This is a genomic window from Peribacillus loiseleuriae (assembly GCF_001183985.1).
GTDB classification, from domain to species: Bacteria; Bacillota; Bacilli; order Bacillales; family DSM-1321; genus Peribacillus; species Peribacillus loiseleuriae.
In genome coordinates this window covers 2,866,650-2,912,308 of the sequence record NZ_LFZW01000001.1, presented here as the reverse complement: position 1 = coordinate 2,912,308, position 45,659 = coordinate 2,866,650, and the positions used below count along the sequence as shown (strand labels likewise).

General features: G+C 36.7%; 41 protein-coding genes and 2 pseudogenes (1 of these 43 only partly in view). 32 read left to right on the top strand and 11 right to left on the bottom strand.

Annotated elements, in window-relative coordinates:
* From AC625_RS27295 to AC625_RS13535, 3 genes and pseudogenes are all read left to right on the top strand, one after another.
* A pseudogene (locus AC625_RS27295) lies at window positions 1-393 on the top strand (hypothetical protein); the annotation flags it as partial.
* Window positions 394-971: 578 nt separating this feature from the next.
* The gene (locus tag AC625_RS13540) at window positions 972-2,072 is read left to right on the top strand and encodes a CotS family spore coat protein (protein WP_049681748.1); all 1,101 of its coding nucleotides are present in this window, start codon (window positions 972-974) and stop codon (window positions 2,070-2,072) included.
* Window positions 2,069-3,670, top strand: coding sequence for a glycosyltransferase family 4 protein (locus tag AC625_RS13535; RefSeq protein WP_082191101.1), 1,602 nt, complete (start codon window positions 2,069-2,071; stop codon window positions 3,668-3,670). Before AC625_RS13540 ends, AC625_RS13535 begins: the two co-directional genes overlap by 4 nt.
* A 1,658-nt stretch (window positions 3,671-5,328) precedes the next feature.
* Here AC625_RS13535 and AC625_RS13525 read toward each other — a convergent pair.
* Window positions 5,329-6,495 carry a glycosyltransferase family 4 protein gene (locus tag AC625_RS13525; protein WP_049683731.1) on the bottom strand — a complete coding sequence of 389 codons (1,167 nt, stop codon included), beginning with the start codon at window positions 6,493-6,495 and terminating at the stop codon, window positions 5,329-5,331.
* Between the two features lie 132 nt (window positions 6,496-6,627).
* Window positions 6,628-7,437, bottom strand: coding sequence for a UTP--glucose-1-phosphate uridylyltransferase (locus AC625_RS13520; protein ID WP_049681746.1), 810 nt, complete (start codon window positions 7,435-7,437; stop codon window positions 6,628-6,630).
* A 328-nt stretch (window positions 7,438-7,765) separates the two neighbouring features.
* Here AC625_RS13520 and AC625_RS13515 point away from each other — a divergent pair, with 328 nt between their 5' ends.
* The gene (locus tag AC625_RS13515; RefSeq protein WP_049681745.1) at window positions 7,766-9,055 is read left to right on the top strand and encodes a UDP-glucose dehydrogenase family protein; all 1,290 of its coding nucleotides are present in this window, start codon (window positions 7,766-7,768) and stop codon (window positions 9,053-9,055) included.
* Window positions 9,052-10,020 carry an NAD-dependent epimerase/dehydratase family protein gene (locus tag AC625_RS13510; RefSeq protein ID WP_049681744.1) on the top strand — a complete coding sequence of 323 codons (969 nt, stop codon included), beginning with the start codon at window positions 9,052-9,054 and terminating at the stop codon, window positions 10,018-10,020. The genes AC625_RS13515 and AC625_RS13510 overlap by 4 nt, the downstream gene beginning before the upstream one ends.
* 128 nt (window positions 10,021-10,148) lie before the next feature.
* Here the strand turns inward: AC625_RS13510 and AC625_RS13505 are convergent, their stop codons facing one another.
* Window positions 10,149-11,063 carry an NAD(P)/FAD-dependent oxidoreductase gene (locus tag AC625_RS13505; RefSeq protein WP_049681743.1) on the bottom strand — a complete coding sequence of 305 codons (915 nt, stop codon included), beginning with the start codon at window positions 11,061-11,063 and terminating at the stop codon, window positions 10,149-10,151.
* 153 nt (window positions 11,064-11,216) lie between these two features.
* Entirely contained in the window at window positions 11,217-11,549 is a 333-nt protein-coding gene (locus AC625_RS13500) for a winged helix-turn-helix transcriptional regulator (protein WP_049681742.1), read from the bottom strand.
* A gap of 375 nt (window positions 11,550-11,924) precedes the next feature.
* Here AC625_RS13500 and AC625_RS13495 point away from each other — a divergent pair, with 375 nt between their 5' ends.
* On the top strand, window positions 11,925-12,197 hold the full coding sequence (locus AC625_RS13495) for a hypothetical protein (RefSeq protein ID WP_049681741.1): 273 nt from the start codon (window positions 11,925-11,927) through the stop codon (window positions 12,195-12,197).
* Between the two features lie 334 nt (window positions 12,198-12,531).
* On the opposite strand, the gene AC625_RS25930 is transcribed toward AC625_RS13495, so the two are convergent.
* Window positions 12,532-12,666 (bottom strand): YuzL family protein, encoded by a 135-nt coding sequence (locus AC625_RS25930; RefSeq protein ID WP_152534766.1) that lies wholly within the window; start codon window positions 12,664-12,666, stop codon window positions 12,532-12,534.
* Window positions 12,667-12,786: 120 nt separating this feature from the next.
* Complete coding sequence (locus tag AC625_RS13490; RefSeq protein WP_049681740.1) at window positions 12,787-13,236, bottom strand: OsmC family protein; 450 nt, start codon at window positions 13,234-13,236, stop codon at window positions 12,787-12,789.
* A gap of 237 nt (window positions 13,237-13,473) precedes the next feature.
* Here AC625_RS13490 and AC625_RS13485 point away from each other — a divergent pair, with 237 nt between their 5' ends.
* The 8 genes from AC625_RS13485 (at window position 13,474) to AC625_RS13450 (ending at window position 21,761) form a co-directional block, all read left to right on the top strand.
* The gene (locus tag AC625_RS13485) at window positions 13,474-14,448 is read left to right on the top strand and encodes a ring-cleaving dioxygenase (protein ID WP_049681739.1); all 975 of its coding nucleotides are present in this window, start codon (window positions 13,474-13,476) and stop codon (window positions 14,446-14,448) included.
* A gap of 20 nt (window positions 14,449-14,468) precedes the next feature.
* Window positions 14,469-15,419, top strand: a complete 951-nt coding sequence (locus AC625_RS13480; protein WP_049681738.1) for a ring-cleaving dioxygenase — start codon at window positions 14,469-14,471, stop codon at window positions 15,417-15,419.
* Window positions 15,416-16,027, top strand: a complete 612-nt coding sequence (locus AC625_RS13475; protein WP_049681737.1) for an alpha/beta hydrolase — start codon at window positions 15,416-15,418, stop codon at window positions 16,025-16,027. The genes AC625_RS13480 and AC625_RS13475 overlap by 4 nt, the downstream gene beginning before the upstream one ends.
* 12 nt (window positions 16,028-16,039) lie before the next feature.
* On the top strand, window positions 16,040-16,651 hold the full coding sequence (locus AC625_RS13470; protein WP_049681736.1) for a flavin reductase family protein: 612 nt from the start codon (window positions 16,040-16,042) through the stop codon (window positions 16,649-16,651).
* Window positions 16,652-17,235: 584 nt separating this feature from the next.
* Window positions 17,236-17,691 carry an SRPBCC family protein gene (locus AC625_RS13465; protein WP_049681735.1) on the top strand — a complete coding sequence of 152 codons (456 nt, stop codon included), beginning with the start codon at window positions 17,236-17,238 and terminating at the stop codon, window positions 17,689-17,691.
* Window positions 17,692-18,099: 408 nt separating this feature from the next.
* Window positions 18,100-19,563 carry a cardiolipin synthase gene (gene cls / locus AC625_RS13460; protein WP_049681734.1) on the top strand — a complete coding sequence of 488 codons (1,464 nt, stop codon included), beginning with the start codon at window positions 18,100-18,102 and terminating at the stop codon, window positions 19,561-19,563.
* Window positions 19,564-19,809: 246 nt separating this feature from the next.
* Window positions 19,810-20,886, top strand: coding sequence for an AI-2E family transporter (locus tag AC625_RS13455; RefSeq protein WP_049683730.1), 1,077 nt, complete (start codon window positions 19,810-19,812; stop codon window positions 20,884-20,886).
* Between the two features lie 119 nt (window positions 20,887-21,005).
* Window positions 21,006-21,761, top strand: a complete 756-nt coding sequence (locus AC625_RS13450; RefSeq protein WP_049681733.1) for a (S)-benzoin forming benzil reductase — start codon at window positions 21,006-21,008, stop codon at window positions 21,759-21,761.
* A 56-nt stretch (window positions 21,762-21,817) separates the two neighbouring features.
* Here AC625_RS13450 and AC625_RS13445 read toward each other — a convergent pair whose 3' ends face one another.
* Window positions 21,818-22,123, bottom strand: coding sequence for a hypothetical protein (locus tag AC625_RS13445; RefSeq protein ID WP_049681732.1), 306 nt, complete (start codon window positions 22,121-22,123; stop codon window positions 21,818-21,820).
* Between the two features lie 318 nt (window positions 22,124-22,441).
* On the opposite strand from AC625_RS13445, the gene AC625_RS13440 reads away from it, so the two are divergent.
* From AC625_RS13440 to AC625_RS25925, 8 genes and pseudogenes are all read left to right on the top strand, one after another.
* Window positions 22,442-23,707, top strand: coding sequence for a LysM peptidoglycan-binding domain-containing protein (locus tag AC625_RS13440; protein WP_049681731.1), 1,266 nt, complete (start codon window positions 22,442-22,444; stop codon window positions 23,705-23,707).
* Between the two features lie 580 nt (window positions 23,708-24,287).
* Window positions 24,288-25,133, top strand: a complete 846-nt coding sequence (locus tag AC625_RS13435; protein WP_049681730.1) for an MBL fold metallo-hydrolase — start codon at window positions 24,288-24,290, stop codon at window positions 25,131-25,133.
* 221 nt (window positions 25,134-25,354) lie between these two features.
* Window positions 25,355-27,070, top strand: coding sequence for an ABC transporter ATP-binding protein (locus tag AC625_RS13430; RefSeq protein ID WP_049681729.1), 1,716 nt, complete (start codon window positions 25,355-25,357; stop codon window positions 27,068-27,070).
* A 254-nt stretch (window positions 27,071-27,324) separates the two neighbouring features.
* The gene (locus tag AC625_RS13425; RefSeq protein ID WP_049681728.1) at window positions 27,325-28,047 is read left to right on the top strand and encodes a hypothetical protein; all 723 of its coding nucleotides are present in this window, start codon (window positions 27,325-27,327) and stop codon (window positions 28,045-28,047) included.
* A 262-nt stretch (window positions 28,048-28,309) separates the two neighbouring features.
* Window positions 28,310-29,296, top strand: coding sequence for a cation diffusion facilitator family transporter (locus AC625_RS13420; RefSeq protein ID WP_049681727.1), 987 nt, complete (start codon window positions 28,310-28,312; stop codon window positions 29,294-29,296).
* A gap of 131 nt (window positions 29,297-29,427) precedes the next feature.
* Window positions 29,428-30,204, top strand: a complete 777-nt coding sequence (locus AC625_RS13415; RefSeq protein ID WP_049681726.1) for a nucleotidyltransferase domain-containing protein — start codon at window positions 29,428-29,430, stop codon at window positions 30,202-30,204.
* Window positions 30,205-30,386: 182 nt separating this feature from the next.
* Window positions 30,387-31,142, top strand: coding sequence for a Cof-type HAD-IIB family hydrolase (locus AC625_RS13410; protein WP_049681725.1), 756 nt, complete (start codon window positions 30,387-30,389; stop codon window positions 31,140-31,142).
* A gap of 122 nt (window positions 31,143-31,264) precedes the next feature.
* Window positions 31,265-31,387: pseudogene (locus tag AC625_RS25925) on the top strand (oligopeptide/dipeptide ABC transporter ATP-binding protein); the annotation flags it as partial.
* A 272-nt stretch (window positions 31,388-31,659) separates the two neighbouring features.
* On the opposite strand, the gene AC625_RS13405 reads toward AC625_RS25925, so the two are convergent.
* The 4 genes from AC625_RS13405 to AC625_RS13390 all read right to left on the bottom strand — a co-directional run bounded on the left by AC625_RS13405 (window position 31,660) and on the right by AC625_RS13390 (window position 36,792).
* Window positions 31,660-32,898 (bottom strand): multidrug effflux MFS transporter, encoded by a 1,239-nt coding sequence (locus AC625_RS13405; protein WP_049681724.1) that lies wholly within the window; start codon window positions 32,896-32,898, stop codon window positions 31,660-31,662.
* Window positions 32,899-33,540: 642 nt separating this feature from the next.
* On the bottom strand, window positions 33,541-34,065 hold the full coding sequence (locus AC625_RS13400) for a DUF2179 domain-containing protein (protein WP_049681723.1): 525 nt from the start codon (window positions 34,063-34,065) through the stop codon (window positions 33,541-33,543).
* A 472-nt stretch (window positions 34,066-34,537) separates the two neighbouring features.
* A complete protein-coding gene (locus AC625_RS13395; protein WP_049681722.1) occupies window positions 34,538-35,500 on the bottom strand; it encodes a D-2-hydroxyacid dehydrogenase in 963 nt (320 codons plus the stop codon).
* A gap of 245 nt (window positions 35,501-35,745) precedes the next feature.
* Window positions 35,746-36,792, bottom strand: a complete 1,047-nt coding sequence (locus tag AC625_RS13390; RefSeq protein WP_049681721.1) for a lactonase family protein — start codon at window positions 36,790-36,792, stop codon at window positions 35,746-35,748.
* Window positions 36,793-37,148: 356 nt separating this feature from the next.
* Between AC625_RS13390 and AC625_RS13385 the strand changes: the two genes are divergently transcribed.
* From AC625_RS13385 to AC625_RS13350, 10 genes are all read left to right on the top strand, one after another.
* Window positions 37,149-38,051, top strand: a complete 903-nt coding sequence (locus tag AC625_RS13385; RefSeq protein WP_049681720.1) for an AEC family transporter — start codon at window positions 37,149-37,151, stop codon at window positions 38,049-38,051.
* 458 nt (window positions 38,052-38,509) lie between these two features.
* Entirely contained in the window at window positions 38,510-38,920 is a 411-nt protein-coding gene (locus tag AC625_RS13380; protein ID WP_245645002.1) for a hypothetical protein, read from the top strand.
* A gap of 1,028 nt (window positions 38,921-39,948) precedes the next feature.
* Entirely contained in the window at window positions 39,949-40,677 is a 729-nt protein-coding gene (locus tag AC625_RS13375) for an amino acid ABC transporter ATP-binding protein (RefSeq protein WP_049681719.1), read from the top strand.
* 21 nt (window positions 40,678-40,698) lie between these two features.
* Window positions 40,699-41,517 (top strand): transporter substrate-binding domain-containing protein, encoded by an 819-nt coding sequence (locus AC625_RS13370; protein WP_049681718.1) that lies wholly within the window; start codon window positions 40,699-40,701, stop codon window positions 41,515-41,517.
* Window positions 41,518-41,616: 99 nt separating this feature from the next.
* Window positions 41,617-42,225 (top strand): amino acid ABC transporter permease, encoded by a 609-nt coding sequence (locus AC625_RS13365; RefSeq protein ID WP_082191262.1) that lies wholly within the window; start codon window positions 41,617-41,619, stop codon window positions 42,223-42,225.
* Between the two features lie 13 nt (window positions 42,226-42,238).
* Window positions 42,239-42,889: an amino acid ABC transporter permease gene (locus AC625_RS13360; RefSeq protein WP_049681716.1), complete on the top strand. Its 651-nt coding sequence runs from the start codon at window positions 42,239-42,241 to the stop codon at window positions 42,887-42,889.
* 554 nt (window positions 42,890-43,443) lie between these two features.
* Window positions 43,444-43,602 (top strand): hypothetical protein, encoded by a 159-nt coding sequence (locus AC625_RS26815; RefSeq protein WP_156187534.1) that lies wholly within the window; start codon window positions 43,444-43,446, stop codon window positions 43,600-43,602.
* 806 nt (window positions 43,603-44,408) lie between these two features.
* Window positions 44,409-44,885, top strand: coding sequence for a VanZ family protein (locus AC625_RS28610; protein ID WP_049681715.1), 477 nt, complete (start codon window positions 44,409-44,411; stop codon window positions 44,883-44,885).
* Window positions 44,886-45,046: 161 nt separating this feature from the next.
* Window positions 45,047-45,169 (top strand): hypothetical protein, encoded by a 123-nt coding sequence (locus AC625_RS28235; protein ID WP_281177235.1) that lies wholly within the window; start codon window positions 45,047-45,049, stop codon window positions 45,167-45,169.
* Window positions 45,170-45,338: 169 nt separating this feature from the next.
* Window positions 45,339-45,659: the 5' portion of a metal-dependent hydrolase gene (locus AC625_RS13350; protein ID WP_049683728.1), read on the top strand. The gene runs 171 nt beyond the window's last position; 321 of the gene's 492 nt are visible here — the first part of the coding sequence; the start codon lies at window positions 45,339-45,341; the stop codon falls past the right edge of the window.

The following is a 45,659-nucleotide window of genomic DNA, read 5'->3' as shown; positions in this document are numbered from 1 at the left end:
GGGGATGAAAGTCCAGACGAGAGTGGGGATGAAAGTCCAGACGAGAGTGGGGATGAAAGTCCAGACGAGAGTGGGGATGAAAGTCCAGACGAGAGTGGGGATGAAAGTTCAGACGAGAGCGGGGATGAAAGTCCAGACGAGAGTGGGGATGAAAGTTCAGACGAGAGTGGGGATGAAAATTTAGGAGAGCTCGGGGATGAAAGTCCAGACGAGAGTGGGGATGAAAGTCCAGACGAGAGTGGGGATGAAAGTCCAGACGAGAGTGGGGATGAAAGTCCAGACGAGAGCGGGGATGAAAGTCCAGACGAGAGTGGGGATGAAAGTCCAGACGAGAGTGGGGATGAAAGTCCAGACGAGAGTGGGGATGAAAGTCCAGACGAGAGTGGGGACTAAGACGAAGAAAAAATAATTCTAATTTCGGTGGGATCATCTTAAGGTGATCCCACTAATTAATTTTTATCCTGGTTAAACAGGTTGGAATACCCTAAGTAAGATGAATATTTAATGTTCTTAGTATATTGCTCGACAAAAAAAAATTTTGTGCTTCAAAATGGCCAAGCGTTCGTGTTAGTTAGTCATTTCATAACTTGTTAAACAAGTAAGAATTGCCAATCGTTTCAATGATCGATGAATTATTCAAAAATTCAAAATTGCCTTCTGTTTCTAAGCAACTATCCTATACAAATATTTTATCAGAGCATAACTTAGTTAAGAGTATTTAATCCTGCAGATGGGTCCGAAAAATAGGTACATCCTTTTAGACTACTTAAATTAGTATCTTGGAAAATCATCATCTATTACCTGTTTCTTTGAGGATCTATGGAGATAATTCTTCGAGTAAATTATAGGGGGAAATGAAGAAATCTGTTTTGGAAAGCGTTGACAAAAATAAGGTTGAACTCAAATAAAAGTAATAATTGACAGCGCTTCACTCTTGCAGAAATTACGATTTAACTCATAGGAGGGATATGATGGATCACCCAATAATTGAGCCATGGGAAAGCGATGATTTAACTCATGAATTTTATGTACCTGATTATATTGAACGAATAGCACAGGATGTTCTTGAAAGTTACGACCTTTCTGTTAATAGCATACAAGTCATAACAACTAAGCCAGATAAAGGCGGTGCGATTTGGAAACTTGAAACAACTTCTGGTCCAAAAAGTTTAAAATTGTTACACAGAAGACCAACAAGAAGTATGTTTAGCTTAGGAGCTCAGGAATATTTAGTTAAAGTCCAAGATGCAAGAGTACCCGCGATTGTAAAAACAATGGATGAAAAGGATTATGTTGAAGCTGGAGGAAAGTTATGGTTCGTTGCAGAGTGGATAGAACCATTAGAACCTGTTACAAAAGATTTAGAAGGTGCGAAACATTTATGTTATGCGCTCGGTGAATTTCATCGTTTAAGTAAGGGGTATGAGCCACCGCAACAATCTGAAGTAGCTTCAAGACTGCATAAATGGCCATCTAGTTATGAAAAGATGATCATCAAAATGGATTGGTTCCGTAACATTGCCAATGTCTATGGTGAATTGCCAGCAAGTACACATCTATTGAATGTAGTTGACAGGTTTGAAGAGCAAGCTAGAAATAGTTTGACAAGGCTTAATCAATCAAGTTATTCCGAATTGATAAAAAAAGGAAATGCTTTTTGGGGGCTTGTTCATCAGGATTATGGCTGGTCAAATGGTCAAATGGGTAGTAACGGAATGTGGATTATTGACCTTGATGGGGTTGCCTTTGATCTTCCGCTTCGTGATTTAAGAAAGCTAATTAGTGGTACAATGGCAGATTTGTATAGATGGGATGTGAATTGGGTTCGGGAGATGATTAAGTCTTATCATGAATCTAATCCCCTTACAGCTGAACTATATGAGATTTTAATGATTGATTTGTCACTCCCAAATGAATTTTATAAAAATATTAAAGAAGTTGTATATGAACCTGAATTATTTTTAAATGATCAAACAACCCAATTAATTCAAACGATTGTTGATACAGATCAGACTAAATGGCCAGTTCTTAAAGAAATTGAAGATGATTGGAGGGGGGTGGAATCACTATGAAAATATTAATGATCTGTACTGAAAAACTACCAGTGCCTCCTGTGTTAGGTGGAGCGATTCAAACGTATATTTCTGGGAACCTCCCTTATTTATCCCGATTTCATGAAATCACGGTTTTAGGGATTAGTGAACGATCACTTCCAAATCAGGAAACAATAGATGGCGTTCATTATGTACGGGTACCTGGTCAAATATTAGAGATCTATCGAGAAGGAGTCATCAAGTATCTAGAATCGACTTCCTTTGACCTTATTCATATTTTCAATCGACCGCGTTTAGTCCTTCCAGTTCGGAAAGTTGCTCCTGAAGCAAAAATTACTTTAAGCATGCATAATGATATGTTCAATCCTGACAAAATAAGTCCAGAAGAAGCAACTGCTGCATTAGAAGAAGTATCTAATATTGTAACGGTAAGTGATTATGTTGGTAATGTAATACGAAATCTTTATCCACAAGCAACAGCGAAAATAACTACGATTTATTCTGGAGTAGATACTGAGCAGTTCTTACCTGGATACCATCCAAAGATGCAAAAGATACGTAATGAAATTCGTCAAGAACATGGCTTAGAAAACAAAACAGTTATCATGTTTGCAGGTAGACTTTCTCATAATAAAGGAGTAGATCGGTTAATTAGGGCATTGCCGGAGCTATCAAAAAAATTTAAAGATTTAGCAGTAGTAGTAGTTGGAAGTAGTTGGTTTAGTGAAGATAATATAACTGATTATGTTGCCTATGTTAGAGCAATGACAAAGAAACTGACAATACCAGTAGTAACAACAGGTTTTGTTTCACCAAGTGTCATACAAAACTGGTTTGCAGCGGCTGATTTATTTGTATGCACATCTCAATGGAACGAGCCATTGGCACGGGTACACTATGAAGCGATGGCAGCGGGACTCCCTATATTAACGACAGCAAGAGGAGGAAATCCAGAAGTCATTCAACTCAATGAAAATGGTCTTGTTGTAGAAAATCCAGAAAATCCGATTGGTTTTGTAGAAAAAATTACAGAAATCCTATCAGACAAATCTAAAATGAAAAACATGGGGATCAAAGGGAGAGAACTTGCTGTATCTCTTTATAAGTGGGACAGAGTTGCTTCCGAAATACTTGGAGTATGGGGCGATGCCATTCATACGTCATCTTCATCAGTACCAGAAACTTTAACCGATATTTATGTTGAACAAGAAATCATAAAAGATTTGGTAAGCGCAGATTCTATTGAAGCGAAACCTACTGATACTAAATCCAACTATAAGCAAAAGTCTACATTAGAGAAAAAAGTTGAAGCGAGGCCTACTGATACTAAATCCAATTATAAGCAAAAGTCTACATTAGAGAAAAAAGTTGAAGCTGAAGTTAAACAAGAACCTATAATAGAATTAGATAATAAACCAGAAAAAGAAATTGAAAATAATGGAATGAAAGATAAATCGAAAACTCATTCTGTTAGAGATATGATTAAGGAGTCGCTTAGGGAATCGGTTAGAAAGACGATCATAGAACAGATGATTATCGATTCGAATGAAGTTTCAACTGAAGATTCGATTAGCAACTTAATTAGGGAGTTGAAAAGAAGAAGAAACATTGAATAAGTGAGTAAGGCTGCATCATGATAATGATAAGCCCCGTTTCAAAGTAGAAACGGGGCTTATCATTGTGAAAAGTATATCGTAAAATTTATTTCGGATGTCTTAAATAGATTGGACTCTATACACCCAATATACCTACAAGCTATATATTAAGGAATTTGTATATTGGACAACCTCTTGGAACTTAGAAGAGGGAGTGGAGTAAAATGGTCTTTTAATAGATTGAACTTGATCCACTTAATTATAATTAAGGGTACAAGTCAAAACACTCAAGAGAAATCGTTTTTGTGGCACCAATTATTAATTTTATATCCTCGTCCGGAAAATCGATATTTTAACCTCTAACTAACAGATTATCGGCCTGAGCCACTACTTTATTTAATAATTCGGTATATTGCATTCTTCTACCTATAAAATCTTCTTCAAGTCGCATATTGTTTCACCTCGACTATTCGTTTATACTCAGCATTTGCCTTAGGGGAGGCATCTTATCAAACTCTACCCAATATCTTTGTCCAGATCACATCCATCAATCAAACGGTACGATGCGAATCCATATTCGTGAAAAAAAGCTCATCTTTCTGTCGGAATAGTTCCAGCAATAAGAGATCCTTTTGAAAAAAGAAAGTCTAGAGTAACAGTTGTGAACTCCGCAATATGTATTGATAACCTAATCAGTTTTAAACAAACCGTGCCTTTTGAAGGTTCTATTTTCCAAATAGTTTTAAAATCTCCTCTTTACATGACTTTCATGTTCAACATTTAAAAGTGAGAATAAAACGTAGTCACCAAATGTTGAATCGGGAGATATGTTTTGAAGTATCTATGCTTTGTGTAGTTTATGGATATTAGACCATAAAATAAAGAGGGAATAGCATGTCTAAAGAAAGATATTGAGCCTTCGTTCAAAGATGAACAACGTGATAAGTTTTCATCATCTTTGCTTAATATTTCACACATATCGGAAATTGGGCGATCGACAGTGAGAGAATCCATTTTATAGACAAAAATCCCGTCACTGTCAATCACAATCATACTTGAGGCAAAATCCTGGTGGCATAATGATTTGTTCATCTTTGTTTCTTCTAGTCATGAATCAAAAACCAGATTAATGAGCATGGTGATAGAAGTCTGGCATCGATTTAATAAAGTATCTACATGTGAAAAAATAGCCGGTCAAATTCAATTTGAACAGTTACTAGTGATCTTCGTTATTTCAAGTTGACTATCCACACCTATCTTTTTTCAAATCTGATTTCCATTCTGTTAATTGAAAAGACGGCAGTGTTTCTGCTGGGAATCCAATTACTTTTGAAGTTTGATGAAAGGATACTCATTTTCCGGAAATCTTCCATAGATCGCTTTAAAGACTAAAAAGTATTTGCTATCAACATTTACAGAACCTCGCCCAAATAAGTTTTGAGTACAACCGAGGTATGAATCTTGATATTTTTCAAATAATGTATTGCGTGAATTATAAAGATAATATGGTCTTATTAAATGAACCCTTTTCATCATGACTCCACCAAAATCTGTTTCAATTGACATACTGCTTTTTTACTTTAAAACGATATTAAATACATCTTCGTCACTGCTAGTGGATAGTGAGCGATTCTGTTTTTTGCATCTACTACGAATCCTGTTTCCATTCAGACTCCTTTCTAAGGTTTCTTGCTTTGCGTGGAAGCTACATAAAGTCCTTCCATCCGTTTTGTTACATGCTCAAATCCAAAATTTGATTCAACGAAAATCCGGCCTGTTCTCGCAATCGAGTTGGCTACTTGCTTATTAGATAATAAAAAGGCAATCGCGTCTGCAAAAGCTACTGAATTAGTATAATCATCAATGAGGATCCCGTTATCTAGATGTTTAATAATTTCCGCATTTCCGCCTCGGTTCGTAGTAATGATCGGTAATCCAGCACCCATCGCTTCATAATGTACTCGAGCAAGGGGTTCTTGCCATTGGGAGCTGCATACGAATAGATCCCCTACAAGGAAATGAGAAGGAATTTCGCTTGGTGGTACAAAACCGGTAAATACAACTTTGTTCTTACCTAACACTTCAGCAAGCTTTCGCAAGCTTAGTCCAAACTCGTCAATTCTATCGTCACTAAACCATTTGCTACCTACAATAACTAATACTGCATCAGGATGTTTTTGGATGACTTGCTCCATGGCTTCTAAAAGTATATCGGGTCCTTTTACGGCACTCAATCGTCCTACGAATAAGACGACTTTCTTATCTTCTACGCCATACTTTTTTCGAAGTTCGTTCCTTCGCGATTGTGCATCTTGTTCCCAAATCGGTTTATATCTTTGCAAATCGACTCCTGAATAAATAGCCTTAACTTTACTTTTGGCTAAAGGAAAACGAGATATGATCGTTTGTCCGATATATTCGCTGATGGTCATGATCCTATCCACGGCTCTAATGACCAGATTCCCCATTTCAGTAGAGATTTTGCCGTCCCTAAACATTTCATTATGGAGACTCAACACAAAACGACTCATTGGCATTGCATTTTTATAGATCAGGAGATCACGAGGTCGGTTGAATACATGTATTACATCGTAATATTCCATGCTTGCCGTTTTTTCTGCTAGCTTTTTGCCGACATGAAAGGCGTAATTCTCACGAGGAAAACGAATGTATTTGACCTCGTTCACTACTTCCATGTCAGGGAGATCAGGGTCTGTAATACAATAGATTGTTAAATGATGGTTTTTGCTAAGATGAGGTGTGATGCCATCGATTAAGACTTGAATAGCACCCCCTCTAATTGAAGGAACGGTAAGCATCTCTGTACAAATCAATGCGATTTCTATTGGGTACACGCCCTTTCATTGAAAATTGGGTCTTGCTGATTTTAAACCAATAGTACTAATTTCACTCACTTAAGTGCTTCTGTTAGAATGTTAAAATCGAATATACAATGCTCCAACCATCAATTATAGGGGTTACTCCATAAATGGTTGGATGTATTGATTGGCAGCTAGAAATTCTTCAAATCTGCTAATATCAAAGCGCTTTCCAAGAATCGTTGTACCAAAGAAATTTTCCGTCTTCATCATTTCGTTAATGGCATCTGTTAATTGAATTTCGTATCCTACTCCAGGTGTTATTCTTTCTAGATAGGAAAAAATTTCAGGGTTAAAGACATATCTACCGATGACGGCTAAATTTGAAGGTGGATTTTTTGCAGGTTTTTCCACGATGCTAATAACTTTACTTATCTCATTTTTAATTTTCTCACTTTTAACTACGCCATAGTTTGACAATAAGTGTTTTTCCACTTCATATAGACCAAGTACACTTTTTTTATGCTTTTCATAAACTTTTATTAATTGATTTAATCCTGTTGTCTTTTTATCAAAAATAATTTCATCTGGTAACAAAACAGCAAATGGTTCATTACCAATAAAATTTTTCCCTAGGAGGATTGCATCACCAAGCCCTTTAGCATATGGTTGTCGAATATATTGGATATGAATATCGGGAATTTTATTTTTTTCTAATAAATGAATGGATTGTTTTTTTTCAAGAAATGCTTCAAGTTCAAGTGATCGATCAAAATAGTCAGTAATCAGATTTTTTGATTGTGAAACTATAAATAAGATCTCCTCAATCCCTGAGGCCAAGGCTTCTTCAACGACATAATGAATAGCAGGTTTTACACCAATCGGAAATAATTCTTTTGGAACGACTTTAGTTATCGGTAAACCTCTCGTTCCATACCCAGCTGCAGGGATAATTGCCTTTTTGATCATTTCTTAATTCACCTCGAATGCTATTTAATATATTATGAAAAAATGGATATTTGTGACAATGTTAAGATTTTGTTAACTTTAGTATTAAATGATTTTGTCGTCTTTATTGGAAGTACAATAGTCTAATTTCTCAGTATTTTTTTAAAACATTTGAATAATTGCGTTTCTGCCAAAATAGCTAAGATCAATATGGTTATTCTTGGGTTGAAGATGGTATAGAGGAGAAATAAAAGATACTTTTATTGTATATAGGCATATGATAAGTCACTGTAAATTGTCCACTAATATGATATAGAACTTTAGATTATTAGAGAGGGGACAATGCGGTATGGAAATCTGTGTGATAGGTGCGGGATATGTTGGCTTAACGACAGCGGCGGTTCTAGCCGATCTCGGACACACTATCTGCTGTGTTGACACAAATAGTGAAAAAATTAAACAACTAAAACGCGGGGAAGTTCCAATTTATGAACCTGGATTATCTGAATTAATAAGTAAAAACAAAGACCGATTAACCTTTAGTTCTAAGGTTGTTGAAAATATTCAAAAAACAGCAGTTATTTTCATAGCTGTTGGCACTCCATCTTTAGCAGATGGAAGAACGGATTTGACTTATATCCAATCAGTAGTAGATGAAATTGCTGAAGGAATAAAGTCTTATAAAACGATTATTACAAAAAGTACGGTACCGCCAGGAACCAATGAAAATATCTATAAAATGTTAAAAGAAACAGGAGTAGACCCAAAGCTTTTCAATGTCGTCTCCAATCCTGAATTTCTCAGAGAGGGCTCTGCCATTTCAGATATGATCAAACCAGACAAAATTGTCGTTGGCAAACAGCAAGAAGATCAAAAATCCCTTTCGGTGGTAAAAAATATCTATAAAAACATTAATGCGCCCTTCATTATTACAAGCCTTAACGGTGCAGAAATGATTAAATATACATCCAATGCTTTTTTAGCTACAAAAATTTCATTTATTAATGAAATAGCTAGAATTTGTGATAAGTATAATGTGAATATTGAGGATGTTTCAAAGGGGATAGGCACCGATCCAAGAATCAGTCCCCATTTCCTTTCATCGGGTATTGGGTACGGTGGTTCCTGCTTTCCAAAGGATGTTCGTTCATTAGAACACAGCGCATTAGACAGAAATGTAACACCACAGTTGTTACAAGCTGTTCAAGCGGTCAATCATTCACAAGTTAATCTGTATATTGATAAGCTAAGTGTTTTCATAGATGATTTTTCAGAGAAAACGATTGCGGTATTGGGAGTTGCTTTTAAACCAAATACAGATGATATAAGGTATTCTCCAGCCGTTTCATTAATTGAAAAATTAAGTTCTCTAGGAAGCATTGTGCAGACATATGATCCTAAAGCTCTACTTCCTTTGGCAATGATGGAAATGGTCAGTCAGCATATCAAATTAGAACAGGCGATTATGAATGCCGATTGTGTGGTTATTGCAACAGATTGGGATGAATTTAAACAGTTGAATTGGTTGAAAGTAAAAGAGTTAATGAAAGGTAAATACATTTTGGATGCCCGTAACTGTATTGAACCGCAAGTGGTCAGGGATGCTGGTTTAACATATATTGGAGTTGCCCGTCCATGAAAATATTAGTCACAGGGGCAGCAGGATTTATTGGTTCCCATCTTTGCGAAAAGCTCTTAACAGACAAGAATAACCAAATTATTGGAGTTGACACTTTTACTGGACCAACACCTAAAAAATTGAAGAGTGTGAATCTGGGGAATTTGCTCAATAACACTCGTTTTAGGTTGATTGAAACGGATTTATTGACAGCTGATTTAGAAAAATTACTAGAAGAAATAGATATTATTTATCATTTAGCTGGTATACCCGGTGTACGTTCGAGTTGGGGAAAGGAATTTGATCCATATGTGAGTAACAATATATCGGTCACTCAGCGCCTTTTAGAAACAGTTAAGGATAAAAAAATAGAGAAATTTATTTATGCTTCTACATCTTCTGTTTATGGAGAGGTAGATGGAAAAGTGACAGAAAATGCATATTTATCTCCACTTTCCCCATATGGAATCACAAAATTAACAGGTGAACATTTATGTAATGTTTATCATAAAAGCTTCAACATCCCGATTGTAACTGTAAGGTTTTTCACTGTTTACGGGCCAAGACAGAGACCAGATATGGCATTTCATCGCTTCATCACACAAATAATGAAAGGAGAAAGGCTTTCCATATTTGGTGATGGAACACAGACGAGAGACTTTACCTATGTAACGGATTGTGTTGAAGCAATTGCGTCGATTATATACAAAGGCAATGTGATTGGCGAGACCATCAATATTGGAGGAAAAGAACGGGCTTCGATTAATGAAATCATTACAATCATAGAAACACTTACAGGAAAAAAAGCAATGATTGATTATTTACCAAAACTACTTGGAGAGCCAACTCACACATGGGCAGATATCTCAAAAGCAAAAAAATTGCTGAGCTACGATCCTGAAATTTCCTTGAGGGAGGGGATTACAAAGGAAATCGAGTATATCCGTTCCATATACACATTAAAAGGGGAGAAAGACTCTTGTTGATATAAAGGAAAAATGAATGGACTATTTAACTGTTGGAAGTGTCCCATAGGCAAAGGGGCAGACTTAAAATCCCTCTTTTCGGAAACCTTTCTTTTGTTCCTGCTTGAACAAAAGAAGGGTTTCTTTTTTTATACTGGGCGAGGTTCGCCAAGCAAACGCTTATGCATCCATATCGCTGCTTGTGATCCATCACCCATTGAAATGGTCACTTGTTCGGAATGTGAAATCAGGTCGCCGCCCGCCCAAATCCCATTTATATTCGTTTCCTTTGTGCGCGGATTAACGATAACGTGATTGCTTTCATTTAATTGTACCCCAACTTGTTTAGCTAAATGATTGTTTAATTGATTGCCGCTAAAGCCGGTAAATCCGCGCTCGGCTTTAATCAATACACCATTTTTAAGCAAAAAGCCAATAAGCTGTTTTGTTGAATCCACTACGATCTCGCTAATGGGTTCTTCAATAGTCTGAATCCCAAGAGTTTTTAATTTCAAGAGGTTCTCATCACTAATTCTTTTTTTGTCATGATTGATAACAGTAAGTTCTTTTGACCAATATGTAAGAGTAAACGCCATATTAGCTACTGTATTTCCATTCCCAAATACTATGGTCTTCTTACCGGTTATTTCATAGCCATCACAGTCAGGGCAAATAAAGATTGAAGCTCCAAGGCACTGTTGGAGATTAGGCAAGTTTGGTAAATAATCCGTTAATCCTGTTGCTAAGAATACGGTATTTGCTGAATATATTTGCTTTAGTAAGGTGCGTACGGTAAATGTATCGTCAGATTTTTCAAGAGAAGTCACTTTATCATTGAGAAAAGAAACACCGCATTTCTTAGCATGCAGTATACCGAGATCTCTTAATTTTGGTCCGCTAATTCCATCCGGCCAACCAAGAATATTATGATATCCCCTTGTTATTGTAGATCGGCCTTGGTTTGAATCGATTACGATAACGGAATGATTGTATCGCCCCATTTGAATGGCGGCCTGTAACCCAGCAATGCCACCACCAATAATGATACAATCTACTACCTTCATATGTTTCACCACCTGTAAACGAGGAAAGATAATGTGTCCTTATTTTAAAAAATATACCCAATTTAATGTTTAACTATCCCTAGAGAATAGTTGTGAAAATAAAAAAGCAATCCAACTTATATGTATTGGATTACTTTTCATCGTCATATATAATCACTCTTCTTCACTACTATTTTCGATCCATTCTTGAGACCATTTTTGGATTTCTCTGACAGCAGGTGCAAGGGCACTCCCTTTTTCAGTTAGTGAATATTCAATCCGTACCGGTGTTTCGGCAAAGACTTCGCGTTTAATTATGTCTTTTTGCTCAAGGTCCTTAAGACGCTCCGATAAAATGCGACCGCTAATTGGAAAAGCAGATTCTATTTGGCAAAATCGTTGAGGTCCGTTTAATAATTGATTGACGATTAGTACCGTCCAGCGTTTTCCGAGTATCTGCGTGCCCTTTTCAAAGCGAGGGCATAACAAATCTTCAGTTTTATTCATTTAGTATCACCCCATAATGGTAGTATAACTCTTTACGCATAATGTAACAACATAACAGTTTAGTATATAGTGTCATAAAGTAATCATGAAAAATTATCTTTGAAGGTAAGAATAATAGAGGTTGTTCAAAGAGTCCGATAAAAAAAGCTTGCGAATTGCATCAAAGCTCATGAATGACCTTCTGTTAAAAACGCGCACATCCTGTGCAAATCCGTTCTCCACGTATTACTGTATACGCGAGAGGTTTGAGACGATCGCTCGCAGAACTTCTAGGCTCTTTTTATCCTTTTTTTGAACACACACTAATATGGAGTCTTTGTTTAGGGTTTTTCAATAAGTGGTATATAAAAGTAATCAAAAAGGAGGTTGGTAGGGATGGGATTAGTAAAATCCATAGGTTCATATGTAATGCTTGGCATCGGAATTGCGGGTGTCTCAATGGTATCAACGAAAAGAAATAGGGGAAAAGTTGTAAATGTATATTCCAAAATGAGAACGAAAGCACTGAAGTTATGGGAAAAACAACAAAGTGAGGTAGATCATTTATTAGAAAAAGCGGGACAACCTAATCCATACGATATCGATGGTTCAAGAATGATTGACGAAGGTAGCATGACGGGTATTCAATATTACAATAGAAAACAGTAAATGGAGATCTAATAGTACGAATGGTATGGACAGAGCATGTTAAGGAGATTATTAGCTTAGTAATTGATAAAAGCGGACGGTTCATTTGAGCCGTCCGATACGTTTACTGATTAAAGAATTCTTCAAAATCTTGCTTTTTAATATTCACTTTTGTAGTTGATATGGATTTTCTTCGTCGGTATTTTGGTCCAAATTCGTTGAGATAACAAGTTTAGGACTGTCTGAAGGTACTACATAAAGCCTTGTATTATGTTTTGGATTCGTTTTTTAGTCATATGTCAGCCGCCATTTTCAAATCTGTTCTTCCGTCCCACCAAAGAGGGTTTTAGAACAATTAACTGCGTTTTTGTTTCTTGTTCGATGAAGGTACTTGAATGGAGCCTGTTTCATGGGTGGTGGTTCCTTGACCTTCTACTTGTGAAGAACGTAGGCTTGCTTTGGAATGATCCTTTTTAATTTTACTCATTATGTTCACCTCCAATATTACTTTTTGCTAAGAGGGGAGAAACTATACAAGTCGAAAAATGGTTTCCAGAGTGGAGACAGAGTTTCTAAGTAGGAATTTGAATGGCTAATTGCTTTTCTTTCTCTAGCGTGCAGATTTGATCTCTACTTCTAAAGAAATTTCTACATTCCCTTTTAGGGCTCGTGAAATCATACACGATGTCTCAGCTTTTTCGGCTAGCTTTCTTGCTAAATGATGATCACTTTCACTCGCCTCTTGTTTTAGAACGATTTTAGGCCGATGGATGATTTTTTTATAAGTAAACACCCCGTCCGTTACATCTACAATGCCTTCTGAATGAAGAGTAATTCTTTCTTTATCCAGCTTACTTCTTTCCATCATCGCCGCTAACGTAATAATGTAGCAGGTTGCTGCTGCTCCAAGCATCATTTCATCTGGATTTGTCCCAATACCAGGTCCATCCATTTCAGGAGGAATGCTTATTTGTGTTTTAAGATTGCCAGCCTCTATTGTCCCGGTATCGTTTCGCCCACCTTCCCAAATTGCCTGTAAATGAAACTGATGTTCTGCCATATATAATAGCCTCCTTGTTTAGTAATTACTACAATTGTATAGCAAGCAACGGGTAATTCCTTGTATTTTGCTTCGAAACAGGGGGATGAAATCTGTTTTGTCTGCCAAAAGTATAGGGTGTATTGACAATTTATAAAAAAAGAGTTACCTTTAATTCGAGATATTTGAATAAAAGTGACTAAGTGTAAATTAAATCCAATTTTAATAGGAGAAATATACAAAAAGGAGCTGTATAATATGGAGCTTAAAGGAATTCACCATGTATCAGCGATTACTGCAAGAGCAGGAGATAACTTTGATTTTTATACTAAAACATTAGGTCTGCGTTTAATCAAGAAAACAGTCAATCAAGATGATATTAGTGTTTATCATTTATTTTACGGTGATGAAGTGGGGAATCCTGGAACGGAATTAACGTTTTTTGAAATTCCGAACGCAGGAAAAGTGCATGAAGGTAATAACAGTATTTCTGAGTTATCACTGCGTGTTGCGAATGATGCTGCCTTAAATTTTTGGAAAAAACGTTTTGAAGAAGAGGGCGTTTGGCATGGGGAAATCAGTAAAAGATACACACGTCTTGTTCTTCCGTTCAAAGATTTTGAAGGGCAGAGATTTGCGTTAGTTTCCGATGAGAATAACCAAGGTGTAGCTGGTGGGAATCCTTGGGAAAAGAGTCCGATTCCAGTTGAATTTGCAATTCTAGGACTAGGACCTGTCTCATTGACCGTACCAAATATCGAACCTACGGAAAAAGTGCTCGTTGAAATTATGGGATTTAGGAAAGTAGGGAGATATCCTTCAGAAGGTGCAGGGCAAGCAGAAATAATCGTTTATGAAACAGGTGAAGGTGGAACGGGTGCAGAAGTACATGTTGCAACACGTAATGATCTTCCGCCTGAACGTCTAGGGCGAGGAGGTGTTCACCACGTCGCTTTCCGAGTAGATAATGAAGAAGAAATGAAGCAGTGGATTGCAAGAATAAGTGAAAATAGAATTCGGAATTCAGGATTCGTGGATCGTTATTATTTTAGATCATTATATTTCAGAGAACCAAACGGAATATTATTTGAACTTGCGACGGATGGTCCAGGATTTGCAACAGATGAAGAGTTAGAACATCTGGGCGAATCTTTAGCATTACCGCCATTCTTGGAATCAAAACGAGAACAAATTGAGGCGAAATTAAAACCATTAAATACAAAAATAAATTAACGAGTAAAGACAGAATCAATATGCAAAAGCAAACAACTGGAATTCACCATATTACGGCTATTGTCGGCAAACCACAGGAAAACGTCGATTTTTATGCAGGTGTCCTTGGCTTAAGAATGGTCAAGAAAACTGTAAATTCCGATGATCCAGGAACCTATCATTTATATTTTGGCGATGCCTCAGGTTCACCAGGCTCAATCATTACTTTTTTTCCCTGGCCAAATGCTTATCAAGGTCGTTTAGGTTCTGGACAAGTTGGAATCACATCCTATGTAGTAACAGAAGAAACATTGGGATTCTGGGAGGAGCGCTTAACGAAATTCAAGATTATCTTTAAAAAACTTAGACGATTTAGCGAAGGCTATCTTCGGTTTCAAGATTCTCATGGTTTAAATGTGGAACTTGTTGCCCGAAAAGCTGGAGCTAATAGCGGTTGGGAATTTGGCGGCGTACCTACTAATAAAGCCATTAAAGGTTTTGGTGGCGCTGTACTACTAACGGCTGCTCCAGAAAAAACAATGAAAACTTTAGTAGAAGTAATGGGCTTAGAAAAGGTAGGAGAAGAAGGAGACTTTTTTAGATTTCAATCAACATCCGATATTGGAAATGTGATTGATGTGAAGAATGTCTCTTTACCAATGGGCTCAATGGGGGTAGGAACCGTTCATCATATTGCTTGGCGTGCGACTGATTTTGCTGACCATAACGAATGGCGTAAGCATGTAAGTAGCTTTGGCTTTGATGTAACTCCAATCAAGGATCGGCAATATTTCGATGCGATTTACTTTCGCGAAGATGGTGGTATATTATTTGAAATTGCCACAGATCCACCAGGATTTGCTTATGATGAATCATATGGGGCAATGGGAAGTAAGTTAATGTTACTACCATGGTTGGAAGAAAAACGAGAGTCAATGGAAACAACTTTATTACCGGCAATTCCAAGAGTATTGGAGGAAGATAAGTCATGATGAAACATATTTTTCAAAAGGGAAGTAATTTGGAGACACCTGTATTATTGCTTTTACATGGTACAGGAGGGACAGAAACCGATTTATTAGGAATAGCTGAGATGGTGTCACCTGAATCCTCTGTTTTAAGTGTTCGCGGAAATGTGTTAGAAAATGGAATGCCTCGTTTTTTCCGCCGACTTGCAGAAGGTGTTTTTGATGAAGAAGATTTGGTGTTTCGCACACAGGAATTAAATGAATTTCTTGATCAAGCAGCAAAAGAATACGAATTCGACCGCAATAACATTGTAGCGCTTGGCTATTCAAATGGTGCCAATATTGCTGCAAGCTTGCTGTTACATTATGAGGGGGCGTTAAAAGGGGCCATCCTTCATCATCCGATGGTGCCAAGACGTGGAATTGATTTACCAAACAATAGTGGCATTCCCGTCTTTATTGCCGCAGGTGTGAATGATCCAATATGCCCAGCGAAAGAAACAGAAGATTTAAGCCAACTACTTCAATCGGCCGGTGCAAAGGTTGAAGTGAAATGGGAAAACTTTGGCCACCAGCTGACGCGATCTGAAGTAGAAGAGGCAGGAGTTTGGTTTCAAAAACATTTTGGCTAAAAGGGTGATCAGATGATTTCTTTGAATCCAGAAACGATAAGTGAGCGGGATAATTATAAATTTTTGGTTGGGAGCATTATTCCGAGACCGATTGCTTTAGTGACAACTTTATCGAATGAGGGTGTCGTTAATGTAGCCCCGTTCAGCTATTTCAATATCGTTAGTTCAAATCCGCCGTTACTTTCTGTGTCGATCCAGCGTAAAGCTGGTATTCAAAAAGATACTGCACGGAATGCGATCGAAAAAGGTGAATTTGTCATTCACATTACCGACGAGAATATTGTTGCAGGAGCAAATGAAGCAGCGGTTGAACTGCCACCTGAAAAAAGTGAATTGGAAAGAACGAATTTTACTCTTATTGAAAGTGAACAAATTACAGTACCAGGAATTAAAGAAGCAAAAGTTCGCTTTGAATGTAAACTTGAACAGGCGATTCCATTAGGTGGCAATGATTTAGAGTTGGGATGCGACTTATTGATTGGAAGAGTGGTTTGCTATCATATCGACGAATCTCTCTACCATGAAGGTCGGATAGATGCACTAGGATTAAATCCAGTAGCGAGACTTGCTGGAACTAATTATTCGAAGCTTGGAGAACAATTTTCGATGGAACGTCCGAAATAAAATAAGCCAAAGCTATAATTCAAGAGTAGTGAATCCATCTTATAGCTTCGTGACGGATAGAAAGAAAAAGCTTGTAGACGATGGTCTTCAAGCTTTTTCCTATGACTTAAGGCTGATTATAAATGAATCACAATCAGGTTATGAAGTGTTGAAAATTATTCCAAGTACACCATAGACTAATTTTTTAGAAGTGCGCATGTTATGCTATTCATCTTCTCTTCTTTTTCTTCAATCGTTGCCTCCAATGAACCATCCAATCATTGCTGTCTTCAAGGGTTTTTGTTGCTAATTCCTTTCAAACCGATAATATATCCTAGTTTATTATTCGTCGCTCTGTCTCTCAGGTTCTCACGTATTACTGCATACGCGCAAGTCTAGAGACGATCGCTTCTCGAACTTCTCGTCTCTTTTTATCCTCCTTTTTGAATACGCACTTTTAGAAACATTAAAGAAAAATAGCTAGAAATGTACAATATCATTCGTCTTTCATATGAGATTAGCCTCTATTTGAGTTTTTTGTTCTATTTTGCTTGTCTTCGTAAATACAGTAAAGAGAAAGAATGATCTGTGAGGAGATGAGCAAGATGGCAAGTGGTGTTCATAGTGTGAACATTCCATTATCTATCGAAAAGGTATGGAATTTTGTTAGTGTGATTGATAATTGGGCTCCGCTTGTACCAGGATATATTGCACATACGGTTATAACAAAAAACCAGTCAACATGGGAATTCATCAGTGACCTTGGGCTGATTAAGAAAAAAATTAAGCTACTCGTTGATATTACAGAATGGTCGGGGCCAGAGAAAGTAACATTTCAACTGTTGGGAACAAATGAAAATTTCAAGGGAAGCGGTTATTTTAGAGCTGAAATGATTGATGAGAACCGAACGAAAATGATCGGGTATTTGGATATTACAGCCAAAGGAATGAAAGCTCCAATGGCTAATCCGCTGTTAAAATCATATGTCCCGGAAACGGCAAAAGCTTTATCAGAAGCAGTTGCCGTTAAATTGCTAGAAATTCATCATGGAAAAGGATAAGAAACAACGATGATTTCCTTAAATGGCCTGCCCTAACTCTCTATACATAGATTATAGTGCCATATACTAACGATATATTGTAGTTGTGGAGGTAGGCACATTCGTTATGGAATTCTTTCAATCTCGTTTGAAGGAAAAATAACAAACAGGGAAACTGACCTAAATAGTTGGCGGAGCGATGTAATCCTGTTTTAAGTTTACAGAGCTCCGTCATCATTTCTTACACGCAAATGATGATCACTTTCTAAATAGGGAAACTGTTCTTAACAGAATAAAAAATGAAACTTATAATAGATGATCTACGTATATCTATCTATACTCTTATATTTAAGGTACGAGCAGATACACTTTTCTTATCCGTATTGGCGTGGTATTGTTAATGATACTAAGAAATATTTGAAGGTGTTGATGGAGATAGAGGCGCAAATAACTTCTATATTATTTAATTCCGTGATGGGATTAAATATTCTGTTTGCTTTATTTGTTATTTTTTGGGAAAGGAGAGATGCAGGCACTTCTTGGGCTTGGTTACTTGTGTTATTCTTTCTTCCAGTGGCTGGCTTTATCCTATACTTAATTTTTGGACGGACATTGCGACGTGCTCATCTCTTTGAATGGGAAGGTCGAGAGAAAATTGGGATTGATGCTATACTGAAAAAACAGCAGGAGCAACTGAATTTAAATCAATTTGATTTCAGGAATCAGATAACAGAAGATAATAAAGACTTGATTTATATGCATTTACGAACGAATGATGCAGTATTAACAGAAGACAATTCTGTTGAAATCTTCACAGATGGCAATGAAAAGTTTGCCCAGCTGTTTGAAGACATTAAAGTGGCGAAAGATCATATACATATTCAGTATTATATACTAAAAAAAGACGAGCTAGGCAAAAAATTTATTGACCTGTTGACCTTGAAAGCAGAAGAAGGTGTTACAGTACGTATACTGTATGATGAACTAGGTTCGCGTGGACTAACGAAGCGTTTTTTTAAGAAGTTTCGGAAAGCTGGAGGTTTAATCGAAGTTTTCTATCCTAGTCGATTGCCTTTTATTAATTTGCGGCTTAACTTTCGTAATCATCGCAAGCTGGTCATTATTGATGGTAGAATCGGTTATATCGGCGGCTTTAATGTTGGTGATGAATATTTAGGGTTAAATCCAAAATTCGGTTATTGGCGTGATACTCATCTGCGAATTCAAGGTTCAGCTGTTTACGCGATACAGACAGTGTTTATACTCGATTGGAATGAAGCGTCTAAACACCATAATATTGGCTTTGTTCCAGAGCATTTTCCTAAAGTTCATTCTCCTCATAGTTCCATTGGGATGCAGATTGTAACAAGTGGTCCAGATTCCAAATGGGAGCAAATAAAAAATGGCTATATCAAGTTAATTATGTCGGCTAAAGACTCCATTTTGATTCAAACCCCTTATTTTGTCCCTGATGCAAGCTTATTGGATGCGCTCCGTATTGCAGCATTATCTGGTATTAAAGTAAGAATTATGATACCGAATAAGCCTGATCATATGTTCGTATATTGGGCGACCTATTCATATATTGGTGAGTTGCTCGAGGCAGGAGCGTCGATATTTATTTATGATAATGGATTTATACATGCGAAGACAATTGTCGTAGACAATGAAACAGCTTCAGTAGGAACGTCGAATATTGATATGAGAAGCTTCAAATTAAATTTCGAAGTAAACGCCTTTATTTACAATGGCAAATTCGCCAATGCGCTTACAAATGCTTTTGAAGAAGACATTAAAGTTTCGAAGCAACTTACTCTTGAAGAGTATCATAAGCGTCCATTATGGCTTCGTTTTAAAGAATCGATATCCAGATTATTGGCACCGATTTTATAAACGAAAACTCTATTAGAGTAAGTAATTCAATATAAAAAATACCAACGCCCTTTTTAGTGAGACTACCGGTATTACGTCCTGTGTAGTCTTTAGTCTGGCCAATATGTATACTTAGCAACTAAAATTCATTTTTAAAAATTTAGGATCTAAAAAAAGAAATTTTATCAATTGGTAAGTGAGAGTGGAGGGAATAACTTGTTTAAATCGAAGTCAAAATTACAATTTTGGACTTTACAGTTATTATTAATGGCTCTTTTGATTTTCGTTTCCACAAAAATCTCTTTTTTGTTTGAGCCGATCGTAATCTTTACTACTACATTGTTTTTCCCAATCTTAATCGCGGGCTTTTTATACTTTATTTTCAATCCAGTGGTCATTTTTTTGACGAATCAAAGAGTACCAAAAGGCTTAGCAATCTTATTGATTTTTGTCTTGTTTGTGGGGATTATTGCCATATTGAGCAGTCTAATTGGACCAGCATTAACTAAACAAATCACAGACTTGGTGAATAATTTGCCAGAATATATTGGTCAAGGTCGAGAATTTTTCGATAATTTCCTTGCCTCTAAGCAATATCAATGGTTGTTGAATCAAAATTATGTATCACTAGATAAGATGGAAACATCATTAATAAATTTTGTGAAAGACTTACCTAGTTACTTAAGCACCAGTTTATCTTCGGTATTCAGCGTCGTAACGAATATTACATTAACAATCGTTACGGTACCTTTCGTTCTGTTTTATATGCTGAAGGATGGACATAAATTCCCCCATGCGATTGCAAAATTCATTCCAGCTCATTATCGACGTGAAGGGATTACTTTACTAGGTGAAACAGCAGCAACATTGTCCACTTATATTCAAGGACAGTTCTTAGTTTGTCTGTTTGTCGGGGCAGCAACATTTATCGGCTATTTAATCATTGATCTTCCATATGCCATTGTCTTGGCCTTAATCGGGGCACTGACTAACATTATTCCCTATGTCGGCCCGTTTTTGGGAGCAGCACCTGCCGTCATTGTAGGATTGATTGATTCACCGATTCAAGCGGGAATTGTAATAATAGTTGTTATTATTGTTCAGCAGCTTGATAGTAATCTTATCTCTCCGCTTGTTATAGGGAAGAAATTAAATACACACCCGTTGACGATTATCTTTGTGTTGCTCGTAGCGGGTAATCTGGCTGGAATTTTAGGGATGATTCTTGCTATTCCTACTTATTCCGTCATTAAAACGATTGTGTTAAATATTGTTAAATTCATTCGCTTAAAAAGACGTACTGAAAATGAAAATCCAGACTCAGCTCCACCTATAATTGAATGACTTTTTTATAAAACGCCTGGTTTTCGTACTGATTTCCAGGTGTTTTCATGTTCAAGAATCATAAAAATGTACCGAAGCTCCTTTTTTTTGTACAATAATTAAGAAAAAGGAGGGGGAGCATGAAAACATTTATTATTACAGGAGCTTCTAAGGGACTTGGTGCTGCATTGGCGGAGCAATGCCTCGAAAAGGGTTTCCGATGTATATTAGTTGCAAGAACATTTGTTTCAAAATCGAATGATAAAGAAGTGGAAAATAACGAAGATCTAACGTTCGTTACCGCAGATTTGACTGAAACAAATCATTTAGAAAGAGTCATGGATGACATTATTTCTCATTTTAACAATGATGAAGATGAGTTGTATTTCATTAATAACGCTGGCATGGTTGAACCGATAAAACGAATTGGAGAACTAGATCCGGAAGTATTTATTTTACATGCAAAATTGAATTACCTGGCTCCGGCGATTCTAATGGATACATTTTTAAAAAGAACAAAAGGATACAAGAATAAGAAAGTGGTTGTCAATATCTCAAGTGGGGCAGCAAAGAATCCTTATGAAGGCTGGGGCGCGTATTGTAGTTCGAAAGCCGGTCTTGAAATGTATACGAGAGTTGCTGGAGCTGAACAGCTGAGAGAGGAAAATCCCGCGTACGTGATATCATTTTCTCCTGGTGTGATGGATACGAATATGCAAAAAGTGATCCGATCTGCAAATGAGACTGATTTTGCTGATTCTGCCAAATTTCATGATTATAAGGAAAAGGGAATACTAAGGACACCTGATTTTGTTGCAAATATCTTACTTGAGTTACTACATGAAAAAGAATTGGACAATGGGAAATTTTACGATATAAAAGAGTTAATAACATAACTACCAAAAAATAAGGATAATCCATCCCTATCAAAAATAGCGTCCAAACTCTCCATTCATTTTTCATATTCCATGATGATTGAATGGAGAGTTTGGACTTCTCTGTATGTATTTATATCATACGAATCAATCGAGTGCTCAATGAGATTTTCTTTACTTCTACATGAAATGTTATGGGTAACAACGCATTTGTAATAGGCGTCTTTGTTACTCATGACATATCCCAGGAAGGGCAGTGTAGCCTTTATGGATTCATTACTAGTATACAATGCCCCTTTGTTTAGCTGCGGCTTTGCATCGAATGAAGTTACAAAGCAAGCCAAAAGAAGAAAAAATAAACTTAGAATCTTCAAAGTACGCATTTATATCCTCCTAATAAAAAGTTACTCCCATTATAATAGACGTTTTATTCCAGGAATAGGTTTCAAAAAAACATAATTTTTTTGAAAAAGACATAACCAGACCAAAGAACCCCATAAACTAGTATTAAATAAAATTTTCATCCCGGTTTAACTAACCATCAGTGGAGGATTGAAAAAGCGCTCACTAATAGAAGTTTCCTATTATCTGTAAGAGTGACCCGTACGAAACGTGGGTCAAGCCAAGGGCCAAAAGATATGACGAACTTAGTCTGTATGGTTAAAGTAATTAAACAGGGAAAATAGGAATGAGGTGGAGAAATGGCAATCCATGTGGTGAAAACCGGTGACACAATATGGTCAATTTCCCTCATGTATAAGATTGATATAACAAGTCTTATGAATATAAATGGTTTGGTCTCAAGCACGGCAATCGTACCTGGCCTGGCGCTTGATATCCCAGAAACTACATTAAGGAATCGACTGTATTATATTAAACCTAGAGATACATTATATGAAATAGCAAACGTGTACGGTACGAGCGTGCAGGCTATCATGCAAGCCAATCCAAATATTGACCCGTATAATCTTCAAATTAATCGAAGGATTAAAATTCCTTCTCCATATAAAAATAGGCTGATCACACTTGGTTTTGCATTTCCAGTTAGCGGAGGTTCGGTTTTTACCAATCTTGAACAGCATGCCTATCAACTGACATATTTAGCGATTGTCGCATACTCCTTTACAAACGAAGGCAATGCCTATGTCGATGGAGATGACGATGCACTTGTTGCGAAATGTAAACAAGTCGGAGTTAAACCGCTTTTGATGATTCGGAATTTTCAAGATGGCAATTTTAATGCTGAATTGGTTGGGACTGTGTTAGAAAGTTCAATCTATCGTACCAATTTAGTAAGAAGCATGATGATTTTCATTGAGGAAAAGGGGTATAGCGGTGTAAGTATGGACCTTGAATTTATCCCGCCAGCAAGACGTGGAGATTATGTATTATTACTTAGAGAATTGAAAGCTGCACTCGGTACACGTATCCTTCATGTTAATGTTCATTCGAAAACGGAAGATAATTTTTCAAATCGCATTGTCGGAGGACACGATTATCGCGCAATTGGGGAGGTGGCCGACCTTGTCGCGATTATGACAATTGATTATGGCTATCCAACAGGTCCGCCGAATCCCATTTCCCCACTATGGTGGATGGCTCAAGTATTGCGGTATGGACTTGCCAATATCCCATCAATGAAGCTTCAAGCTGCTATCCCGTTGTATGCGTATGATTGGATTGTTCCAAGTAATATTACCACGGCTACTTCAGTAAAAAATGCTCAAAATCAGGCCATTGTTAAATGGAGTGAAATTAAGTACAATCAAGCTGCAGCTTCCCCCAGGTACACATATTTGGAAGGTGGAAATCAGCATACGGTCTGGTTTGAAGATATTCGGAGTATAACAGCTAAATATGAGATGATTGACGGCTATCGCTTAGCCGGGACAACTTTTTGGCATATCGGATTGTCATTTCCGCAGAATTGGGTGTACATGAATAATAATATACTTGTTTTAAAATAGAAATAGTCCCAAATAGATCCGAACCTTTAATTATGGGACAACATTACTTTTGAAAAATTTTAAGTCATTTCACAAACTTATTAGTATTGTCGGCTTCTTTATATCATTTATGGGTTTTGAATTATTCTATATGGACTTCGTCAATAGGTGAAAAATAGAAATGATCTTGATAATTTAAAACGATAAGAACACCATCTAATAAAAAACCTCAGTTTTTTTATCGACAAATGTGGGGGAATATAAAATGTAAAGCAATGTTTTCAATAAGCTTAAAAAGAATGTATCATTTTCCTCGAAATTCATGTTAATACCGCCTTTAGTTGTTGTACAATAAATAGGACATTTTTAATAAGTGAGAGAGGAATATCCTAAAGGGTCTATAACGTCAGACTCTATATACCCTTTTGTTGGTATTTACTCGGAACTTAACCGATTTATTGTAGATACGAGATCTGATCCTTTCGTTATGGGACAGCTTCATCAGGATGAGCGTGAATGAATCCATTCCATTTTAGACAAATTGAATATCTCTCAATATTCCACTAAGTACTATGGCTTTTTACAACAAGGAGTGAACAACATGCAAAAATTAGTTAAACTTTCGGAACGATTTCTTTATTTAACACCTGTTCAAAAAACAGACCGCCCGGTTTTGGCTGCGGTTGTAGGAGATCAACAAACGCTATTGATTGATGCGGGAAATTCTGTGAATCATGCAAAATTGTTTCAAGAACAATTAGCAAACCAGGGCGTAAAAGGTGATTATCTTGTTCTTACCCATTCAGATTGGGATCATGTTTTTGGTTTAAATGAAATCAAGAGCCCGGTCATCGCGCAACAAAAAACAGCAGAAAATCTTAAAAAGATGCAAACTTTATCTTGGGAAGACTCATCCTTGGATGAGCGAGTTGAAGCTGGAACTGAAATTCCATTTTGTGCAGATGCAATAAAGCTAGAATTAGGCAATGAACGAGATATCGTCATTCCAATACCTCAACTTATTTTTGACAAAACGCTGCAAATTAATCTTGGTGGTGTTACATGTATGATCGAGCATGTCGGTGGAGATCATGCTGAAGATTCGACGATTATCTATCTGCCTGAAGAAAAGGTTTTATTTCTAGGCGATTGTTTATATGCTAATCTATATGCGGAAAAATGGAATTATACGGTGGAAAAATCATTACAGCTCGTACAGAAATTAGAATCCTTTGAGGCAGAGACCATTTTTCTCTCTCATCATCAATCTCCATTAACAAAGGAAGAATTCCAAAAACAGTTGTCCTTCATGAAGCTTTCAGCACAGCTTACTAAAAAACATAAAGGAAATAAACAAAACATTGAACAAGAACTTTCGCAAGTACTTGCAAGAGTATTAAGTGGTGAAGAATTAGAAACTGTAGAATTTTATGTGAACGGCTTTTAAATAGTAGCAGGTTGAAACCGAAAAAATGTCCCTAAGAGGTATAATTTTCTTAGGGACATTTTTATTAATCTACATCAATATTTCTAACAAAAGCCAAACTAAAGGCGATAAAATCGGAGGCTACACCAGTAGTAAGAGTATTATTCTATATATTTAGAGCACTTGTTTATTTCCTGTGCTGGTTCTATAATTCTAGTATTATAGGAAAGGAGATTTGATAAATGATTCGACGTTTTTATTCTTATTATAAGCCACATCGACGTTTGTTTATGATTGATTTTAGTTGCGCAGTTATCGTGGCTTTACTTGAATTGGCCTTTCCGCTTGCTGTTCAATGGTTCATTGATAGTTTGCTTCCTGGCGAAGATTGGCCAACGATCGTAACCGTAAGTGTTGGATTATTAGTGCTGTACATAATCAGTACGTTATTGCAGTATATTGTGAACTATTGGGGACATATGCTCGGAATCAATATCGAAACAGATATGCGTCAGCAACTGTTTCAACATGTACAGAAGCAATCTTTTAAATTTTTTGATAATACGAAAACAGGACATATCATGAGTCGGATTACAAATGATTTATTTGATATCGGCGAGCTTGCCCATCACGGACCAGAGGATTTATTCATTGCGGTTATGACCTTCTTCGGTGCTTTTTGGATTATGATGACAATTAATATTCAACTTGCACTTGTGACAGTATGTATTATACCGTTTCTTGTTGTGCTAATTATATTCAGTAATATGAAAATGAACAAAGCCTGGAAGCAGATGTATACGGAAGTGGCGGATGTGAATGCACGTGTGGAAGACAGTGTATCAGGTGTACGTGTAGTTCAATCTTTTACAAATGAAAAATATGAAATGGATCGATTCGCAGTCAATAACAAAAAATTCAGAAGAGCAAAGCTAAGTGGCTATAAAGTGATGTCCTTCAGCTCATCGGGAATATACATGATGACTCGCTTCATGACTCTTGCCGTATTGGTAGTCGGTGCTTGGTTAGTATATGAAAACCGTTTATCGTACGGTCAAATGGTAGGGTTTGTCTTATATGTGAATGTGTTATTTAAACCTGTGGATAAAATCAGTGCCTTGATGGAGTTGTATCCAAAAGGGATGGCTGGCTTTAAGCGATTTACCGAACTTCTTGATGTCAATCCAGATGTACAAGATCAGAAGGGTGCAGAGAATGTTGCGTCGTTACAAGGCGACATCTCATTTTCAAATGTCAGCTTTGGTTATGATGACAAAAGAACGGTATTGAACGAGATTGATTTGACCATACAAGCTGGTGAAACCGTTGCCTTTGTTGGTCCATCTGGTGCTGGAAAAACCACCATTTGCTCCTTGATTCCAAGATTCTACGATGTTACAAAAGGTAGCATTAAAATCGACGGGATTGATATTAGGGAGATGACAAAGCAATCACTACGATCACAAATTGGAATAGTGCAGCAAGATGTGTTTTTGTTTACAGGAACATTGAAAGAAAACATTGCGTATGGAATGCTAGGTGCTACAGACGAACAAATTCATGATGCCGCAAAAAAGGCACATCTTGAAAGCTTTGTTGCAGGTCTTCCAGATGGTTACGAAACCCAAATTGGTGAGCGTGGTCTAAAATTATCTGGCGGACAGAAACAACGGATTGCAATTGCGCGGATGTTCTTGAAAAATCCCCCAATTTTAATCCTTGATGAAGCCACGTCGGCATTGGATACAGAGACTGAGATGATTATTCAAGAAGCGTTGACGGAGCTTGCTGTGAATAGAACGACTTTAGTTATTGCTCACAGGCTAGCGACGATTCGTAACGCTAATCGAATAGTAGTTGTTACCGAAGAAGGAATTGCAGAGCAAGGGAAGCATGATGAGTTGATTGAACAAGGTGGAATATTCGCTAACTTACACCACGTTCAGTTCCAAAGATAAAACAAAAAAGTGAGGATGTCCTAAAAGGGTCTGATCCAGCACGTATCATACAGTTAATTGGTTACTTACACTTTATTTAAACTGTATGTAATAGTTGCGGAGTCTGCCACTTTACTAATGGGCCATCCTCACTTTTTTATGGTATAAGAAACTTAAAAGTCTCAGCACATTTTCTTACCGAAGTTACTCACTGTTGTTAATTATCTTGAGATTTTGATAAACTGATAAAAAGAAGATTCAGAGGAGTGTTTTGTTTGGCAAATGCTGTATATAAAATCCCGCCTGTTGGCGAGATTTTAACTTTTGAAAATAGGGAAGAATATATTGAAAAAGGCTTAGAATGGAGTTTATTTACCGCTAGGTCGATTAAAGATGAACTGTGGTATAAAACGTCCCATTATCAAGGGAAAGTAAAGCTTGTAGGTTTCCAGGTATACTCGAATGGTTTTAACACGATTGTTGTTGAATTTGAAGATGGTTCACTAAGCTGTATCCATCCAGCCTATTTGAAGGAAATGCAAAGTAACAGCTTCGGCAAGGAATTGTTGAGTGGTACTGTTTATGAAACAGCAATTGAAATTACGAAGGACACCATTGAAGCGCTAGTTGAAGAAATTGTTCCTGAAAAAGCATCGAAGCCTAAAGAAAAAAAATCAAAAAAAGAAAAGAAACCCAAATTAGCGCTACCTGAAGATAAAGTTCACTTCACCGCAAAAATCAAAGAATTTACTGTGAAAATGAATCATTTCACTGGTGAAGAAGATGAAGTGATTCTGTTGGAAGATGTCCAGATTATCGGAGAATCAGAGTTATTTATTGGCGATGCGTGGTGTGCCTATAGCAAGACGTTAAAAAAACTTGAGTTAGAAGAACACGACCGAATTGAATTTGACGGTAAAATCGTTGATAAGAAATTTAACAAAGAGATCCTGTATAAGATAAATAACCCGTCAAAATTAAAAAAAGAAGTTGACTAACCATGTAAATACACTAAATTGATTTTTTTAACAAAATCCGCACTAAATCTTTAAACGGAATAGGAATTATGATAAGTAAGATGGAATAATTTCGAAACATAAGAGGTAGTTTACTAAGGTGGAACGATCTAAATGAGCAGTAGGACATGTTTAGTGGAGAGGCAGAAATGGGTACAATTCTTAATATGAGGTAAAGAAGGAAGACTACTGCTATGACCCAATTTTCGTCTTTAACCATTACATAAGAAAGAGGAACCTGCCTATGAGTGAATTGCTTAAATTATTGAAGCAAGGTAATAAATCAGCGATTATCGCTGCTTGTGTTAACGCAATTATTGCTATCTTAAAAGCAGTTGCGTATTTTCTTACCGGAAATGTCGCGATGTTTGCAGAAATGTTACATAGTATAGGAGATGCTGCCAATCAATTCTTCGTATTTATCGGCTCAGCTCTAAGTAAAAAAGCACCCACAGATCGTTTTCCAGAAGGTTTTGGTCGACTTGTCAACCTGGTATTATTGGGTGCTGTAATTATCGTGGGAATCATGTCGTATGAAACCATTAAGGAAGGGATTCACCATATCATTCATCCAACTTATTCAACTGGGATCGCAATCAATCTTGCTGTTCTTTCAGTAGCGGTAATTCTTGAAGGGTTTGTATTATTTAAAGCGATGAAAGAAGTACTTCATGAAACAGGGATTGAAGCAAAAGGATTTGCGATTGTTACGAAAAGCTTTGGGGCATATAAAAAAGCGAAACCAGCAACAAAATTGGTCTTTTTAGAAGACTTTGTTGCTACAGCTGGAGGATTGCTCGCCATTGTGGCAATTCTGCTGTCACATTATACTGCATTTGCTCAAGCAGAAGGGATTGCTTCTGTTATGATTGGGGGCATGATGTTCTTTGTAGTTGGTAGAGTCTTCTTTGATAATGCTGCAGGTGTACTCGGAGAATCTGATGCAGAAATCCGTAATAAGATTGGCAATATGGTCATTAAGGATCCAGATGTAAAAGACATTCAAGAAATCACCGTATTAAAAGAAGGAGAGCATCTTCATGTTGAACTAGAAGTGGAACTGGATGCATCGATTACGATTGCTGAAGCTGATGATATAAAAGACAGGTTAGTTGAAGCAATCAGCAATGAAAGAGGTGTTACAGACGTCATCATCGAATTCGATGAGGATGATGGAGTTCAGACTTGGAAGGAAAGTTCTACAGAAACAAGTGCCCCTGAAGAAAAGTAATGGAAAAACGGATCCAACTAAAAAAAGCCTGCTTATACAATAAGATGTCAGGCCTTTTTGTTGTATAATTTAGCATTTTCTATTATGGTTTAAAGGAAGCTGGTGACATTTAAGTGTAAGGAGAGGGAATTATGAAACCAATTATACTCCAGGATCTGAAGCGAATTGAACAAGAATTTGATGTGAAGATTGTTTATGCATGTGAATCTGGAAGTAGGGCATGGGGTTTCCCTTCTAAAGACAGTGACTATGATGTTCGTTTTATTTATGTCCACAAACCAGAGTGGTATTTATCCATTGATAACAATAAGCGAGACGTGATTGAAATTCCAATTAATGATTTACTTGACATAAATGGATGGGAAATCACGAAAGCGTTACGATTGTTCCGCAAATCTAATCCACCCCTATTAGAATGGATGCATTCAAGCATTGAGTATTACACGGCCTATTCTACCATCCATCAAATGCGCAAATTGGAGAATAGTGTGTTTACCCCGTTTTCCTGCATATATCATTATTTACATATGGCCAAAGGGAATTATCGAGACTATCTACAACAAAATTCTGTGAAAATTAAGAAGTATTTTTACGTTTTACGTCCGGTTCTAGCCGCAAAATGGATTGAAAGATACAGTGAAGTCCCTCCAAGTGAATTTCAAACCCTATTAGCAGCATTGCTTTCTTCTGGAAAATTGAAGGGTGAAATCACCACTTTGCTTGAGAGAAAAATGGCAGGTGACGAATTAGATTATGAACCAAGAATTCATATTATCAATCAATTTATCGAAAGCGAAATCCCTCGACTTGAACAATATGCAAAATCTTTACAAAAAGAAGCTACGGATTCAACAACAGATTTGAACCTTCTATTTAGAAACACATTGCGAGAGGTGTGGGAAAATTAAAAGTTTTTCCGGTTTAATAGCCTGTAATTCCCCACTGATGGAAGGTCCAATTTCCCCCGGATGAACGGACTGTAACATCTACATACTAGTTTTAATGTAAAAAAATGAAAAAATTGGAGTGGGTCAACAGTCCGTAAATACCCATTTGGTTCAACTAATACGTTTGAAAGGATGAAATCAAAATGTCAGAATACATATTGAAAAATGAAATAAAATTAATTGCTTTGGATATGGACGGAACACTCTTGGATTCAGACAATAAAGTGACGGAAGAGAATCGTCAAGCCATTAGAGCGGCTGAGGAAAAAGGGGTTCGTGTTGTACTAAGTACTGGTCGTACTTATGCAACATGCAGTGATTATGCGAAATCATTAGAACTGTCTTCGTATTTAGTCACAGTGAATGGCAGTGAAATTTATGACGAGCGGGGAAAACTAATAGAAAGAAATATCGTCCAAACAGATTTTGTAAAATGGATGCTTGATTTAAGTAATCAATATGGAACAGACTACTGGGCCGTCAGCTGTGATCAAGTGTATCGAGAAGATATACCTGGAGACCTTTTCGCTTCAGAGTGGCTGAAATTCGGATTTAATACGAATGATGATAAAGCACGTGAAGAAATTATCCAACTGCTTAAAGAAAACGGCCAGCTTGAAATCAGTAATTCTAGTCCAACAAATATTGAAGTAAATGCTCTCGGTATAAATAAAGCCAAAGCAATTGAAGTCGTCTGTAACCGCCTTGGGATAAACATGAGCGAAGTAATGGCGGTAGGCGATAGTTTGAATGATATTATGATGATTAAGGAAGCGGGCCTTGGCATTGCAATGGGAAATGCACAGGATATTGTGAAGGAGACAGCTGACTGGACTACATCAACAAATGAAGAGAGTGGCGTCGCCAAAGCAATTGAAAAGTGGATATTAAAATTATAAAAAGAAGAATCTGACGCTTTTGTCGGATCTTTCTTTTTTTCGAATGGTAATGTTAAATAATATTTATCATTTCAGGCATCATAAAGAAAAAATCGAAGAATTTTAGGGCTTATTGCAATGAACCGCTTCATCCGTACACGAAAGCACTACTTTCGGCTGTACCTATTCCAGATCCGACAATGAAAAGAGAACGTATTGTGTTGAAAGGGGATGTGCCCAGTCCGATTAATCCGCCGAGTGGCTGTGTACGGAATGGAAGAAACAAAAACCGGGTCATTTTGTAGCGTGTCATCTCTATTGATAATGTATTTGAAGGTAAGCTATTTAGAATCAATTTAAAGTGTTGTTTCGAAATGATGGTAATATTAGGTGAGAGAGGATGTTTCAAAAGAAATTTAACCTCATTTTCTATACACCGTTTATTGTGTTATTTCCAGGTCATATAAACGGTGTAAAGTAGATGTGGTGTTTCCCAATGTATTCCTTACGAGATCGCCTCCTTTACCAGATACATTAACTAATTACTTGCTTGATTTTGTTTAAATCGCCCAACTAATACAAAGTAAATGACTAGAGCACCCACTTCAGCAGTAGCAATGATAATTCCCAGAGGTAAAGCCGTATTTTCTCCTCCTATACCAACGAATGGAGCAACAATACCTCCAAATAAAAACGTCATCAACCCAAGTAAAGCGGAGGCGCTCCCTGCAGAATTTGCCTGGTCTTTCATAGCAAGTGAGAAGATAGAAGTATTAATAATACCAACACAGGATACAAGAACGAATAAAGGAATCAGGATGCCAAATAATCCTACGTTCAATAAAATCATAAGAAGTAAGCTTGTTCCTGCTACTGCACTAAGTCCAAGACCAGTAATTAGAAGTTTTGTTTCACCAAATCGCGCAGCCAATTTTCCAGTTAGTTGAGTAAAAATAATAATTCCGGCCCCATTAACTGCAAAGCATAAACTGAACATTTGCGGTGAAAGCTGATAGATGTTTTGCAGAACAAATGGAGAACCAGCAATATATGCAAATAATCCAGCTCCTATAAATCCTTGAGAAAGTGCGTAGCCCATAAATAAGCGATTACCTATGATCTTTCTAAACGTTAGGAAGGTTTGTTTCAATCCACCTTTGGAGCGTCGTTCTAGAGGGAGTGTTTCACCTAAACCAGAAAAAACAAAGATTAATGTCATCATTCCAATTAGACTCAGAACAAAAAATATACCTCTCCATGATGTAAACTCTAACAATTGGCCACCAGCAATTGGAGCTAAAATCGGAGCGGATCCATTCACGAGCATTAAAAGAGCAAAAAACTTCGTTAGCTCCGTTCCAGAGTATAGGTCTCTCACAATAGCTCTCGAAATGACGATACCAACTGCTCCTGCTATTCCTTGAGTGAACCGCAAAATAACAAATATCTCGATAGAGGGTGCTACGATACATAGCAATGATGATAAAATGTAGAGAAATAGTCCGACAAGAAGCGGTGTCCTTCGTCCTTTAACATCACTTAGTGGACCAGCGAAGATTTGTCCAATAGCAAGACCGAGCATGCAGGCAGTCAGGCTGAGCTGCGCGTATGAAGCACTTGATCGTAAATCATCTGCAAGTACCGGTAAAGCTGGCAAGTACATATCAAGAGACAATGGTCCAAATGCGGACAAAGTTCCGAGTATTAGAGCGAGCCATAACCGCTTTGATTTACTTGGGATTTTTGGTGTTTCTAAACTTACTTGTACCTGATTCATTACATTTTCCTCTCCTACTTCAATTGAATGGTTTCCTTACTAAATACTCTTAAATTTATCACAGAAAGGAAATATTTACATTAGTTGAAAGGGAAAAAGTTAATTTCAAGTGGTTTTTTTAAAATTTCATACCAAATGGAAACAGTTATTGCTATTTTTTCACCAATATTCCATATAGCCACTAAAGTGATACAAGTTTGTAAAATTCTTCGATTTGCTTCCACCTGAATACAAAAGTACTTTTATAGAGGTTATTCAAAAAGTCCGGTAAAAAGTGCTGTCGAATTTCATTGTCGCCCATGAATGACCTTCTGTTAAAATCGCGCACGTCCTGTGCAAGTCTGGTCCCCACGCATTATTGTATACGCGCAGGTCTAGAGCCTATCGCTCTTTTTTGAACACGCACTTATACTGAATATTATTAAAATGGAAAAGAAAGAGTAGGATTGTATTCAGAGAATAATGAAAAGATGAAAAAATAGGGTCATAGAAAGAAGAAGGGGAAAAGTGGGTGATCGCCTCTTTGATGAAATATATTATTTCTCCACCTTGTGTTCAGTGAGGAGTTATAAATCCATTAATGAGGGTTAAATAGAAGAGTAGTGATCACATGGGGTGATCACTACTCTACATCTTTTTTGACTAAAACCTCTTATTCATTTTCATTCGAGCCAGCATAAAGCCGCCTTTGAATCTGGTAGGTTCATAAGAAATTATGAATGCCTTTGGTTCGAATTTTTCTATTGTCGCATACAGTTCATTTTCTCGATTTCGTTTCGTTAAAATATCCATGCGATAACGATTTCCATCGCGCCCTTCTCCGGTATAAAGAGTCACTCCAAAACCGAGCGTACGAAGTGTTTCAATAAGTTCCGAGTTTTTTTGCTGTGTATTTGCGACAACATTAATATACCCGATTGCTAATTTCCGTTCGATTTTTGTACCTAAAATAATACCTAGTCCAAAACCGACTGCATAAACAATCATCGCGATTAAATTTTGATCGCCGCTGAAAACGAGGGAAAGTCCAAACACATAAATTAACATTTCCAAAATCCCAATGACAGACGCGAGTGATGTGACTCCTTTTACTAAGAAGATTGTTCTTAGAGTAAGCAGCGGAACATATGCTAATTGCAATAACAAAATGAGTAGAATTTCTTTCATCATGACCACCTCGGATGTATCGTTAAAGTGGAACGTCCATTAGTAAGGGTTCATACCCCACTGATGATTAGTCCCGTTCTAGTGCACTAAGTCTTCACGCGTTGATCAAGCGATACTAAGAGCCTCGATTCGATGAACACAGTCTAAATTACCCCGTATCCTTATGTCTTCGTCTGTGTGACCCACATTTTGTGGGCGTAAACTTTACTTTTGCTTTCGCATCGGTATAAGTTTCACTGTATCTCATCAATCCTATTAAAGGCAGTTACCTTCACTTAAAAATTCTAGTTTAATAGTTTCTTAGAAGGGGGCGTATTGTTCGTTAAAGCGTGATAAATACATTTCATAATATAGTACAAAAATGTGAGAATCACAATGGGATAAATTACCTTTATTCAAATAAGCCGTTTAATATAGAAAACGTCTGAAGCTAGATAATCCAAGCTTTTTTTAATTTCATATAGAATCTCTTTTAATACCCATTACGATAATCGACGATATTAATAGCTGGCGTTTTATTTTCTAAATAGCTTTTGAGATTCGGAATAAAAATATCTTCAATTACACGTTGACCATAGTACTCAGTTAAGCCAGAAGAATGTGGGGTAATAATAACGTTTTCAAACTCCCAGAGTGGACTGTTTTCTGGGAGGGGTTCCACAGCAAAAACATCTAGTCCTGCTCCTGCTATTTCTTTCAATTTTAGTGCAGAAATCATTTCTTTTTCTTTTACAATCTGGCCACGAGCAATGTTAATAAAGAAAGCAGATTTCTTCATAAGCTGAAATTGCTCGGTACCGAATAAATGCTTCGTTTCGTCTGTAAGTGGAAGGGTCACTACTACATAGTCACATTGTGGCAGTACTTCGTTCAGTTGTTCAATCGTATACATCGTATCCACAAATTCTTTTGTTTTTCCTGAATGGCGAACACCAAGGACTTTCATGCCAAATGCTTTGGCAATTTTTGCTGTTTCAAGGCCAATTGCACCAACTCCAATTATGCCGATTGTTTTATTGTGAATTTCCAAACTAACATTTGCCTCATCCCATTTTTTGCTTTGCTGCTGTTTCACATAAGTATGTAATTTTCTTGTTAATCCGAGCATTAGGGAGAATATTGTTTCAGATATCGGATAGGCATGTACGCCATTTGCACTAGTGACGATAACTTCTTTTTCTTCAAGCTGCTTTAGTGGGAAAGTATTTACACCTGCACTCCAGGATTGAAGCCACTTTAGCTTAGACTGATTACTTAGTATCGAATCCATTATCTCATTTTTTCGAATCACGATAATTTCTGCTTCTGTAAGTTGATCTTGCCATACACGCGGATCATTGCCAATAAGTATATTCCACTCTGGTATCACCTCTTTTATTTTTTCAATATAATGGTCTTCTAGTTCTGTATTAATGATTAGTGTTCGTTTGGACATGTTCTTCCTCCTCATATTGCGCGAGATTGATTCTGAATATATTTAATATTGTATCAAATTACCAGGGGATACTCTTCCTATTTGAACAATTAATAAAGTTTATAATTGTGGGATATGCACTAAACTAGCATCAAGAAGCATGGGTAGTTCATGGCCAAGCTGGCCCTTCCATTAGGTGAGATCGAATCGATTATGGACAAATAAAAACAGAGATCATAAAAAGATCTCTGCTTCTACCAAATTGATTAAACTTGTAAAAATTTCACACATACTGGATATGGAACAGCAACATCGGATTGTTCTAATGTTAGTTTGCCTGTTTCTTCATTACGAGTATAGAGAACAAGATTGCCTGATTGTTCGTTAGAAGCAACCAAGAATTTTTCTGTTGGATCTAATACGAAGTCACGTGGCCAATTTCCCTCAGTAGAGGTATGCTCAATGAAGGCTAATTCTCCTGTTTCGTTATTTACGCTGAATAGGGCAATGCTATTATGTCCACGATTCCCGACGTATACAAAACGACCATCAGATGATAAATGAATGGCACTACCTTGACTATTTTCTGTGAAGTCTGCTGGAATAGCAGAAATATATTGAAGTTCGGTAAACTTCGCATCTTCACTGTTATAGGACAAGACTATCACTTCATTGCTGAGCTCTGTCATTACATAAGCAAATTTGCCATTAGGATGAAAGGCGATATGTCTTGGTCCACTTCCAGGCTTAACAGATAAGCTATGTTTGATTTCAAGTGAGTTATCTTCAATGCTATACGTTACGATTTTATCAATGCCAAGATCAACTACGACAGCATATTTCTCATCAGGTGTAAATCCTGAAAAATGAACATGTGACTTCTCTTGACGCTCTACATTTGGCCCAGACCCTGTATGTTGAACGAAAGCTGAAACTGGAGCTACTTTTCCTCCATCTGTATTATATAATTCGGCCGTACCGCGATGATAATACGCAGTGAGGACCTTTTCATTATTTTGGTTCACACTTACGTGGCAAGGTGATGAACCAGGAGAGACTTCAGTATTCAATGGAGTAAGTTCACCATTCTCTTTCGTTATGCGGTAAGAAGAGACTCCGCCAAACTCACCTTCCTTAACGACTGCATACAGTATTTGACTATCTGCTGTGACAGTTACATACGTAGGATTCTCGAGCTCTGCTGCTAGAATCGGCGCGCTTAAATTTTTTTTCTCAGTATCTAGTGTGAAAGTATAGATTCCTTTGCTGTCACCTTTAGTATATGTACCAATATAACCTCTAAATGTTGTCATTTTTACGCCTCCATTTAATTCTTTGAAGTTTCACTTTATCTTACCACAAAACCTTTATATTCAGACAATTTCATGCTCAAACGAGCGATGTATAACATTTAAAAGAATGATAGGATTCCCGACCATTAAAGTTAATACTATTAAGAACAACTAGCGATGTCCAACAATTCTTTTTAATAAAATACCTACACCGCAATTAACCGGATAATGAAATAAAAATAGTTCATTCAATCGAATGTACCTCCAATTTTAAAACCCTAAATAACAGAATCTTATTTTGTGAGATGGTAAGTATTTTGATTTTGCTAGAAAAGTGGTACTCTTATCTGTACATAACATTGATGAAGGTGAATTAGATGGGATTTTTAGGAGTTTTATTGCCGATTTTTGCGATATTTATATTAGGTTTTATTGGTCAAAAGAAGTTTCGCTTTGACACAAAAGTCATTTCGACGATGGCACTTTATTTAATGAGTCCGTTTTTAGTCTTTCGGACATTCTATACAACAGAATTTGATAAAGACTATATTTATATGATTTTTTATACTGTTAGTCTTTGCTTGACTCTAATTACCCTTGTATATCTGGTTGCATTTTTCCGAAAGTATGACATTAGAGAAACATGCGCGATGATTTTAGCGTCTTCATTCATGAATAATGGGAATTATGGAACTCCTGTTGTTTTTCTATTGTTTGGCGCTGCGGGTCTTAAGTATGCGATCGTTTTGATGGTGATTCAGCAAATGGTTATGTGTACGATAGGCGTATATTATGCTGCTAAAGGAAGTCCAGAAGGAAATGGAATCAAATCAGCGCTCCGTGCGGTAAGAAGAATGCCGATCGTCTATGGAGCAATCGTCGGTGTTTTATTTCAATTTACGGGAATTACTTTAACTGAACCAATGCTTGCTGCAGTCAGCCTTGTTGCAGATGCTGCGATTCCAACCATAATGATAACTCTTGGGATGCAGCTGGCTAATATTTCGATGAAAAATATAGCCGTCAATAAATTATCACTATCACTGATTCTTAAATTAGCCATTTCTCCAGTTATCGCGTTTTGTATCTCGTTGTTCTTACCGGTCGATGATCTGGTTAAACAAATTATGATTATTATGGCTGCGATGCCGACAGCGGCAAATACAACGATGTACGCATTGCAGTATAATACAGACCCTGAATTTGTATCCAGCGCGACATTTATAAGTACGGTGTTAAGTTTGGTAACGTTGCCAATCGTATTCTTTATTGTGATTTAACCTAAAATTGAACTTCAAATCAGCTAATTTCCAGTAGGGTTAATTCAGATATCAATTAAAAAAGAGGAATAGTAAAATAGGTAACGCATAAACTTAATTCATTAAACCAATTATTAAGAAATAAAGTGAGACATCCACCACTGATGGTTAGTTGAACCAATCGGGGATTTACAGGCTGTTTCCCCCCTTATTTTTCTTGATCCTCCCACAAAAATTATGGTGGGGAAATTGCAGCCTGTTAAGCCGGGATAAAAATTATTTCTCGGGAAAGCGCAAATTTTTGCAATATTTTTAAAAACGGCTATTAATTCCTCGGAATAGTACGATTCATAGCGAACCATATCGAAAAATCTCCATATCGATTCGTGGGACAAGCTTTTTTTAACACCACGATTTAATATAGAAAGTACTATATGATCCTAGCTGCTGAAAAAAAGATGATAATGGGGGAAATCATTATGTTGCAAACGGCTACAGAACTTATAAATCGTGAAGAAATCGAAGGCATTCTAAAAGAAATGGTCAAAGCTGAGTATGAAGAAGTAAGGGAAGAGGGGTTGCTGCTGTGTATGGAATGTGGTGATGTCGATTTATATATAGCAGCTTCACACCATGAAGGTCTTCAAGAGGCCATTAATAAGAACTTTGAAACTGATGAGTGTGGCGATGTGATCGATCGTAAGCTGCATCAGCAACTTATGGATGATTTATTCGAATATTTTCTTGAACTTCATAAAGAAAGTGGTTTTTTCGATTTCTACTCAGCTGGATATTATATAGTAAATGGTGAGAAACGGGAGTCTGAAACAGACATGCTGGCTCCTAAGGGATTATTTTATGCCCCGTTTGAAGATGCAAGGACTGATTAATTAAGATGTATAAAAGAAGGGGCCAAAAGATGGCCACGCGCTCAATACACAGTTCAAATTGGTAGTTACGCATAATTTGAACTGCGTATTGTGGTTGCGGGGTCTGATATCTCTTAAATGGCCCCTTCTTTGTATTGGGGACAAATATAGGATTTCACCATTTAGGGGAAATGAAAGATAATGTGAAACTTCAATTAGTAGGTGTTTTCTTCATTCCCCACCGATTGTTAGTTCAATTCTAGTGTCGCTAATACCTTCGCGCAGCATAGATAAAGCGATACTACGAATCCATATGGTTCAATATCTGCAGAAAACCGTTGATTGTTATCAACGGAATCTGAATTTCATGAGCTACTGATGCAGCTAATTGACTGATTGCATTTAACTTCTCAGTACTTTCTAATTAATCCATCATTGACGCTTGTAGTCTGCTAGTTTCTTATAGTTAGATAACTGCGTAGAAAGGAAAGGAAGAAACAGCAGTGAAAATTAATAAATGAAGATAATATTCTAGATTATTTGTCTAAGTCATAGATATAAAAATAAAAGCTTATTGCTTGTAACAGCTTTTGTTTGTAAGAGTAACGCATGTAATATTTAACACTCCAATAAAATAGAAAGGCTATTAGGGAATTAATGATGCGTAGCATGCCTAATTAAAAGGATAATGGGAATTTGATGGTAATTTTTAAGATATTTGGTAATGCACAATATGATAGCAAGAAAAAATCTTTGAAAATTGTTTTATGGAGTACGTATTCCATAATATTCCTTAGGGATATACCGTGAAATGTATGTAATTACAAAATCTTTTTTATGCAAAAATTACTGAAATTCTTAGCAGACTTAACTATTCCGAGATAGGATTTTCTTCGTGTGTTTATTAATTGATGGACTAAACTAGTAGTTTATGAAGATAATTTCTCTACAGTTGTTTAATTCAGAATATTTAAAAAATAAATAATTTGATCTTTTCATTCAGAATATTACATACATAATAGTTACTAGTTACGGGGGGAGGGCACAGTATGATTGTTTTTGACAAAGTAAATAAGTATTATGGGGATTTTCATGTACTGAAGAATATTAATCTAACCATCAATAAAGGGGAGGTAGTTGTTGTTATAGGGCCTTCTGGTTCTGGTAAAAGTACATTACTACGATGTATTAACCATCTGGAGGCCATAACTGAAGGATCGTTAACAGTGAATGGGATTTCGGTAAGTGATAAGAAAACAAACATTAATAAACTCCGCCGTGAAATCGGCATGGTTTTTCAGCATTTTCATCTATATCCTCACAAAACCGTTCTTCAAAATATTATCCTGGCACCTATGAAAGTATTAGGACAAACCGAATCACAGGCAAAAGAAATCGCACTTAAATATTTAGAAAAAGTAGGAATTGCTGATAAAGCGCAATCCTACCCATCACAGCTATCCGGTGGACAGCAGCAACGTGTTGCCATAGCAAGAGGACTTGCGATGAGCCCAGAAATTATGCTATTTGATGAACCGACTTCAGCGCTAGACCCTGAAATGATTGGAGAGGTACTTGATGTTATGAAGGCTTTGGCACATGAAGGAATGACGATGGTAGTTGTGACCCATGAGATGGGGTTTGCACGAGAAGTGGCTGATCGGATCGTATTCCTGGACCAAGGTCAAATTTTAGAAGAAGCAATTCCGGCAGAGTTTTACGAGAATCCAAAAGAAGAAAGGGCTCAGCTATTTCTCAGCCGTATATTAAATCATTAAAAAATAAGAGGGGGAATACAAATGGTGAACCCAAAGAAGTTTTTCAAAATGGCAGCTCTGCCACTAATGGCAGCGATGATACTTGCAGGTTGTGGAAGCAGTAATTCAGGCACAGGATCAGACAATAGTGAGAAAGCTGGAGTATTGGCAAAGGTTGAAAAAGACGACAAAATTGTGTTCGGTGTTAAAAACGATACTCGGCTTTTCGGTCTTAAAAATCCAAGCACAGGAGAAGTGGAAGGTTTTGATATTGATATCGCAAAAGGGCTCGCTGGTGAAATTCTTGGTGATGAATCTAAAGTGGAGTTTAAAGAGGTTACCTCGAAGACTAGAATTCAGCTTTTGAAAAATGGAGATATCGATGCGATTATCGCAACGATGACTATTTCAGAAGAACGTAAAAAAGAAGTAGACTTTACTGATGTCTATTTCGATGCAGGACAATCACTACTAGTGAAAAAAGGCAGTGATGTAACTGGTATTGAAAGTCTTACAGGTAAAACAGTGCTTGCTGTTAAGGGTTCAACCTCAACAATAAATATTCGTGAAAAAGCACCTGATGCAGAAGTGTTAGAATTTGAAAATTACTCAGAAGCATTTGCCGCTCTTAAGCAAGGCAAAGGTGATGCACTGACTACGGATGATTCTATCCTTTACGGTATGGCTGATGAAGATCCGAGCTTTGAATTAGTCGGAGGCACATTTACAGATGAGCCATACGGAATTGCTGTCAATAAAGGTAATGAAAATTTCGTTAAAAAATTAAATGAAGCATTGAAGGCTCTTAAAGATTCAGGTAAATATGATGAAATCCATGACAAATGGATTAAAAAAGATTAATAGATTTTGGATTTAATTTATTGGGATGAGCGCGTTTGCTCATCCTGATTAGTTAGAGGGGGGGGTGTCAAAGTGAATTTCTCAATTTTAACGAATAATATGGACATGTTTCTTCAAGGATTCAAGGTAACTATAATTGCAAGTGTTACTGCCCTTATTGCAAGTTTATTACTTGGAGCATTTATTGCTGTATTAAGAATTGCCCCATACAAGCCATTGAATCGGTTAGGCACTACATATGTTGAATTTTTCCGCAACATTCCTCTATTAATCATTACGCTATTTGTCTATTTAGTCTTTAATTTCAAAGGGATTACAGCTGGTACAATTGCTTTAACCATTTATACAACGGCTTTCATTGCGGAGGCGATTCGAGCGGGTATTCTTTCGATACCAGAAGGACAAATGGAAGCGGCAAGGTCTTCAGGTCTTACATATAGTCAGGCAATGAGAATTGTTATTTTGCCGCAAGCAATTAAAGTTGTAATACCCCCGCTTGGTAATCAATTTATTAATCTGGTAAAGAACTCTTCTTTGGTAGCTGTCATTGCCGGCGGTGATTTGATGTATCAAGCTGATCTTATTTCAGCAAGAACATTTAGGGTGATGGACACGTATATATTAGTTGCCATGTTTTATTTAGTACTAACCATTCCTTTAAGTCTTGGCGTAAGTTATTTAGAGAAACGCCTGGCTAAGAGTAATTGAGGGAGGGACACCGATGGATTTTATTGATGCATATTCAGCTGATAATCTGACATTTTTATTGAATGGTTTTTGGTTGACGCTTAAAATGGCCTTAATCGCTATCATTTTAAGCTTCATACTTGGTGGATTTGTTGGAACTCTTCGTTTTGCCAAAATACCTGTCCTATCACAAATACTTGCAATGATTGTAGAGATTATTAGAAATTTACCCTTATTATTAATTATTTTCTTTACTTTTTTTGCTCTGCCGGAAATAGGGATTAAATTCAAGGAAGTTCCAGCAGCTATTATTGCCTTAACTATATTTGAAGCAGCAATGATATCAGAAATTATTCGAAGCGGATTAACTTCGATTGATAAAGGTCAAATGGAAGCTGCACGATCATCAGGTTTAAGTTACTTTCAAGCACTATGGCATATCATATTGCCGCAAGCTCTACGAAGAATGGTACCACCGACAGTTAGTCAGTTTATTTCTTTATTAAAAGATACTTCACTTGCGGTTGTCATTTCAGTACCTGAACTGACACACCATGCACAAATTGTCTATGGTCAAAAAAGCACTTATTTAGTTCCGATATTACTATTTGTTGCTCTTATGTATTTCGTCGTGAATTATACTTTATCTGTACTATCCCGTCGATTGGAAGTAAAACGAACATGAAAGAGGTTGTTCCAAAAGGATCTGACCACAAAGACTATATACTGTTTATTATGTCTTATAAACGCTATATCGTAGATGTGGGTATGATCCTTTCGTTATGGGGCAGCCATTTTGTTGTTTATCCTTAGTGTTAGACGGATCTATATGAATTAAATAATAATATTATGTTAACTAAAAGGGAGGGGTTAAGTAAAACTACAATTTATCCTGCTATGGCTATAGAATATCTTTTTAAATAAACCAAATACTAGCTGAAACCTTTAAATCTACAGACAAAAAAGTGTAAGTCTTCTAAACTCAATAAAAAACTAGGGGATTTGTTGAAATATATCAGTTGTAAAAGGCTTAAATAAGCAATGAAGCCAATGTGTAGATATTTTTAATGTGTATTTATAAGCTTCATTCACAACGCTTCAATCAAATTTTTGAAATGCCTTACCGGTAGAAGAGGGTAGTGCATCTTCCCTAGGGACTGGACTGACCATGGACTATTTAATCATTCATTGTCACAATCCAAGCCCTATCTTGAATAAGATAGGGTGAGGTGGAGAACCATGGATTCATTAGAAAAACAAAAAGAAGAGGCCAATCTTTTTGAGACAGAACACCCAAAATCAGTGGATTCTATGAAGGATTATGTAAGGGATGGTTCCTCAGAGTATATTGAACAATTATTTATGTATTTTTGTAAAACGAACCGCCATATTAAATAATGGCGGTATTTTTAAGTGAAAAAATATCGGATTGAATATGTAATTGTGTTTATTTCAATAATAATGTCGATAGAATACATTGTTAAAAAACTTGTTTATTCATAGCCAAAACAATATTCGTTAAATTAAAAAGCTCATTTTGGTATGTATTTTTCAATTCCAGCTAGTATTGTCTAGATTGTAGTTAGTAATGCACAGATTCTAACTGCTAAAGGTATATGGTATTTCCTTACTTTTGATTCGATCAATGAGATTCTTACGTTTTAACTTTACCTTCAATTATAAAGTAAGCAAACGAAATCAGATGTAGTCTCATATTGTACAATTGAACGACCCCCTACTAAAGTAGGGGGAATCCATTTGGGCTAAAGCCCACTGAAGAACAATGGTTCAAAAGCAAAACTGAAGAACTAAAGAACTAAGCTAAAGCGTATACCGTCTAAAGGCGGTGGTTTTGAACCGCGCTTTTTGAAAATAAAAGTCATGAAAGGGACGTAAGATAACCACCATTTGTATATTTCAATAAAAACCTCGCCAGAATATAAAGGACTAACCTCACTACATTAATAGAATTACCTAAAATAACAAGGCCTTTATAGAAAAAACGATACAACGACTGCAATCTTGATTTCTTTAGCATATATTTAAAGCTAAATGACTCACACTCATTAATCTACGTTTACTTGAACAGATTCATACGGGCTGGTACGAATCATTTTATTATCTCTACAACATCATCGATGATATGTTATAGTTTACCCAAAGAATAGAATGAAACTGAATCTGGCAGGCAATGGAGGGTATATATGTTTGTGCAACTTCAAAACCTATTGTTAAAAAGAGTTCTTTTTATAGTTGGGAGTCTAATTTTCATCTCATATCTGTTATTTCTCAGTTACCTATTATTTTTTGCATATTATCGACAATCTGTAATTATCTTGGACTATAACCTTGTCCCATTCAGCACAATTTCTTTGTATTTTAAGTTATTATCTACAGGTTACTATCATGCTTGGTTCATAAATTTCTGGGGAAATATTCTAGCTTTTATGCCTTTTGGGTTTCTTATTCCTTTACTATTTAAACGTTTTCATATAGTGAAAACGGTAATTACGTCATCTATGGCATCGCTGCTCGTAGAAAGTCTGCAACTAAGTTTTCGGATTGGTAGCTTTGATGTGGATGATATCATACTGAACACAATTGGCGGATTATGTGGGTATCTTATAGCGGGAACTTTTATGATAATGATGAACAAAGTGGATAAGATAATTTGTTCCTGAGTTAAGAAAACTGTATTTTAACCGTGACTACAGTAAGACATGAAAGGGATGTGTTTTTTTAAACACGGCTATTTTCTCATTTGATGAAATAGTTTAAAAGGTTTATTCTGTTAAAATAGTGGGTAAAGATCAATAGCTCAATGTAAAGGGGGGCGTCCGCTGTGGTTACAATCGATATTGATTATTTGTTAGAAGCAACCGAAGAGTACGCAGAAGAAGTAGTTTCTTTCCCTATGAATAAAATTGATATTGATGTATTACTTGAGATTACAGAAGATTGGTAATGAACCTATTTCTCTCATAGTTCCTTAGTAAAAGGCTTAGTTGTTGACTGAGTCTTTTGTTTGTGTTTAACCTACAAACATACTCTTTCACTAGTACTCTATGACATCATTCAAAAATGGAGTATAATGGGCTTCTATGCAAATGTTGAGAAGAGAAGGTGGAAAAAGTTTGACTGGAAAAACACATATTATGGGCGGTATTGCGGCTACTGCTGCTTTTGCTCAAACATCGAACTATGATCCTGCGATCATGATTGCTGCTGGAGCACTTGGTGGAATGATTCCAGATATTTGTCATGGGGGAAGTAAAATTGGCAGGAAATTACCATGGCTATCGAAATTCATTAATAGGATATTCGGTCATCGTACCCTAACTCACAGTATATTATTTTTGATCATTATTAATGGCCTACTCCTTTTAATTATCCCATTCGAATCAATTCGGATTGGTATCTTGATTGGGATGGCAAGCCATTTACTGCTGGATGCA

Coding starts and splice junctions, on each gene's coding strand:
- AC625_RS13485 (WP_049681739.1), top strand. CDS start 13,474: ATGGAGCTTAAAGGAATTCACCATGTATCAGCGATTACTGCAAGAGCA.
- AC625_RS13520 (WP_049681746.1), bottom strand. CDS start 7,437: ATGATCAAAAAGGCAATTATCCCTGCAGCTGGGTATGGAACGAGAGGT.
- AC625_RS28610 (WP_049681715.1), top strand. CDS start 44,409: ATGTTTGTGCAACTTCAAAACCTATTGTTAAAAAGAGTTCTTTTTATA.
- AC625_RS13370 (WP_049681718.1), top strand. CDS start 40,699: ATGGTGAACCCAAAGAAGTTTTTCAAAATGGCAGCTCTGCCACTAATG.
- AC625_RS13375 (WP_049681719.1), top strand. CDS start 39,949: ATGATTGTTTTTGACAAAGTAAATAAGTATTATGGGGATTTTCATGTA.
- AC625_RS13395 (WP_049681722.1), bottom strand. CDS start 35,500: ATGTCCAAACGAACACTAATCATTAATACAGAACTAGAAGACCATTAT.
- AC625_RS13380 (WP_245645002.1), top strand. CDS start 38,510: ATGTTGCAAACGGCTACAGAACTTATAAATCGTGAAGAAATCGAAGGC.
- AC625_RS13500 (WP_049681742.1), bottom strand. CDS start 11,549: ATGAATAAAACTGAAGATTTGTTATGCCCTCGCTTTGAAAAGGGCACG.
- AC625_RS13420 (WP_049681727.1), top strand. CDS start 28,310: ATGAGTGAATTGCTTAAATTATTGAAGCAAGGTAATAAATCAGCGATT.
- AC625_RS13495 (WP_049681741.1), top strand. CDS start 11,925: ATGGGATTAGTAAAATCCATAGGTTCATATGTAATGCTTGGCATCGGA.
- AC625_RS13515 (WP_049681745.1), top strand. CDS start 7,766: ATGGAAATCTGTGTGATAGGTGCGGGATATGTTGGCTTAACGACAGCG.
- AC625_RS13440 (WP_049681731.1), top strand. CDS start 22,442: ATGGCAATCCATGTGGTGAAAACCGGTGACACAATATGGTCAATTTCC.
- AC625_RS26815 (WP_156187534.1), top strand. CDS start 43,444: ATGGATTCATTAGAAAAACAAAAAGAAGAGGCCAATCTTTTTGAGACA.
- AC625_RS13535 (WP_082191101.1), top strand. CDS start 2,069: ATGAAAATATTAATGATCTGTACTGAAAAACTACCAGTGCCTCCTGTG.
- AC625_RS13415 (WP_049681726.1), top strand. CDS start 29,428: ATGAAACCAATTATACTCCAGGATCTGAAGCGAATTGAACAAGAATTT.
- AC625_RS13540 (WP_049681748.1), top strand. CDS start 972: ATGGATCACCCAATAATTGAGCCATGGGAAAGCGATGATTTAACTCAT.
- AC625_RS13435 (WP_049681730.1), top strand. CDS start 24,288: ATGCAAAAATTAGTTAAACTTTCGGAACGATTTCTTTATTTAACACCT.
- AC625_RS13450 (WP_049681733.1), top strand. CDS start 21,006: ATGAAAACATTTATTATTACAGGAGCTTCTAAGGGACTTGGTGCTGCA.
- AC625_RS13390 (WP_049681721.1), bottom strand. CDS start 36,792: ATGACAACATTTAGAGGTTATATTGGTACATATACTAAAGGTGACAGC.
- AC625_RS13475 (WP_049681737.1), top strand. CDS start 15,416: ATGATGAAACATATTTTTCAAAAGGGAAGTAATTTGGAGACACCTGTA.
- AC625_RS13490 (WP_049681740.1), bottom strand. CDS start 13,236: ATGGCAGAACATCAGTTTCATTTACAGGCAATTTGGGAAGGTGGGCGA.
- AC625_RS13385 (WP_049681720.1), top strand. CDS start 37,149: ATGGGATTTTTAGGAGTTTTATTGCCGATTTTTGCGATATTTATATTA.
- cls (WP_049681734.1), top strand. CDS start 18,100: ATGGAGATAGAGGCGCAAATAACTTCTATATTATTTAATTCCGTGATG.
- AC625_RS13480 (WP_049681738.1), top strand. CDS start 14,469: ATGCAAAAGCAAACAACTGGAATTCACCATATTACGGCTATTGTCGGC.
- AC625_RS13470 (WP_049681736.1), top strand. CDS start 16,040: ATGATTTCTTTGAATCCAGAAACGATAAGTGAGCGGGATAATTATAAA.
- AC625_RS13365 (WP_082191262.1), top strand. CDS start 41,617: ATGGACATGTTTCTTCAAGGATTCAAGGTAACTATAATTGCAAGTGTT.
- AC625_RS13400 (WP_049681723.1), bottom strand. CDS start 34,065: ATGAAAGAAATTCTACTCATTTTGTTATTGCAATTAGCATATGTTCCG.
- AC625_RS13455 (WP_049683730.1), top strand. CDS start 19,810: ATGGCTCTTTTGATTTTCGTTTCCACAAAAATCTCTTTTTTGTTTGAG.
- AC625_RS13510 (WP_049681744.1), top strand. CDS start 9,052: ATGAAAATATTAGTCACAGGGGCAGCAGGATTTATTGGTTCCCATCTT.
- AC625_RS13505 (WP_049681743.1), bottom strand. CDS start 11,063: ATGAAGGTAGTAGATTGTATCATTATTGGTGGTGGCATTGCTGGGTTA.
- AC625_RS13410 (WP_049681725.1), top strand. CDS start 30,387: ATGTCAGAATACATATTGAAAAATGAAATAAAATTAATTGCTTTGGAT.
- AC625_RS13445 (WP_049681732.1), bottom strand. CDS start 22,123: ATGCGTACTTTGAAGATTCTAAGTTTATTTTTTCTTCTTTTGGCTTGC.
- AC625_RS13430 (WP_049681729.1), top strand. CDS start 25,355: ATGATTCGACGTTTTTATTCTTATTATAAGCCACATCGACGTTTGTTT.
- AC625_RS13465 (WP_049681735.1), top strand. CDS start 17,236: ATGGCAAGTGGTGTTCATAGTGTGAACATTCCATTATCTATCGAAAAG.
- AC625_RS13405 (WP_049681724.1), bottom strand. CDS start 32,898: ATGAATCAGGTACAAGTAAGTTTAGAAACACCAAAAATCCCAAGTAAA.
- AC625_RS13360 (WP_049681716.1), top strand. CDS start 42,239: ATGGATTTTATTGATGCATATTCAGCTGATAATCTGACATTTTTATTG.